Here is a 57,671-nt window from a genome sequence, read left to right as displayed (position 1 = left end):
TTCAACAGATAATTCGTCCCAATTTACAGAAGCTGAAACTAATGATTTATATTTACCTCGCAAATGTCATTCAGCGTAAACCGGACATTTTAGAACTGTTACAAAGCACAAATCAAAGCATAACCAAATATAGCGCGCGATGAAACGACTGTACTTTCTGGCCATTTTATTCGTCATCCTGTCGTCCTGTCAGCAAACAGCCGAATATATTTCGAACGAGGGATTTGTTTACGGAACCATTTATCATGTGACTTACGAAAGTCCCAACGGGAAAGATCTTCAAAAAGGCATGGAAGCGGTGATGAATGAGCTAAACCGGTCGATGTCCACCTTCGATTCCACGTCCACCATTTCGAAGGTGAATAAAAATGAAACGACGAAGTTAGACGAGCATTTTCTCAAGGTTTTCAACCGCGCGCAGGAAATTTCTGAAATTACCGATGGCGCTTTTGATGTCACTGTTGCACCCATGGTTAACATCTGGGGCTTTGGCTTTAAGAATAAGGAAGAGGTGACCGTTGAGCTGATCGACTCGCTGAAAGCCATTGTAGGCTATCAAAAAGTGTGGATCGAAAATGATCAGCTTGTGAAAGCCCATCCCAACACCATGCTCGATGCCAGTGCTATTGCCAAAGGGTTTGCCTGCGATTTGGTGGCCAATTACCTGAGCAAACAAGGATGTAAAAATTACATGGTTGAAATTGGCGGCGAAGTGGTGGCTAAAGGCAAAAATGCGAAAGGAAACTACTGGTCGATTGGAATTAGCAAGCCCGATGACAACGATTTTTTCACCGAACAAAAACTCAAAGCCATTGTGGAGCTGAAAGAACGAGCGCTGGCCACCTCGGGCAATTACCGCAATTTTTATATCGAAAATGGAGTGAAATACGCACACACCATTGATCCGAGAACGGGCTATCCAGTGCAGCATAGCCTGTTGAGCACCACCGTGCTGGCCGACGACTGCATGACCGCCGATGCTTTTGCAACCGCCTTTATGGTCAGCGGACTTGACAAGTCGATTGCCATCGCCGAAGGGGATCACAACATTGATGTTTACTTTATCTATTCTGACGACGAAGGCAATTTCAAAACCTACGTGAGTCCGGGATTCAAAAAGCTACTGAAAAAGGAGTTTGAGTAAGTTCGGTCAAGACTTCCACCTTGTATTCTGCCTGTTTTATATGAAAAGTATTCCTACAACGGATCTGCGAGCAGCGGAGTTTGGAAAAACACGCTATTCCACCAGAAGTTAAGCCGAAAAATGCAGCCCCATCATCCTTTGGCTCTCGAAATGGCTGGTTGTTAGTCGCTTCGAATCAGTCTTATTGTTCTTGTTTCTGAACACTTCAATTTGGATTCTATGCAAACCTTTGCATAAACATTTCCATCTGTTTATTTGGAATCAATATAAATAAAGGTGTAAATTTCATCTGTTTTAAACCTAACTAATTGGTTTTCAAAAGATGATTGTTTCGTCAAAAAAACTATTCGAAGCCTGTTACGGCAAGTATGGCATTGCTGCAATTAATGTTTGGTGCATGGAACAGGTGCATGCTTTGTTCCGCGCCGCGCAAAAAGCCGATGCTCCTTTCATTGTTCAAACCACTCCGGTTGCCCGGAACTATGCCCACCCCGAAATGCTACTGTCCATGATTTCGGCCGCTGCAAAAATTCATCCCGATACCGTTTTCGCCGTTCATTTGGATCATGGCACCAAAGAACACGCTATGGATTGCATTGAATCGGGCGGTTACACATCGGTCATGATCGATGCGTCACACGAACCATTCCATTCGAATGTGGCACTCACCAAAGAAGTAGTTGAACAAGCACATGCTAAAAATATCGCAGTCGAGGCTGAACTGGGGGTTTTGAGTGGGGTGGAGGATGACTTGGTGGTTGACCAGAAATCCAGCAAATACACGCGACCATCGGAAGTGGAAGCTTTTGTAAATCAAACCGGTTGCGACAGTCTGGCCGTGGCCGTGGGAACAAGTCACGGAGCCTACAAATTCTCAGGTAGCCAAGGGCTTCAATTTGATATTCTGAAAGAAATACAGCAACGTTTACCCGGATTTCCGCTGGTGCTGCATGGCGGTTCGGCCGTCAATTTTGAAGAGATCCAACGCATCAATGCGGCGGGCGGACAACTGGGCATTGACGCGAAAGGCGTGTCAACCGATGAATTACTAAAGGCGATTCAATATGGCGTGTGCAAAATCAACATTGCCACCGACGCGCGCCTGATCTGGACACGGGTGCACCGCGAATTTTTCAAACTGTCGCCGGCACAGTTTGAGCCCATCATTCCCGGAAAAAGTTTTATGGATGCCCTGGAAACATTCAACCTTCAAAAGTTTGAATTGCTGGGGGCTGTTGGCAAAGCAAGTGAAATAAAAAAATTAAGCAGATGAAAATCGATAAAAAGTACCGGCTGCTGGCCAAGCCGCAGGCCGAAAAAGGAGTTTATCAAAGTGTGTTAAAAGAAGAAACGGGCTGGCAGTTCCTGAATTTCGAGGCCCGGCTGATGGAAAAAGGCGAGACGTGGACCGGTAACACCGGTCAAAATGAGTATGCCATTATTTTGCTGGGCGGCAACTATTCCGTTAAAACCGACAAGGGAAACTGGGAAACCGTCAATGGGCGCAAAGATGTTTTTAGTGGCATTGCGCATTCCTTATATCTTCCTCGCAATACATCGTTTGAACTGACTGCTAAAAGCGATCTGCTTGACATTGCTTATGGCTGGTGCGAAACCGACGAAGACCATCCGGCTTATTTTAAACGGCCGGAGGAGGCGGCCATCGAAATTCGCGGCGGCGACAATGCTACCCGCCAGATCAATAGCCTGATTCAACCTGGCTTCGATTGCCACCGGCTGGTTTCGGTTGAGGTTTATACGCCATCAGGCAACTGGAGCTCTTTCCCGGCACACAAGCACGACGTGCGCAAAGTGGATGCAGATGGAAATGTGACTGAAGCCCGCCTCGAGGAAACCTATTTCTACAAAATTGACAAACCTCAGGGATTCGCCATTCAGCAAGTTTATAATGACGATCGCAGTCTGGACGAAATTGCTGTCGCCCGCAACAACGATGTGGTCTTGGTTCCGGAGGGCTATCACCCGGTAGCCGCGGGGCATGGCTACAACGTGTACTACCTCAACTTTTTAACCGGAAGCGACCAGGCGCTGGCCAACACCGACGACCCCGATCACCAATGGATTTACAATTCGTGGAAAGGGCGCGACCCGCGGGTTCCAATGGTAACGGCTGACATGAATAAGTAGATATGAGTACCGAGATCCGGGCATGGAAAACCCACCCCGGTCCGGCTTGCCGGACCGACCCTCCCTTCACGAAGGGAGGGCCAGGGAGGGTCAACAATAGCAACCATTGACAATTGACAATTGATTGACCACCAAGGACCAATTATCCAATGACTAATAACCAATAGAAATGACAAATACTGCAAAACGTTACGACGTGATCACTTACGGAAGATCATCGATCGACCTTTATTCCCAACAAGTTGGCAGCCGCTTCGAAGACATTCAGGGCTTTCACGCTTTTGTTGGTGGTTCGCCTTTAAATATTGCTGTCGGCTGTTCCCGCCTGGGGCTGAAAGCTTCCTTGCTGAGCGGGGTTGGAAAAGACAAAGTCGGTGATTTCCTGCTGAATTTTTTGAAAAAGGAAGGGGTTGCCACCGAAAATGTACCTGTTATTGAAGGCACCCGGACATCGGCGGTGCTGCTTGGAATTGAACCACCTGACCGTTTTCCACTGGTCTATTATCGTGATAATTGTGCTGACTCGCAGATTAGCATCGATCAGGTTTTAAAAGCCGGAATCGAACAATCACGCCTGCTCGAACTGTCGGGAACGGCGTTGAATATCGAACCAACACGGAGTGCCGCTTTTCTGGCTGCCGAGATTGCCCGAAAAAATGACGTTCCCGTCATGCTCGACCTTGATTTTCGGGCTGACCAGTGGCACGATATCCGCGCCTTTGGGATTACATCGCGTGCCTTTATGCGGAACGTGAACATCGTGTTGGGAACCGAAGAGGAAATTTTAGCGGCTTTTCTGGCCGACAAAGCACAGTTAGTCATCAGCCACCAGCAAATTTCGGCGCCCGAAATTAAAGGCGATGTGGATGAAGCCATTCAGGGAATTCTGAGTTTGGGCGTGGATGCGCTGATCGTCAAAACCGGCTCCCGCGGGGCGGTGGTCTATCTGCCCGACGGCACCGTCCAGAAAGTGCCGGGCTTTCCCGTTGAGGTGGTCAATATCCTGGGGGCGGGCGATGCCTTTGCTGCCGGATTCATTTATGGCTACCTGAAGGGCTGGGATTTGTACAAATCGTGCCGCATGGGCAATGCCTGCGGGGCGCATGTGGTGACCCAACTGGGCTGCGCCAATTTTACGCCATACGAAGATGAGATTTTGCAATTTATCGAATCAAAAGGAGGTTTCTGATATGAAGCACTTGAACTCCGGAAAGGAAGATTTAAACACGAAGGCACAAAGACACGAATGAAACTATTTAATGTTTTGTGACTTGGTGTCTTTGTATTCAGTCTTATTTAACTAATCAATCCTGAATAAAATGAAAACAAAAAGATTAACCGTTGCACAGGCGACCATCGAATTTCTTAAAAACCAATATTCGGAACGGGATGGGGTGGAGCAAGCCTTTTTTGCCGGTTGCTTTGGGATTTTTGGGCACGGCAACCTGGCTGGTTTTGGCCAGGCCCTGCAGCAAACCACCGATTTTAGATACTATATGGTGCGCAACGAACAGGCTGCGGTACACACGGCGGTTGGTTACGCCAAAATGAAAAACCGGTTGTCCACTTTTGCCTGCACTTCGTCCATCGGACCGGGAGCTACCAACATGATTACCGCTGCGGCAGGTGCCACCATCAACCGGCTTCCGGTACTGCTCATGCCCGGCGATTTGTTTGCCAAACGTTTGGTCGCGCCGGTTTTGCAACAACTGGAATCTGCCGTTTCGCAGGATTTTTCGGTGAATGATTGTTTCAAGCCGGTATCGAAATATTGGGACCGCATCAACCGTCCCGAGCAGTTAATTACTTCGCTTTCTGAAGTGATGCGGGTGCTGACTTCGCCCGCTGACACCGGAGCGGTCACCTTGTGCATTCCCCAGGATGTGCAGGCCGAGGCCTTTGATTTTCCGGTGGAACTGTTTGAAAAACGGGTGTGGCACATTCCGCGTCCGCGCCCGGATGCCAATGCGCTGAGGCGGGCCGTGGAATGGATCCAATCAGCAAAAAAGCCGATGATTATTGCAGGCGGCGGCGTCATATACAGCGAAGCTGAAAAAGCCTTGGCAGCCTTCGTCCACCAAACAGGAATTCCTGTTGGTGAAACCTTTGCCGGTAAGGGGTCGCTGTCTTACGATGACCCGCATAATCTGGGCGCGACTGGGGCAACCGGAACGGAAGGCGCCAACGCCATCAGCACCGAAGCTGATCTGGTCATCGGAATTGGCACCCGCTACAGCGATTTTACAACGGCTTCGAAAACAGCTTTTCAGAATAAAAATGTCAAATTCATCAACATCAACATTGCAGAATTTGATGCCCACAAACACAGTGCGCTGGCCTTAACCGGCGATGCCAAAGTGATTCTGGAAGAGCTGGCCGAGAAAATAGGCAACTTCAAAGTAGATGAAAGCTACCGGCAGAAAGTTGCCAACTTCAATAAAAGCTGGGATGAAAAAGTAGCTGCCACTTATCAGGCGGACGACGCCGCCATTCCGAGCCAGGCGGAGGTGATTGGTGCAGTCAATACCTTTTCTGATGCGAATGATGTCGTGCTTTGTGCGTCGGGCAGTGCGCCAGGCGATTTGCACAAACTGTGGCGCACCCGCAATTCCAAAGGCTTCCACCTCGAATATGGCTACTCCTGCATGGGTTATGAAATTTCGGGTGCACTGGGGGCAAAAATGGCTTGCCCCGATCGTGAAATTTACGTCATCCTGGGTGATGGCGGCTATTTGATGATGCCTTCTGAGATCATTACTTCGCTACAAGAAAGGATTAAACTCACCATCATTTTGATTGATAACAAAGGTTTTGCAAGTATTGGCGGTTTGTCGAAATCGATTGGCAGCGAAGGTTTTGGAACCCAATATTCTTATCGAAATCCGGATGGTCAGCTCGAAGGTGAGCTGTTACCGGTTGATCTGGCGATGAATGCCCAAAGCCTGGGTGCAAAAGTTTACAAAGCAAGCAATATCGCATCATTTAATGAGGCGCTTCAGCAAGCCAAACAGGAAAAACAAACCACGGTCATCTACATCGAAACTGTTCCCGAACGAAAGATGGCAGGCTACGGACATGCCTGGTGGGACGTGCCGATTGCCGAAGTTTCAGAATCGGAAGGCGTGCAGAAAGCCTATGAAAATTATTCGGAACAGAAAAAGAAACAGCGGTATTTCTTCTAGGAATGAGTCATTTGATGGTCATTGATAGTCATTGAGTGGTCACTATTTGTTTGGGAAACGACACATGACAATCAAATGACCAGGAATGACAAAACTGATTGCAATAAGGGAGCAAGCAGAGAAATAACAAACACGATAGTTTTAAGTGAAAAATGAACAACCTGACTAAATGATGTTAACGATCATCACATTTGTTGGATTTACGGCCTTCGTGGCTTTCTACACCTGGTTTAGGCTTCGGAAAGACAAGATGGATTCGTCAGACGGCTACTTTTTGGGCGGTCGAAGCCTGACCGGGACGGTGATTGCCGGTTCGATGTTGCTGACCAATATTTCGACCGAACACCTGATTGGGATGAATGGCTCAACCTATAAAAATGGCTTTATCGTCATTTCGTGGGAAGTAACTTCGGCTTTGGCGCTGGTTATTGCCGCCATCTTTTTTGTTCCGCGGTACCTGAAACTTGGCTTAACAACCATTCCGGAGTACCTTGAAAAACGGTTCGACGGAACCACCCGGAGCTTGGTGGCCTTGTTTTTGGTCATTTCATTTGTTGTCACACTGTTGCCAATCGTTTTATATACTGGTGCGATCAATCTCGAAAGTATTTTCAATGTTTCTGAAGTGCTGGGCACCAGCAGGTCCGAAGGCTTATGGCTAACCGTGATTTGTATCGGCGTCATTGGTTCGGTGTACGCTATTTTTGGCGGGTTGAAAGCCGTGGCTTTTTCTGATACGATCAATGGCATTGGTTTGTTGGCAGGAGGAATTCTCATTCCTGTAATCGCCTTGTTCAGCATTGGCGACGGCAATTTGTTCGACGGCCTTTCCAAGGTGTATGAACATGCCCCTGAGAAGTTTAACGTGATTGGTGCCAAAGATTCGGTGATGCCTTTTGGCGTGCTATTTACGGGGTTGATTATCAACCAGCTTTATTTTTGGGGAATGAACCAAACCATTATCCAGCGGGCTTTGGGTGCCCGCGACCTGAAAGAAGCGCAAAAAGGATTGTTGTTTACTGGTGTTTTGAAGATTTTGGTTCCGCTGGTCATCGTGCTGCCTGGCGTTATCGGGTTCTATTACTTTGGCGATTCAATGTACGACAATCAGGACCTGATTTACCCGGCGCTGATCAAAAAAGTGCTGCCCATGAGCCTGACTGGTTTTTTCGCTGCGGTGGTGATGGGAGCCGTTTTGAGTACGTTTAACAGCGTGTTGAACAGCGCTGCCACTATTTTCAGCATTGATGTGTACAAACGAATGATTGACAAGGAAGCCACAGAGAAACGCTTGGTCTGGATTGGTCGGGCACTTTCATCTGTGTTGGCGATCGTTGCGATTATCGCAGCACCTTTGGTGGCCAAAGCGCCCGAAGGTTTATACCAATTGCTTCAGCAACTAAACGGAATCTTTTTCATTCCCATTGCCTCCATCATGCTGGCCGGATTTTACATGGGACGAATTTCAGCCGTGGGCGCCAAGTCTGCTCTGATCTTTGGCTTGGTCTATTACATAGTCACCACCTTCATCCTCAAGATTGACCTTCATTTTATTCACAATTGGGGGATTGAATTTGTGCTGAATGTCATGATCATGTTTGCGGTATCTTATTATTATCCAAGGAAAAATTTCAGCATTCGCACGGCACCACTGAGGATGGAAATGGTTCCCTGGAAATACACGCCACACCTCTCCATTGTGCTGGTTGTGGTGACGGTGATGATTTATATTTTATTGGGACAAAATGGCGTTTGACAAGAAATGCAAGGAATATTCGAAAATATCGAAGTCATTTAAGTGTCATTAAGTGGTCATTAGATTGTCATTTATAGTCATTGGCGATCAAAGAGTAATCCTGAAAACAACAAATGACAAGAAATGACAATTAAATGACCCTCACAGAAGAAAGTAAATAACAAGATTAAAAAATCACGATATGGAAGTTTTAAAGAATTATATCAATGGAAGTTGGGTTGCCAGCAAGGAGTCAGGCACCGTTGATGTGCTTAATCCTGCCACCCAAGAAGTTTTGGGCAAAGTCCCGTATGGCAAAAACACAGCGGCTGATGTCGAATCAGCTGTTGAATCTGCGGCCAAAGCCTTGGATGAATGGCGGAATGTGCCTGTAATGCGACGGGTTCAGCCCTTGTACAAATTGAAGCAATTGCTGGAAGATCACCTCGACGAGTTGGGACGGTTGATCACCTTGGAGTGTGGAAAAAGTTTGGCCGAATCAAAGGCGGAGATCCAACGCGGTATTGAAAATGTGGAAACCGCCTGTGCCACGCCCATGTTGATGCAGAGTGAGTTTTCGGAGAATGTTGCTTCGGGAATTGACGAGTTTATGATCCGCCAGCCGGTTGGGATTTGCGCCTGTGTGGCACCGTTTAATTTTCCGGGGATGATTCCCTTTTGGTTTTTGCCGTATGCCTTGGCTTGCGGGAATAGTTTTATTCTGAAACCTTCGGAAAAAGTGCCGTTGACCATGATGAAGGTGTTTGAGTTGATTGATCAGCTCGACTTGCCAAAAGGTTTGGTCAACCTCGTGCATGGCGGCAAAGACAGCGTGGATGCCTTGCTGGACCATCCGCAGGTGAAAGCTATCAGTTTTGTTGGCTCCACGCCGGTTGCCCGCTACATTTACCAACGCGGAACAGCCAACGGCAAACGGGTGCAGGCGCAGGGTGGCGCTAAAAACCCGGTGTTGGTCATGCCGGATGCCGACCTGGAAATGACCGCCAAAATTATAGCCGACAGTGTTTACGGCTGTGCCGGGCAGCGCTGCCTGGCCGCTTCAAACATCATCACCATTGGCGATAAAAAAGGAACCATCACCGAAGCCTTGCTCGAAGCCGCGAAAAGCAAAACCACGGGTTTCGGCCTCGACGAGGGAATTGAAATGGGGCCTGTAATCACGCCCGAAAGCAAACGGCGAATTGAAAGCCTGATTGCCAAAGGCATCGGCGAAGGGGCAAACCTGTTGCTCGATGGGCGCAATGCCACCATCAGCGGCTACGAAAAAGGGAATTTCATCAAGCCAACGATTTTGGAAAATGTGGCATTGGAAGGGGAAATCATCAAAACCGAAATCTTTGGGCCGGTGATGAGCCTGATCCACATGGCGGCGATTGACGAAGCCATCGATTTTGTGAACCGTAATAATTTTGGAAACATGGCCTGCTTGTTCACAACCAGCGGGCTGAATGCACGAACCTTTAGGAACCAGGCCAATGCCGGAAACATCGGCATCAACATTGGGGTGGCTGCACCCATGGCGCAATTCCCGTTTAGTGGCTGGAACGACAGCTTTTTTGGCGATCTGCACGGGCAAGGCCGTCACGCCATCGAATTTTTCACCCAAACGAAAGTGGTCATCGAACGCTGGCCACAGGAATGGACACGTAAATTTTAAATATTTAAAACCATGATAAAAGTAGCCAACGCGCCCTGCTCCTGGGGCGCATTAGAATTTGAGCTCGAAGGGAAATCACTCGGTTACCAGCAAGTACTTGCTGAAATGGCTGAAACTGGTTATGCCGGGACCGAACTGGGCGACTGGGGTTTTATGCCCACCGATCCGCAGCAACTTCGGCAAGTGTTGAGTGAAAAAAAACTGGAGCTGTTGGGGGCTTTTGTCCCCGTAGCGCTTGCCAAGCAAGAAACCCACGATGCCGGGGTGAAGCTGGCCCTAAAAACCGCCAAGCTGATGTTCGATGCCGGATACAAAAATGCCTTTATCGTTTTGGCCGACGAAAATGGCTCGGTTGAAGAACGCACCCAAAATGCCGGCCGGATTACCCCGAAAATGGGACTGTCTGACGCACAGTGGAAAACCTTTGCGGCCGGTGGCGAAAAAGTTGCCAGGGCTGTTAACGACCAATTTGGCATGCGCACCGTTTTTCATCACCACTGCGGCGGCTACGTTGAAACGCCGGATGAGGTAGCAAAACTGATGGAGCTCACTGATCCTTCGCTGCTCGGGCTTTGCCTCGACATGGGGCATTATGCTTTCGGTGGCGGGGATCCGGTGAGAGCGCTCGAGAAATACGACAGCCGCATCTGGCATGTTCACTTTAAGGATTATTCGGAACAGGTTGGAGAAGAAGCAAAAGAGAACGGATACGATTATTTCAAATCGGTGGAGAAGGGTGTTTTTTGTGAATTGGGCAAAGGAAGCGTCGATTTTAAATCAATCGTGGAAATATTGAATAACAGAGGATACCAAGACTGGATTGTCGTTGAGCAGGATGTGCTTCCTGGGATGGGAAACCCGAAACAATGCGCAGCCAATAATAGAAAGTTTTTGAAATCACTTGGGCTTTAAAAATAAATAAACATGAAAAAACTAAAAGTAGCTGTTGCCGGCTTGGGCCGGATCGGCAAAATACATTTGAAGAATTTGTGCCGGAATTTTCCTGAAGTGGAAGTTGTGGCCGTCATGGATGTACTGGATGAGTCGAAAGCTATTGCTGACGAATTCAATGTGCCGAATTTTGTTGGCGATTTTGACGAACTGCTGGTTGTGCCTGGAGTCGATGTGGTCGTCATTTGCTCGCCAACGGACACCCATGCTGACTACACCATAAAAGCGGCAAAAGCTGGCAAACAAATTTTCTGCGAGAAACCGCTTGACCTTTCCCTTGATCGTGTTCAGGAAGTGCTTGACGTGGTGAACAAATCGGGCGTAAAACTGATGCTGGGCTTTAACCGGCGGTTCGATCCGGAGTTCAAAAAAATCAGACAACTGGTTGAAAGCGGTGCGATTGGCGAGTCGCAAATCATCAAAATTACCAGTCGCGACCCGGGGCCACCGCCGGTGAGTTACATCAAAGTGTCGGGCGGCATGTTTCTGGATATGACCATCCATGATTTTGACATGGCACGATTTATTTCGGGCAAGCAGGTGAAAGAGGTTTTTGCAAAAGCGGCCGTGATGGTTGATCCTGAAATTGGAAAAGCCGGTGATGTAGACACGGCCGTCATCACGCTGACTTTTGACGACGGCAGCATGGCGGTGATCGACAATTGCCGAAAAGCGGTGTATGGCTATGACCAACGGCTCGAAGTGTTTGGCAGCAAAGGTATGGCCCAGGCCGAAAACAACTTCCCGAACAACCACAAATTGTACACGCAATCGGGCGTGTCGGGCGACTTGCCCTTGCACTTTTTCCTGGAAAGATATGACGCTTCGTATGTTCAGGAGATGAAGGAATTTATTGATGCGCTGGTTTCCAACAGCGAAATGCCGGTGGACGGGAACGATGGATTATTATCCATTGCAATTGGCTTGGCCGCAAAAAAATCGCTTGCTGAAGGCCGCCCGGTGAAAATCGAAGAAATTTTGGATTGAAAAAAATGATCATGAGGAAGCGTGTAGTTTTTGGAGTTTTAATTCTCCTGATGGCTGGATGCGGTTCAGATCAAACAGCATCTTTGCCGCTGCTGAACGGGCATGCCCACAACGATTATGAGCACGACCGGCCTCTGTTCGATGCCTTGGATCATCGGTTTAAAAGTATTGAAGCCGACGTCTATTCTGCTGGCGATTCGCTTTTTGTCGCCCACGATTTTGCCCAGATTAGAGCCGGGCGCACGCTTCGTCAGCTCTATCTTGAACCACTTCGAAAAGAAATCAGCAAAAACAAAGGTTCGGTTTATGGCAACGGCGAAGAGCTTATTCTCTTGATCGACATTAAAGATGACGGCTTAAAAACCTACCAATTGCTGCATCAAATCCTTCAGGATTACAAGTCGAATCTGTCGTTTTTTAAAGATGGCGCGAAAACAAAAGGCGCGGTACTGGTGGTTGTTTCCGGCAACCGGCCTTTTGAATTTATGAAATCGCAGGAAGTTCGTTATGCAGCGTTTGATGGGCGGCTTGAAAATTTGGAATCGAGTATTGCCCCGGAACTGATGCCGGTGGTGAGCGACAACTGGACAAATTATTTTGACTGGGATGGCACCGGACCGATGCCCGCAAACGAACGAAAAATGTTATATGATTTGGCTGAGAAAGCCAGAAATAACGGGTATTTGCTACGGTTTTGGGCAACACCCGCCAAAACGCCGGAACAAAGAAACGCGGTTTGGAATGAACTGAAAGCTGCAGGTGTTGGTTTAATAGGAGCTGACGACCTGGAAGCGTTCTATCTATTTGGTAACAAATGACATGTGCATGACTGAATCCTCCAGACTGGTCGTCCAATTCGTTGCAGGATGATGTCGAACGGACTTTTAATCGGACTTTAACCTAAATGTGCGCCCTTTGTAATTGCAAAGCATTTGTTTTGCTGGCACAAACGTAAAGCGCACTGGGAAGTTTGATGCAGTGTGCGAGCTTCGTTAATGTTTTAATAAAAATTGAATGCGCGAACCTGATCACAACAATTTAGATTTTTTATGGCATGCTTTCCTGAATGGGGACGACAAAGTCTTTTCGGTGATCTATCAGCAACATGTTGACCGCTTGCTGTTGTACGGGCGCAAACTCTGTCCCAACAAAGAATGGATTCACGACAGCATTCAGGAAGTTTACCTCGACCTGTTTCTGAAAAGAAGGAAGCTGGGTGGGAAGAAAATTGAAAATCTGAAAGCTTACCTTTTTGTTGCCTTCCGAAACAAGCTTTTCAAAAAGATGATGAAAGAACGCAAATTTCAAACGCTCCGGCTGAACGGCGAGTTGGAACACGATCTGTTTCAGTCCGACTACAATATCCAGAACCAGATTATTGATTTTGAATTGTCGCGGGAGATAAAAGAAGCGCTGGTGAAAGCGGTGAGCGCGCTTCCTTCGAAACAAAAGGAGATTATTTACCTGAAGTTTGAAGAGGAGCTGGAGTATTCGGAGATCGCCGAAATCCTGAAAATATCTATCGAATCGGCACGGAAATTATTATACCGGGCTTTAATTTCGCTTCGTAAAACACTTGACCAAAAGCAAGTTCAGGTGCTTCTTTATCTTTTCCAGAAAAAATAAATTGGTTTTGGTGTCCATGTTTTAGAGTTTGGAGGAACCTACTATCAAAACAGACCTCTGGCAATGGAGCGATTTCAAAAATACATTGAAGACCGGGAATTTGTGCGCTGGATTTTACAGCCAAGCCAAAACCTAAATGACTATTGGCATAACTATCTGGCTGATCATCCAGAAGAGCAAGAGCCGGTTGCGCTGGCGCGAAAGCTGATTTTATCCGTTCGGACAAAAAATGAGGCGGAGAGCGGAAACGAATCGCTGGATCTGCTGGCCACCATTCTCCGCGAAATTGACCGGAGAAAAAGAAGAAACTATTTTCTGACCCTCGGGTTTTCAGCCTTGAAATATGCCGCTGTCGGGCTGCTCTTCTTTGTGCTCGGCATGACGTTTTACAACAATCAAAAGTCAGAAGAACTGAAAGCTCTTTATTTCATGCTGGCCGAAACCCTGACCAACAGTAACCACATCCAACTTTTGCTGAGTGATGGAAACCATGTCGTTATTTCCGAGCAGGAGTCCGATATTGAATACACAAACGGTGGTCAACTCATTATCAACAAACAGGATACTCTGCAAACAAACGCCCAGCCCAAAAAGAATTTTCAGAACCAGTTGATTGTACCATACGGCAAGCACTCGTCAATAAAATTGCCCGACGGAACCTTGGCTCACCTGAATGCCGGTTCGCGGCTGGTTTATCCCGCAGCTTTCGCCGGCAAAACCCGCGAGGTCTTCTTGGTTGGCGAAGGTTTCTTCGAAGTTGCCCACCACGAAAGCATGCCGTTTTTGGTCAACACCAGCGATGTGGAAGTGCTGGCGCTGGGCACCAAGTTCAACGTTTCCGCTTATCCATCCGATCCCGTTATTGAAACCGTTTTGGTTGAAGGAAAAGTGAATGTGAAAGAAAACGGCTTTCGTTTTTTGAGCAACGACTTTTTGCTGAAACCAAACCAAAAGGCAGCCTATCACAAAGAAGAATCGCAAATAATCATCAACACCGTCAATGTACAAAATTATATCTCGTGGCACGATGGATTTTTGAATTTAACGACATCCGATTTGAATCAGGTCACCCGAAAGCTGGAACGATTTTATGCCATTCAGATTATTTTGGACAGTCCGGAGTTGCCATCAGAAACAATCACCGGGAAACTAAAATTGGTTGAAGAACCGGCAATTGCCTTGGGTATTTTGGCAAAGACCGCCGGAGTTGAACTTACTAAAATAGATGAAACGACCTATGCTCTGAAATAGAAAAAGCCGGATCGTGTTGGCCCACTCTCCGGCTTTAAAACAGTTAATTGTAGTTATTAATTAAACTTGTCAAATGTATGAAAAAATCACGATTGGGGTACCTTTTCGTCAGAAAAGGTATGAATCAAAATTTTAGAAAAATGAAACTGACATGTCTATTTTCATTTTTGATTTTTACAAGCTCCTGGGCTAATTCTTACTCTCAGGCATCCAAGCTTAGTTTGAACCTGGACGAAGTTACCGTACAGGAACTCATTCAGGAGATCGAAGACCAGACGAAATTTTATTTTTTGTATCAGGATGAAATTTTTCAGAAAGATCAAAAAATAACCATCCAAGTCGAAAATGAATCGCTTGAATCGATTCTGAGGCAATTTGGAGAGCAGGCATCGATTGATGTTGAAGTTACCGACTACCAAATCATCCTAAAAAGGAAAGGTGAAGGGCTGAGCAGCTTTTTGCAACAGCGAAAAAGCATTAGCGGGGTGGTGGCCGGCAACGACGGAAAACCAATCCCCGGCGTAACAGTGGTCGAGAAAGGAACAGCCACCGGCACCATCACCGACAATGATGGTGCGTTTCAGCTTGACATTCCCGCCGATGCTGAATTCTTGCAGTTTTCATTCGTCGGCATGGAAACGCTCGAGGTTCCGGTTGCCGGCAAAGTGCAGTTTTTTGTAACCATGAACGAAGAAACCATTGGCATTGGCGAGGTGGTGGCTATTGGCTATGGGACTCTAAAAAAGAGCGACTTAACCGGCGCCGTAAGTTCAGTAAAAAGCGAAAATTTCAACAAAGGCGTGGTGAACTCTCCCGGACAATTGCTTCAGGGTAAAGTGTCGGGGGTGAACATTACTTCATCAAGTGGCGCACCGGGCAGTGGTCAGCGCATTATCATCCGCGGCCAGGGAAGCATTCGGCAGGGAACCGGCCCGTTGTTTGTGGTTGATGGGTTTCCGCTTGGACTGGCCGGAACAGGCTCCGGCGAAAGCCCACTGAACTTCATCAATCCTGAAGACATCGAATCCATTGACGTGCTGAAAGATGCATCGGCTACCGCCATTTATGGTTCGCGTGGTGCCAACGGGGTCATCCTGATCACCACAAAAAGTGGAAAGGCCGGCGTTTCGAGCATGTCCATTACCTCCAACGTCGGAATTTCAAACATGGCTCGCAAAATCCCGGTTTTCAGTGCCGACGAATTCCGGCGGCAAGTAGTGGCTGTTGGTGGCACACTGGAAGACCGTGGAGGCAACACTGACTGGCAGGAAGAGCTGACCCGGACAGCCATCACTAGCGATCAGAACCTGACTTTTCAGGGTGGAACCGACCGGCTGACCTACCGGGCATCGCTCGGGTACCTCGACCAGGAAGGGATCGTGCTTAACACCGGCATCAAAAGATACAGCGGCAGGGTAAATGCCACACAAAAGCTGCTCGACGGAAAGCTGAATATTGATTTCAACTTGAACGCTTCCATCGAGTCGGGAGAGAATGCCATCATGAGTACGCTGGTTTCGGAAATGCTCGATTTTAATCCGACTTATCCGGCCCGTGACGAAAATGGCGATCCGGTGAAGTATCCGGATTTGATGAACCCGCTGATTGGGGCCGAGCTCTACAAAAATTTCAGGGAGAGCAGAAGGATTATTGTAAACATTGCTCCATCGATCGAAATCCTAGACGGATTGGTGTACAAACTGAATTTTGGCTATGAAAATAGATCCAGTGACGCAGATAATCAGGCAATGCCAAGTACGGATCCGTTTGAGCTGGGACGGTTGGACCAGTATTATACCAACGGAAAGAATACCCTGATTGAGAATTATTTGACCTATGATTTTGGCATGGACAGTCATCATGTGACGCTACTGGCCGGGCATTCTTATCAAAAAACCTTCGACCGCTGGCGGCACTGGAGCGCTGAGAACTTCCCGGTTAATGGCATTGAGCCCCGCTATAATCCGGGCTTGGGCCAGGAGCTCGACTTGGTTGACAATCATCCGGAGGGCTGGACGCTTGAGAATGAGTTGCAATCGTTCTTTGGCCGGGCCAACTACAGCTACCAAAGCAAATATATGGTAACCGCCACCGTTCGGGCCGACGGTTCCTCTAAATTTGGTAAAAACAACAAGTACGGTGTCTTTCCTTCGTTTGCCGCAAGCTGGCGAATTTCAGAAGAAGATTTTATGGAATCGTCACGGATCAGCAATTTGAAACTGAGGGCCGGATGGGGACAAACCGGAAACCAGGAAATTCCTTCAAAAATTACCCAGGCGCTATATACGACCCGAATTTCGAACCAGGACAGCTACCCTTTGGATGACTCGGGCAGTTACCCCGCCGGAACAACCTTCGTACGGCTGGCCAATCCTGACATTCAGTGGGAGGTTTCAACCCAAACCAACGTCGGCCTTGATTTTGGCTTGCTTGATGGCGCTTTGTCCGGAACCATAGATTACTTCCACAAAGAGTCCAACAACATTCTGCTTGAGGTCGTGCCGCCCGACCCGATTCAGCCGGCAACAACCTACTGGACCAACGTGAAGGACATGACCATCACCAATAAGGGACTGGAACTGGCTTTGGATTACCAACATCGCACCGAAAGCGGATTTTCGTACGCGGTGGGTGGAAACATCACCTTTTTGGACAATGTGGTGGAAAATTCCCCTTTTACCATTTTGACAACGGGAAATGCTGAAGGATCAGGACTGACCGGCGCCACGATCAACGGGTTGATCAACGGCCATCCCATTGGCTCATTTTATATGAAAGAATTCATGGGTATTGGTCCCGAAGGATTGTCCATTTTCCGGGAGCCGGACGTGCCCGACACGGATGACCGCCGCGTAGTGGGAAGTGCCCTGCCCGACATGATGTATAACTTCTATGTGAATTTGAACTACAAACGGTTCGACCTCAGCGTCAACTTCAATGGCGTATCCGGAAACAAAATCTACGACAACACGGCCACAAACAAGTTTTACAAAGCGAAACTGGCCAACTCGTTGAATACAACCGATGCCGCCATCCAATACCCGGAAGAAAGCATCATCAACTCGTCAACAATTTCAACCCGCTACCTGAAAGATGGCTCTTTCCTTCGCTTAAACAACGCGACTTTAAGCTACAGTTTCAACACGGGCTTAATGGGTATCAACAATATCATTAAGGATATGCGTCTGTCGCTCACCGGGCAAAACCTGTTTGTGATCACCGATTACGATGGTTTTGATCCCGAAGTGAACCAGGATCGTTCGATTGCCGGGATCCAGTCATTTGGAATCGATCTGAATGGGTATCCTAAAGCGAGGACATTTGTTGTTGGTTTAAACGTATCATTTTAATTAATCGAGAATATGAAGACTGAAATGAAAAATACAATAAAACTGGCCCTGTTGGCATTCTCCATGCTGCTGAGCTGGAGCTGCACCGACCTGGAAGAGAAAATATTGGATGAATCCTTATCGGGTGGGGCGCTGGAAAGTGATTTGGTTCAGGGAGCCGTGGCTCCAGCCTATGGCATGCTGCCGGAATTTTACAGGCATACGCGCTACTTTGCCGTTCAGGAAATCTCGGCCGATGAGGCTATTCTGCCTTACCGTGGTGGAAGAGACTGGGGCGACAACGGGATTTATATTGAACTGCATCAGCACACCTACACGCCAGTGCACAGCAATGTCCGGCAATGCTGGGACTACCTGACGGTGATGATCTCCAGAACAGTTTTGGCCATCAACGTGCTGACCCCATTGGCCGAAACGGATGCTGAAGCCCGGGTGTTTTTAGCTGAAGTAAAAGGGCTGCGGGCCTTCTATAATATGATTGTACTCGATCTTTGGGGAATTGCTTTCCAGAAAGATGAAGCTGGTGAGCTCTCCACCATCCTGCGTGGAAACGATGCCGTGGAATACATTCGGACAGAATTCGAATCCGTCATTGACGATTTGCGTACCGATGTTGGCCCTGGGCGGTTGACCAAAGGAGGCGCCTGGGCGCTGCTGGCACGCCTGCACCTGAATGCAGCCGTGTGGCGTGATCCATATTCTACCAACTTCGATTTCACAACCGCTGATATGGATAAGGTAATCGAGTATGCCAACCTGGTCATCAACTCGGGGCAATACGAACTATCGCCGGAATACTTTGCTGTTTTTGACAACGACAACCACACCAACAGTGAGTTGGTTTTTGCAGTTGATCAGCGGCCCGATTTGAACGGCCATAACCGGATGTCGTATTTCTCCATGTCCGACAATTTCTACGGAAATCCGCTATATCCACAAGCCAACGGAACGGATGGCGCTGCCATTACCTCCGACTTTTACCAATCGTGGGTTCAGGCGTATGGCGATGTTGATCCGGCTGAAGCCGATGCCCGGTTCTTCTGGGAAGCCATGGTTGTACCCGAAGATTCCTGCATTGCTGCCGAAGACTTTGAAGTCAACCGTGGGATTTACCGGGGCTTGCAGTTTGGCCTGCAAAACAACGGGCGCAGGTTGCCTTTCATTATGTGCGACGATGGCAGGTACAAAATTGGAAAACTTCGCGACTGGCGGAGGGCGGAAGCCAATGCGTATGTCGATTTTGAAGAAGAAATCAACTTTACTCCTGAAGGGAGCGATTACAATACCGGCTTTCGGGTTGAGAAATACCAGTGGAGTAAATCATCGGATGATGGACGAAACAAGGGCGAAGCGGACTTGGTTATTGTGCGGCTGGCCGACTTGTATATGATGCGGGCCGAAGCCAAATTGCGCAAGGGAGATGCCCCCGGAGCGCTCGCTGACGTGAACCTGGTTCGGGCTTCGCGAACTGCCCGGCCGGACGTAACGCCCCCACCGCTGGCTGAAATGACAGAAGATATCTTGTTTCGCGAGCGTGGCTTCGAGTTTTATTGGGAACACCAACGCCGTACCGATATGATTCGCTTTGGAAAATACGAAGACACCTGGACAGAAAAGACCAATTCGGATGTTCAACGACGTCTTTTCCCCATTCCACAGGCGGCCATCGACGGCGCATCTGATACGCCAGGCTATCTAGTGCAAAATCCAAGTTACTAGATTGCAGCCCGGTTTTGAACAACTTTGCTTAAGAATGAATCAGAATCCGGAGAGCTGCTTTTCTCCGGATTCTCTTTTCATTGATTTCATTGAAAGACTGTTTAAATTCGGTATGTTCAAAGCGCATTCCTGTTCAACCCTTATCAGGGTTGTTGCACCACATCACTCATTTCGCGGGGGTTGACACCCACGGCTATTCAGATTAAACCCATTCTGGGTTTTTAGCAAGCACAAGTCCGAAGGACTTCAATTTGAATAACCTCCGGTAGAACCGGAGGGATTTAAACAAACATGTTTGAGAACCCCGAAGTCGGTTCAATAAAAGTTTGAACAGTTTCGTAAGAATCATTAAGAAATTAAACCAAAAACTGATGAGAATCGTAACCAAATGGAGCCTTTTGCTTTTGTGGATGTCGTTCATCCTTGCGGCTTGCCAGAAGGACAACGTGATCCAGCTGAAAGCTGCCGCCTACAATGTAGAATACAGCAAAAATGCAACCGCCACTGAAATTGGTGAAGCACTTAAGTCCTTTGATTTTGATGTGGTTTGTTTTTCTGAAGCGCCTGGCGGTGACTGGACCAAACAGGTTGGAAAAGCGTTAGGCTTGCCGTATCAGGTGGTTGGAAAATACACGACCGCCGGACATGACGATAAATACAAAACCATTGTCAGCCGCACCCCATTGTACGATCAGGAAGAAGTACTGATGGCCGATACTTTGCATACAGCAACCAAAGCCAAAACCAAAATCAATGGCCTTGAAGTTACGATTTACGCGGTTCATTTTCCTTTTGGGTGGCGCGACCAAGCCCATATTGATGAAACGACCAATAAAATTTCAACCTTCGTTGATTACCTGAAAATGCGACAGGAAAGCGACGTCTCCGTTGTCGCAGGAGATTTTAACTTCGTTCCTTCCAATTCAGAAGAAAAAAACCAGTACTACGAAATGTTTAAAACAATTGGAATGGATGTGAGCTGGACAGCATTGGGAATCGATTGTACAAAAAGCAATACTTATAATGCAATGGAGCCTGAAGATCAGAGCAACGGCGAAGTGATCGACCACATCGTGTACAATCCTTCAAAAATGAAAGTTCTGGACGGTGGAATTATTGAGATGCAGGTACCGCTGTCGGATCACAAACCAGTTTGGGCGCTGCTGGAACTAAAATAATGAAAATCAGTATTCGTTTAGAAACAAAAGCATTAATGGAGATTCAATTATGGCAAAAAAAGTAGTCGCCATCCTTTCCTTCCTTGTTGTGTTGATCCTGTCCGCTTGTCAGGAAAAGCAAGTTCACGATCAAGTCGGCATCCAGGTAGCTTTCCTGGCCGATGTGCATTTGCAGGATATTTACGGCGAACTGGGAGATCACGCCTATCCGGGCGTTTTCAACCCGGAAACCGGAAGACATACTTTGGCTCGCACCATGGAAGCCCAGCTACATTCCACCCGGCTGTTCAACGAAAACTACTTTGCTTTATTGGCCGCGCTGGACGATGTGGTGAAGCGTGGCGTAAAGTATGTGGTCCTGCCCGGCGATTTTAGTGATGACGGACAACCGCTCAATATCCGTGGGGGCAGGCGAATTTTGGACGGATACACCAAAAATCATGGGTTGGTGTTTATCGCCACCACCGGAAATCATGATCCGGTTCGTCCATTTACGGTCGATGCCGGCAAAAGCGATTTTTTAGGAGAAGGTGGCAAGGAACAAGCCATCATGAGCACGGAAGATTTGTACAAACCACAAAATCCGGACGAACTTCCGGTGGTTGTAAGCCGCGACATCCGTTGCCTGGGCTACGAGGAGATTATTGGCATGCTGGGCCATTTCGGATTCTTTCCAAAAAAAGAAGATCTGTACTGGGAAACACCGTTTTCAACCTACAGTTTCGATGACTACCAGTTTGAGAAAGCGTTGAAACAGGCCAACTTTGACAACCGAATGTATGCGATTCCACCGTATCATTCTTTGGTGCCCGATGTGAGCTACTTGGTGGAGCCGACTGACGGACTTTGGTTTTTGGCGTTGGATGCCAATGTTTACATTCCCAAAGATGCAGCCGAAGCAGATCCCGGAAATCCGGTCAATTATAGCGGCGCCAGCATTGGCTACAACCAGGTGATGAGCCATAAAAAGCACCTGATTGAGTGGGTAGAAAAGGTAACCACCGAGGCCGAGAAACGCGAAAAAACTTTGATTGTTTTCAGCCATTACCCGATGGTTGATTTTAATGATGACGCTTCGGAATATATCAAAGACCTGATGGGCGAAGGTAAGATGCAGTTGAGCCGGGTTCCGGACGAGGATGTGGCCCAGGTATTTGCTGATGCTGGTGTTCAAATTCACTTTGGTGGACACATGCACATCAACGATACGGACATCCGGATCACCGAAAAAGGTAACACTTTGGTGAATGTTCAAATTCCTTCGCTGGCAGCATACATTCCCGCCTACAAATTACTCACCATCCAAAGCCCCCAATTGATGGAGGTTGAAACCATTGTGCTGGATTCTGTTCCCCGTTTCGATGAGCTTTTTCCACTTTACGAAATGGAGCATGCCTGGTTGACCAAAACCGGTTCATCGGGTGTTTGGAATCGCGATGTGCTGCTTGCCAAAAGCTATCGCGAATTAACCCTTTGGCACCTGAAAGAGCTGGTTCGCTTGCGGTTTTTGCCAGCCGACTGGCCTGAAAACCTCCAGGAATTTCTGCTGAATGCGACAGGAAAAGATTTGTTGATGCATGCCAAACCCGCGGAGCAGACTGATCTTGATTCCGCAGCATTTGTAAACTGGACGGGTTTTGATCTGATTTACGATTTTTACCGGCTTCGAAGTGCCGACCAGTTGGCGATACAAGACATTGGCACGGAACGGATTGAGCAATACCGGTGCCTGCTCAATGTTTGGAAAACGGCATCTGCTGAAGATACCTTAAGTCAGCAAATAAAATCTCTTTCAGAGATTTTCGACCGTTTTTTAACGGGCATGCCTGCCGATCACTTTTTAATCGATTTGAAAGAAAACACCGTGACGGATCTCAGCCGATGAGCGTTTTCCGGCGGGCTGCCACTTTACTCGAACCGGATGGTTTTTTCGGGCGAGATGCGGCTAACAAAATACGACGGGCCAAGCAGCATAAAGGTCGTGACCACCAAAGCGCCGACATTTAAAAGCACCAGATGCAGGATGGAAATGTTCACCGGAACCGTATCAACATAATACGAAGTGGGATCGAGATGAATGATTTCGAAATAGTGTTGTGCCAGCCCCAGTGCCAGCCCCAGCAAATTGCCCCAAAGCAGGCCCTGTCCGATTAAAAAAACCGATAAATACAGAAAAACCTTGCGGACATTGACATTGGCCGCGCCCAACGATTTAAGCACACCAATCATTTGGGTGCGCTCCAAAATAATAACCAGCAGACCCGACACCATGTTAAACCCGGCCACCAGAACCATCAGCAGCAAGATGATCCAAACATTCATGTCGAGCAGGTTGAGCCAGTCGAAAATATGCGGAAACTTGCGCTTGATGTTGATCACGCGCAGCAGCGACTCATCATCAACCAGATTAGCCAGAATCAGATCGCGCACTTCGTATTCGATCTCGTCCACCGCATTCAAATCGTTGACAAAAACTTCGTAACCGCTTATTTGGTCTTCCTCCCAAGAGTTCAGGCTTTGCAGGTGCCGGATGTCAATCAGCATAAACATCTGGTCGAACTCTTCGAGACCGGTCCGGTAGATACCGCCCACCTCGAACTGTCGGATGCGCGGCGTGCGTTCGTTTTCATTCAGAAAATACATGCGAAACGAATCGCCCAGGGTTAGCTTCAGTAGATTCGACACCTGTTCCGAAATCCACACTTGATTCGTCCGTAGCGAATCCAGCGGAATCTCTTGTCCGGCTACCTTGTTTTTCTCGAAGAAGGTCCAGTCGAAATCCGCAGCAATGCCTTTCAGCACCATACCCTGAATGGCTTCTTCGGTACGAATCATGCCGGGCTTGGTAATAAACTGCTGCACATGTCGCACCTCGGGCATGGCTTTCAGATCGTCCAAAAATGGCTGCCGGCTGTTAATGAATTCCGTTTGATAGGAAAAGTTACTATCGTAATTCACCACTTGCAGGTGGGCCGCAAAGCCATTCACCTTGTCTTCAATTTCTCGCTGAAAACCAGTCACAATAGCCACGGCCAGAATCATCACCATCATGCCCAGGCTAATGCCGGCCACCGCCAGACGGACAATGCGCCGCGACATCTTTTGGTCCTGGTCTTTGGAAGAAAACAACCGCCGTGCTATAAATAACTCTGTGTTCATGATTTGAAATAATGGCAATCCCCAAAATTAAGAAGAAGTGCCAAGCCTGCAACCTCTCGCACCACTATTATTTGTCTTCGGAGGCGCGATGGAGAATGAAGCCACGGATACACGCACGGTTCAATTTAAAAACAGTACCGGAAAGCAAAAAAAGCATTGAAGCGCACTACACAACCCACAACGCTTTCAATCCTCATTCGTGAATTCGTAGCCTATCACTTTTTTTAATAGTTTGTCAGTCCGTTACACTTGATTCACCGCCACGAACCGACAGAAATCTCAAACTTCTGTCCGGTTGATAAAAGGCAGAATCAGCAAGGAAATCAGCCCAAGTAGAATCATCATAGCGGTCATGGATGTGTGGGCCACCAAGGCAAATACCATCCCGTCAGACTTGTCGATACCATACACCAACAAGGCCTGAACCACCATAAAATGCCAGGCCCCAATTCCGCCCTGTACGGGAGCCACCATACCATAGCTTCCCAAGACAAAGGCGGTTAAACCCGCAATCGCCGGCAAGTGCGATGTAAAGTCAAACGCAAGGAAAATCACATACAGCATGAGGTAGTACATCAGCCAAATAAACACCGAATGAAAAATGAATTCCCACTTTTGCTTCATGTGAAGCAGGGACTTCAGTCCGGCTGCAAAGTTTTTGAGTACATTACGGATCTTCCCCAAGGCCGCGGTTCGCATCATTCGTTTCCAGAAAAAAGCCATCAAAACAATCACCAAACCAACCACGGCAACAGACCAGGGCGAATGCGTCAGCTGATTGAGTTGTTTGTTTACCTCCGGATTGTTATCCAAAAATTGGATGACCTGACCAAACTGCCCTACAACAACTAACAACGTAAGCAGAAGCAACATGATCACATCGATAATCCGTTCAACCACCACCGTTCCGATCAACTGGGTAAACGACATTTTTTCGTATCGCGCCAACACCCCGCAACGCGAAATTTCGCCCATCCTCGGAAAAACCAGGTTCATCAAATAACCCACCATCACCGCCAAAAACGTATTCAGCGTGTGCGGCTTTTTCCCCAGTGGTTCAATCATCAGGTTCCAGCGCATGGTACGGCTGATATGGCTGAGCAATCCTAAGAACAAGGACAGCAAAACCCACCAGTAATTCACATCGTTTTTCAATATTGATTTGAGCCGGTCAACATCCTGATCTTTGTACACCAACCAAAACAGAAGAATGCCTAATGCAAGGAAGGCAAGAAATTTAAGGGTCTTTAAGATTTTTGGATTCAAAGCAAACTTGTTAGTTTCTGAAATTACGCTATTTTTAAGATCGAATTTAGCGACACTTCCTATTTTTACTAAGTACTTTATTACATTTGCACGCCTCAAAAAAGGCAAGTTTTGCACACAAAAATAGATATTTGTTTGAATTCGCCTCGGTTTTTAACAACATATCTCACATTCAAAAAAAGAGAGAACACAACCAATGACCAACGTCAGAGCAAAAAAGAACCTGGGACAACATTTCTTAACCGACAAGAATATTGCCCTGAAAATTGTTGACAGCCTGCAAGCTGAAGGAGTCAACCATGTACTGGAAGTTGGTCCGGGAATGGGCGTTCTCACCCGGTTTTTACTTCAGAAAGAAAATTATAAAACGACCGTGGTGGAAATCGACCGCGAATCGGTAGCCTACCTCAAAGTTCACTTTCCACAGTTGGAAGACCGGATTCTTTCGAGAGACTTTTTAAGAATGAACCTGAATGAGTACTTCAGCGGACCGTTTGCTATTATCGGTAACTTTCCCTACAATATTTCATCCCAAATTTTCTTTAAAGTGCTGGAATATCGCGATCAGATTCCGGAAGTTGTCGGCATGCTTCAAAAAGAGGTGGCTGAACGGCTGGCCACCGGACCGGGAAGCAAAACCTACGGAATATTGAGTGTTTTTCTGCAAGCCTTTTACGATATTGAGTATTTATTTACCGTCCACGAAAATGTGTTTAATCCTCCACCCAAAGTAAAATCCGGAGTTATTCGCCTGCGTCGCAACCAAACCAAAACATTGAACTGCAACGAGAAATTATTTTTCCAGTTGGTGAAAGCTGGCTTCAACCAACGCCGTAAGATGCTGCGCAGCTCCGTAAAATCCTTCATTCGCGATGAGGAATTAAAACAAGATCCCATTTTTTCTAAACGTCCTGAGCAGTTAAGTGTTAATGATTTTGAACGTTTAACCCGGCTGATTGAAAGTCAGTCATAAAATCAGAACCATGCAATTCGAATTAAACAGAGAATTTATCGACGAGCTCAAGGTTCTTATCGAAAGTGAATCGGCAGAGGCTGTTTTGGATAAGCTTGAAGGCCTTCATCCAACTGACATTGCGGAGCTCATGGATGAGCTAAGTATGGACGAAGCCAAATACCTTTACCTGCTGCTCGACCCGGAACGGGCTTCGGATGTGCTGGTGGAAATCCCCGAAAACGAACGCCGGCGATTCCTGAGGGTGCTTCCTCCCGAGTTGATTGCCCGACAGTTTATCGAATACATGGATTCGGATGATGCCGCCGACGTGGTTGGCGACCTCGAAGATGACATGAAGGAGGCTGTTCTTCAGGAGATGAAGGACAAAGAGCAAGCCGGCGATATTGCCGATCTGCTCGAATACGACGAAGACTCGGCCGGGGGATTGATGGCCAAGGAGTTAATCAAGGTGAACGAAAACTGGACCGTTCAGACTTCACTCAAGGAAATATCGGCCCAAGCCGAACACATCGATGAAATTTACTATGTGTATGTTGTTGATGATGGCGGCTTTCTGAAAGGAATCCTATCGCTGACCAAGCTGATTCTGAATCCAACCAACTCCAAGATTAAAACCCTGCTCGAAGACGACCTTCATTATGTGAAAACGGATGCCACCCAAGAAGAAGTGGCTCAATTAATGGAACGCTTCGACTTGGTTGCCATTCCGGTTGTTGACCACATCGGACGGCTAAAAGGCCGCATTACGATTGACGACGTGGTGGATGTGATTCGCGAGGAAGCCGAAAAAGATTACCAGATGGTTTCGGGTATTACCGGCGATGTGGAGTCGGGCGACCGCGTGTGGAACTTAACCCGCGCCCGCCTGCCCTGGCTGCTGATCGGGCTGCTTGGCGGTATTTTGGGTGCCCGTGTGCTGGGCGCCAACGAATCGGCACTGGCACAAATTCAAGGTATTGCCTTTTTCATTCCGCTGATTGCCGCTATGGCCGGAAATGTGGGCGTGCAGTCGTCGTCCATCGTGGTACAAACCATTGCCAGCGGTGCCCGCGATTTCGACTCCATTGGAAAAAAGCTGTTAAAGGAACTGGCCGTTGGCTTAATCACCGCCTTGGTTTTCTCCTCACTCATCTTTGTTTACAACTTCACTTTTGGCGATAGCCTGAAATTAACCTGGGCCGTGAGTATTTCATTATTTATTGTCATTGTTTTCGCCTCGCTCTTTGGAACGACCATCCCCCTGGTCTTAAACAAGCTGAAAATTGACCCGGCCCTGGCGACCGGCCCTTTTATTACCACGACAAACGATATTCTGGGACTGATCATGTACATGATGGTTGCCAAAACTTTTTTCGACATCGTATAAAATGACCCTCTCAAGAATCATCATAGGACGCGAAGACCTGGCCGACTTTCCTCAATTGCAGCTGGAAGGCATTGAAGTGAAAACGGATTCAGGCGCTTTCACCTCCAGTTTTCATTGCCACAACATTGAAATCATCCGGCTTGACGGGCAGGAAAAACTCAAATGTTTGTTTCTCGATCCGCAACACGAAAAATATCATGATAAAGAATTTATTTTTGATACCTTTTCGCAGAAAAAAGTGAAAAGCTCAAATGGTCAGCTCGAAGAGCGTTTCAGCATTTCAACAGAAATCAAATTGTTTGGACAGATTTTCCCAATTGAGCTCACCCTGACCGAACGGGGAGCCATGAAGTTTCCGGTTCTGCTTGGCCGGAAATTCCTCTCCAAACGCTTTGTTGTTGACAGTTCGTTGCGAAATTTATCGCACAAAGGAAAAATCAAAATCATAACTTTTTAAAACACTTGAATTGAATGAAACTAGTTGTATTATCACGAAATCCCAACCTATATTCCACCCAGCGCTTAATTGAGGCCGGAAAACAGCGCGGCCATGAAATGCTGATTGTTGACCACTCCAAATGCGACCTGGTGATTGAAAAGAAAAAGCCGGCTGTTTACTACAAAGGTCAAAAGCTGGAAGACGTTGATGCGGTGATTCCGCGAATCGGCGCATCCATCACCTTTTACGGTACAGCTGTCGTTCGCCAGTTTGAAATGATGAAAGTATTTACGGCCATCGAATCGCAGGCGCTGGTTCGCTCGCGCGACAAATTGCGCAGTCTCCAGATTTTGAGCCGTGCCGGACTGGGTTTGCCCAAAACGGTGTTCACCAACTATTCGCGTAACGTTAAAGACATCATCCGCATTGTGGGCGGAACACCAGTGGTTATTAAAGTACTGGAAGGCACGCAAGGCCTGGGCGTGGTGCTGGCCGAAACCGACAATGCCGCCGAATCGGTAATTGAAGCTTTCAACGGACTCAAAGCCAGGGTAATTGTTCAGGAGTACATCAAGGAATCGAAAGGAGCCGATGTGCGTGCCTTTGTGGTGGACGGCGTGGTGGTTGGCGCCATGAAACGGCAGGGCAAGAAAGGTGAATTTCGTTCGAACCTACACAGGGGTGGAACCGCCGAAATTATTGAACTAAGTGAAGATGAGGAAAATGCAGCTTTGAAAGCTGCCCGCGTGATGGGCTTGGGAGTGGCTGGTGTTGATATGCTGCAATCGAATCATGGTCCGTTGATTTTGGAAGTCAATTCATCGCCCGGCCTCGAAGGAATTGAAAGTGCTACGGGTACCGACATTGCCCGGAGCATCATTCGCTATGTTGAACGTAACGTTTAAGAACCTAAACGATGAAAAAGCATCGCCCCATGACGATTCTGGGGACGGAAATCCGTCCTGGAAAGCAAACCCTTATTAACCTGGATATTGCCCGCCTCCACACCCGGGCGAAAGTTGAAGTCCCTGTTATTGTTGAGCGCTCGCGCGAGGATGGCCCCGTACTTTTGCTCAATGCCGGAATCCACGGCAACGAAGTTAATGGGGTGGAAATCGTTCGCGAAATCATTTCAAAAAAAATAAACAAACCCAAACGCGGAACAGTGATCTGCATTCCGGTTTTGAACGTTTTTGGATTTTTGAGCCAAACGCGCGAATTTCCGGATGGCAAGGACCTGAACCGGGTTTTCCCTGGTTCGAAAAATGGCTCTTTGGCCAGTATTTTCGCCTTTCACCTGATGAACAACATCCTTCCGCATGTTGACTATTGCATTGATTTTCATACGGGAGGTGCCAACCGGTTCAATAGTTCCCAAATCCGTATCAGCCGCGGAAATCCGGAACTTCTGGAGCTGGCGAAGGTGTTCAACCCTCGATTTATTGTCTTTGCCCCCAACCGCGAAAGATCGTTTCGCCAAGCCGCAACACATGTAGGCAAATCGGTGCTGCTATTTGAAGGTGGCAAATCGCTCGACTTTCACAAACGGATCACCATGCGAGGGATCCGGGGAGTCATGCAGGTGATGAACCACCTGGGCATGCGCGATTTTTCCGAAGAGCTTGCCCAAATGGAAATGCACGAATCCATTATTATCGAGCAATCGAGCTGGGTTCGTGCCCGCCACGGAGGGCTTTTCCGTTTCCACATAAAAGATGGCGCCCGGGTTGAAAAGGGAGAAACTATCGGCAGCATCTCCGACCCCTACGGAAAATTTGAGCATAAAGTCAGGATGCCGGCGGGAGGCCATATACTCGGGCTCAACCACGCGCCCATTGTTTACCAAGGCGATGCGCTGCTCCACCTGGGAAGTACGAAGCGGGATACTTGATGCTGGCGACCGAAAGGAGTCCCGATTGATCGGGAATGCTGGATGCTGGATACTTGATGCTAGATGCTAGAAACTTGAAATTTGAAACCAGAAACTCGAAACCCGAAACTGGATGCTGGCAACCGAAGGGAGTCCCGATTGCTCGGGAATGCTTGATACTAAATGCTGGATACTGGATACTTGATGCTAGAAATTTGAAACTCGAAACCCGAAACTCGATGCTAGAAATCTGGAACTTAAAATTTGGAATTTGGAATTTCCCCAGTTACACCGAGTTCATTGCTTCCACCGGATCGAGCCGGGCAGCCGAGAGGGCCGGTAAAAACCCAGACAAAACACCAATGACGCCCGAGATCATCAAACCCAACGCGACATTTTCTGCATTCATGGCGATGGTCATATCCGAGACATAGCTAAAAATGCCGGTTCCCAAAAAAATCAAAAACAAGCCAACAGCACCTCCGGCCAGCGAAAGGATGACCGACTCAAAGATAAACTGCAGCAGAATAAAATATTTTTTGGCGCCCAATGCCTTTTGAATTCCAATAATGCGGGTGCGCTCCTTCACCGAAACAAACATGATGTTGGCAATTCCAAAACCGCCCACCACAATGCTGAATCCGCCAATGACCCAACCCGCCAGGTTGAAAACGACAAAAAAAGCATCGAACTGGTTGCTTATAGCACTGACCTCATTGATGGCAAAATCATTTTCCTCCATTGGCCGCAGCCGGCGCAGCGTTCGCATAATGCCTTCCAGCTCTGCGGTAAACTCGGCTTTGCCAACACCCGGTTTCGATTTCACATTAATGGATTGTCCACGATCGCGATTCTTAAAATCAACCATGTTGGCCGCGTAAACGACTGGAACATGAATCCGTTTGTCCATGCTGGTGCCAAACATATCGGTGCCTTTCTTTTTGTAAGTGCCGATCACCAACAAACGATGACCGCCAACTTTAATCTGCTTTCCCACCGGACTCACACCTCCAAAAAGGCGATCAACCAGTTCGCTGCCAACCAGTGCCATGGCAGCTCCCGAATGACTTTCGGATTCGGTAAAATAACGGCCGCGGTCAATGTGCAAATCCCAGGTTTCTATTAAATCATGCGTTGTTGCCAGCACCTCTGTATTTTCAGCGCTGCTACTCTCATATTGAACGGTGGTATTAAAGCCAAAAAAGAAAACTGCATTTGCCGTATATTGCGATCTTCTGACGAGCTCATCCGCCTCATCCATGTCCGGCACTGGCCGGTTCATGTATTTCCACCAGGGGTATTCGGTTTCACCTTCGGGCGGCGTCCAGGGCCACTTCTGAATGTAAACCATGTTGTCGCCCAACGCATTCAGACTGCTGCGAATGTAATTCTCCAAGGAATCAATGACGGTAAACACCGAAATAATGGCAAAAATACCAATGGTAATGCCCAACAGCGACAGGAAGGTGCGCAGCTTGTTGGCCCGCAGCGAATCTCCTGCAAACGAAAAACTTTCCAGTATGAGTCGAAGTAAAAGCATCATTTTTGTTTCGATCAATAAAGATAGAATTATTCCAATCAACCGAGACCTTTCGCTACTCAAAAAAATGACAGCTATTGACTAAAATCACCAACGACATCTCCTTTCAAGATCAAAAACAGTTCGATCTTTTTGCCAATAAAATGCTGAAATCGCTTACTTTTGCCAAAGGAAAATCAGTCGATTTTATTATCTTTGTCCATCAATTTCAAAAGACTATAAATGAAGGATTTAAAAAAGATTAAATCAGCACTTATCTCGGTTTATCATAAAGACAAACTGGATACTATCGTAAAAAAACTGGATCAATTAGGTGTTCAAATTTATTCAACAGGAGGAACTCAATCCTTTATTGAAGGCTTAGGAGCTGCGGTGACACCCGTAGAAAGCCTGACCAGCTATCCCTCGATTTTAGGCGGGCGGGTAAAAACACTTCACCCCAAAGTATTTGGTGGCATACTCAACCGCCGCGACCATGAAGGCGATCAGAAACAATTACTCGACTATGAAATCCCGCAGATAGACTTGGTCATTGTTGATTTATACCCCTTTGAGGAGACCGTTGCTTCCGGCGCATCAGAAGAAGACATCATTGAAAAAATAGATATTGGCGGCATCGCGCTCATTCGTGCGGCTGCAAAGAACTTTAAAGACGTCATCATTATTTCATCGCGCAACCAGTACGAAGAATTCATCCAATTGCTGAACGAGAAAAATGGTGAAAGCTCGATTGATGACCGGAAAGCGTTTGCGCGCAAGGCTTTTGCCACTTCGTCGCATTACGATTCGGCTATTTTCAATTATTTCAACGATGGAATTACCGAAACCAACCGGGTAAGCCTGAACGACGGACAGGTGCTTCGCTATGGCGAAAACTCACACCAGTCGGCTACTTTCTATAAGTTCGACAATACAGAAAGTCAGGCCACCCTAGCCAATGCCGAGGTTTTACAAGGCAAAGCACTTTCGTACAACAACATGCTGGATGCCGACGCGGCTTGGAAATCGGCCAGCGATGCCTACCATTCGGTTACTCATTTGGAAAACAAAGTGGCTGTTTCGGTCATTAAGCACCTCAACCCTTGCGGGCTGGCTGTAACCAACAACATTTTGCATTCGCTCGACTTGGCCTGGGCCGGTGACCCCATCAGTGCCTTTGGCTCCATCATCTGCTTTACCGATACCGTGACTGCCGAAGTGGCCAACTGGTTTGGTAAAAAGTTTGTCGAAATCATCATCGCTCCGGAATTTACACCCGAAGCGCTCGAAATATTCAGCCAAAAGAAAAACCTTCGTTTGCTGGTAACACCGGTCAAAGCTGAGATTACCGGCGAAAAACTGTACCGTTCCATCAGTGGTGGTATGCTGGTTCAGGATGAAGACGAGGGCATGGACAGCGAATTTAAAAACGTCACGAAAATTCAATTTGATGACAATAAATTAAATCTCGCCAAGTTTGGTATAACAGCGTGTAAACATTTAAAGAGCAATGCCATTGCTTTGGTAACCGAAAACGCAGATGGTTCGTTTTGGCTGACTGGTGCCGGCATGGGACAACCCAACCGGCTGGACAGTCTTCGCCAATTGACGATTCCGCGTTTTAACATGAAAGAAGGCATTAAGATTGAAGAGTCTGTGCTGATTTCCGACGCTTTCTTCCCCTTCCGCGACAGTATTGAAGCCGCCAATGAGTATGGGGTGAAATACCTGGTTGAACCTGGCGGAAGTATTCGCGATGAAGAAGTGATTGAGGCATGCGACGAGTTTGGCATGGCCATGTTGTTTACCGGACGACGTCATTTTAAACATTAAACCCAAAAAGCTGCTTCGGCGGAAATTTAGATACAGTAAGGAGAATTAAACTATGGGATTGTTTTCATTTTTGACCCAGGAAATTGCAATTGACCTGGGGACGGCAAATACCATCATCATTCAGAATGATAAAATTGTAGTGGACGAACCGTCCATTGTGACCATCGATCTGAAAACGGAAAAGCTGGTTGCCATTGGCGAAAAAGCCCGCCAGATGCAGGGGAAAACCCACGCCAACCTAAAAACCATCCGTCCATTGCGTGATGGGGTGATTGCCGATTTTAACGCCGCCGAACAAATGATCAGGGGAATGATTAAAATGATCAATCCCAAATCGCGGTTCTTTTCGCCCGCTTTAAAAATGGTAGTTTGTATCCCTTCCGGCTCAACCGAAGTTGAAATACGTGCCGTGCGCGACTCGGCCGAACACGCCGGAGGCCGCGAAGTGTACATGATTTACGAACCCATGGCCGCTGCCATTGGAATTGGCTTGGATGTAGAAGCGCCCGAAGGAAGCATGATTGTGGACATTGGCGGTGGAACAACCGAAATTGCCGTGATCTCGCTGGGCGGAATCGTGACCAACAAATCCATCCGGATTGCCGGCGATGACCTGACGGCGGACATTATGGAATATATGCGGCACCAGCACAACATCAAAATTGGTGAACGTACAGCCGAGGAAATCAAGATTCATGTAGGCTCGGCGCTTTCGCAACTGGAAGAACCGCCCAATGACTTTATCATTCAGGGACCAAACCAGATGACTGCACTTCCGATTGAGGTGCCGGTATCGTATCAGGAAATTTCGCATTGCCTGGAAAAATCAATCTCCAAGATTGAAACCGCCATTTTGAGCGCTTTGGAGCAAACACCACCGGAGTTGTACTCCGACATTGTGACCCGGGGAATTTACCTGGCAGGTGGCGGCGCCCTGTTGCGCGGCCTGGACAAACGCCTGACCGAGAAAATCAATATTCCGTTCCACATTGCCGAAGACCCTTTAAGAGCAGTAGCACGAGGTACCGGCATCGCGCTTAAAAACGTTGATAAATTCTCCTTCCTGATCAGGTAACACTGAGTAGGAAGGAGTAAAATCCATCTGCTTCATGAGAAGTTTGCTCCAGTTTCTTGCTCGTTTTCACGTTTTTTTCTTGTTTTTGGCACTCGAAGTCATTTCGCTTATTTTGATTGTCAACTACAACAATTTTCAGCGAGTCAGATTTCTCAATTCCAGCAACCAGCTCTCGGCTTCGGTGTACGAAATGTCGTCGAACCTGACCAGCTATTTTCAGTTGAAGCGCATCAACGAGGAACTGGCGCGTGAAAACGCCGAATTACAAACGAAGCTCCAAAAATTGCAGGTGCTCGACATTTTTAGTCATGCCGATACGTCCGTCATCAGCGATACCACCTACCAGTTTATTCCGGCACGTATCATCAACAACTCGGTGAACAAGCAACACAACTACGTGACGCTGAACAAAGGACTTTTGGATGGCATTGAGCAGGACATGGGCATTATTGGCCCCGACGGTGTGGTAGGCGTCGTAACCAATGTGTCAAAACACTACAGCTCAGGGCCCAGCATTTTGAACCGACGCTGGCGGGTTTCGGCCAAAATCAAAAAGAACAATTACTTTGGCTCCTTGTATTGGAACGGCAATGACCCCCAATACGCCCGTTTAAACGAAATCCCTTTCCATGTTGAACTGGCAGTTGGCGACACCATTGTGACCAGCGGCTATTCGTCCATTTTCCCGGAAGGCATTTTGATCGGGGTCATCGATGAATTTAATCACGACAGCGGTGCCAACTTTTACCAGATCAACATCCGCCTGTCAACCAATTTTAAAACCATTTCGCATGTCGAACTGGTGAAGAACAATTTTCTGGAAGAACAAATCAATTTAGAAGAACAAAATACGGATGATTAGAGACTTGCTGAAATACCTGATTATGCTCGTGGTTCTGGTGCTGCTGCAGGCCCTGATCCTGAACAACATCCAGTTCAGCGGCTATGTCAACCCCTATTTATATGTTCTGTTTATTTTGTTGCTGCCATTTGAAACGCCTCGCTACCTCTTGCTTTTTATGGGATTTTTCCTCGGCCTGTTCATCGACATCTTCAGCAACACGCCTGGCATTCACGCCTCGGCAACGACCTTTTTGGCATTTCTGCGGCCATTCGCCATCGATCTGATTTCCTCGCGCGACACCATTGAGGTAAACACCCCTCCCCGCTTGTCGTTTATGGGATTTGGCTGGTTTCTGCGTTACACGCTCATGCTGGTGCTGGCGCATCACCTTTTCTTGTTTTTTGTCGAAGTTTTTACCTTTGAGGGATTTATTTACACATTATCCAGAAGCTTATTAAGTGCCGCCTTTACAATCGTATTGGTCATCATTAGTCAGTTTCTGATTTTTAAGGAGTGAGTTCGTGGACAACTTTTCAAAACGGAAATATGTATTGGCCGCCATTTTTATCCTCGTCGCTTTGGCGTTCACGGTGCGCCTGTTTCGCTTGCAGGTGCAGGACAACGATTATAAGCAGTCGGCCACCAGAAACGTTCTGCGGAGGGTGATCACCTATCCGGCACGGGGACTGGTTTACGACCGCCACGGCGAGTTGCTGGTGTACAACAAAGCGTCGTATGACTTGCTGGTTACGCCACGCGAGCTCACGGCTTTCGACACAACCAGTTTCTGCCAGATCCTGGATATTGAAAAAGAAGAGCTGATTGCCAACCTCCAAAAAGCCAAAAAGTATTCGACCTATAAACCCTCGGTGATCATCAAACAGCTCTCGCCCGAAAACTACGCGGTACTGCAGGAAAAGATCTTCCGCTTTCCCGGCTTTTTTGTTCAGGCCCGAACCCTGCGTGAGTATCCTCAAAAAACAGCAGCACACGTGCTGGGCTATGTTGGCGAAGTTGACCGTAGCAAAATTGAAAACGACCCATATTACGCCCAGGGCGACTACATTGGTGTAACGGGCTTGGAAAACTCCTACGAAGAAGCACTGCGCGGACAAAAAGGCGTAAGCTTTCAGCTTGTTGACGTACACAACCGGGTGAAAGGAAGCTACCGCGAAGGCCGAAGCGATACCGTGGCAATTCTTGGCAAAAACCTGACTTCAACACTGGACGCTGAACTTCAGGCGTACACCGAATACCTGATGCAAAACAAAAAGGGAAGTGTGGTAGCTATTGAACCAGCCACCGGCGAAGTGCTGGCGTTTTTAAGTGCGCCAACCTACGACCCCTCGCTGCTGGTTGGCCGCGCACGGGGCGCCAACTATCAGCAATTGGCAGAGGACACGCTCAAGCCTATTTTCAACCGGGCCATCCGGGCGGCCTACCCACCGGGTTCAACCTTTAAACTCATCAATGGATTGATTGCCCTTCAGGAAAATACAATCAACGAGCAAACCCGCTTTAGCTGTAGCGGAACCGTTTCGCGCCCCATCCGGTGTACACACAGCCACTATTCGCCGATTGCCCTGCGCGATGCCATCAGGGAGTCGTGCAACCCGTTTTTCTGGAATACCTACAGCTCCATTATCCGCAAGTATCCGCGTGCTGATCAGGGCTATCAGGTTTGGCGAAACCACCTGCTCAGCTTTGGCCTGGGACAAAGGCTGGGGACCGAGTTAAACAACGAACTGGCAGGCAATATTCCGGAGGATTCATACTACAACTATTACTATGGCGAAAACCGGTGGAATGCCTTAACCATACGCTCCATGGCAATTGGTCAGGGCGAGTTGCTCATTACCCCTTTTCAGTTGGCCAACCTGGCAGCAACCATCGCCAACCGCGGCTTTTATTACACGCCGCACCTGGTGAAATCGATTTGGAGCGACCGAGATGAGCAGGAAGAACTCAAGTTCGAGCGGCATGAAACAACCATTGATCCGAGCCACTTTGACGTTGTTATTGATGGGATGCAAGCCGTAGTCGAAGAAAGCAACGTTCGTTATTCCTCAAAGTTGGATAGCATCATCATCTGCGGAAAAACAGGAACGGTGCAAAACCCACACGGGTCAGACCACTCGGTTTTTATTGCTTTTGCACCAAAAGAAAATCCGCAGATCGCTATCTCGGTTTATGTCGAAAATGGTGTTTGGGGATCTCGTTACGCGGCTCCTATCGCCAGCCTGATCATTGAAAAATACCTGCAAGGGCAGATTGCTCCACGAAGAATTGCGGTGGAAGAGCGTATGCGGGATGCAAACTTGTTAAATCCAAATCAACCAAAATAACAAGCGTGGCACGACGAAACAACATATGGGCTAATTTAGACTGGGTCAGCATTATCCTTTACCTGGTCCTTGTTTTCATGGGCTGGATCAACATTTACGCAGCCGTGTACAACGAAGAGCACAGCAGCATTCTGGATATGACCCAGCGCTATGGCAAACAGCTCATCTGGATTGTTGCCGCCCTGGTTATTGGCTTCACCCTCATCCTGGTCGACAGCAAGTTCTATGTCTTTTCGGCCTACGGTTTTTATGCCATTACCATCCTGCTGCTCATTGCTGTCCTCCTGTTCGGAACACAAGTTAAAGGTTCCACATCGTGGTTTCAGGTTGGCGGTATTGCCATTCAGCCGGCTGAGTTTGTCAAGTTTACCACGGCTCTGGCCCTGGCTAAATATTTAAGCTCGTACAACTTCAAGATGCACCGCTTTAAATCGTTGGTGATCATTGGAGTCATTCTGGCCCTGCCGGTGGTCCTTATCTTCATGCAAAACGACACCGGGTCGGCCTTGGTTATTGGTGTTTTTCTTCTTGTTCTGTTTCGCGAAGGTTTATCGGGCTTTGTGCTTTTTCTGACATTCATCGTGGCCATCATCTTTATACTCACGCTGGTTTTGTCGCCCTTGCACACCATTTTTACCTTAACTGCCGGAGCCCTGATTTTCCACTACATCATGCAACAGCGACTTTCTGAAACAATGAAAGCACTCGTCATTTACGCGAGCTTGTCAGCACTGTTTCTCTTTGGTGGACCTATTTTCGAAATCAATGTATCGGAAGTGAAGCTTGTGCTGGCTTCAACAATCTTATCGTCCGTCATCTTTGCCATCTATTCGCTTCGAAAAGGAGTTCATAACCTGCTGATCGTTTTAGGATTGTATCTTGGCCTGGTGTTTTTAACCTTCTCTGTCGATTATGTATTCAACAATGTATTACAAGCGCACCAACAAAGCCGCATCAACGAACTGTTGGGAATCGAATCTGATCCGCTGGGCGTGGGTTACAATGTCAACCAATCGAAAATTGCCATTGGCTCCGGGGGTTTCTCCGGAAAAGGCTTTTTGAATGGCACCCAGACCAAGTTCGACTTTGTACCCGAACAAAGCACCGACTTCATTTTTTGTACCGTGGGCGAAGAATGGGGATTTATTGGCACCACTACCGTCATTGGCCTGTTCCTGTTCTTATTGCTCCGGCTGCTTTACCTGGCCGAGCGACAGCGATCAACTTTTAGCCGGGTCTACGGCTACAGCGTGGCCTGCATCATTTTCTTCCATCTGTCCATCAACGTCGGCATGACCATTGGCCTGGCCCCGGTCATCGGCATTCCGCTGCCCTTTTTCAGCTACGGCGGATCATCGCTGTGGTCGTTCACCATTTTGCTCTTTATTTTCCTGCGATTAGATGCCAGCCGGGCCGAGAAGCTGAGCCACTAAAACGGCAACTTAGGATAAGATATCGTTCCCAAATTCCCCTTTTTTTACTACCTTCGCTTTGCTACAAAAAAGGGACTTAAAAGTATGTAATATATCATGTTTTAGGGGGCTGCAAAGGCAACTCCAGTTTCGCGTGATATTGGTTATTACTCCTGGTGGTATTAACTTCTTAAAAACTAAAGATCATGAATTATCGCTCTTACACGCTCGGTAACTTTCGGCAAATTCCTCAAATCGCGCTTTTAACCGAAGAGGAACAGTTTGTTATTGAAGTTATCGGAACCGTTTTACCTTTCAAAGTCAGTAATTACATCATTGATGAATTAATCGATTGGAACAACTTTGCAAAGGATCCGTTTTTCATCCTCACTTTCCCGCAAAAAGGAATGCTTTCCGAGGAACATTTTCAAAAGATTGCCAATCTGATTAAAAGTAACGCCGACAAAGCCACCTTGAAAAAGGCCGTAGACAAAATTCGCTTGCAACTGAACCCGAACCCGGCAGGACAAGAGGCCAACGTACCCGAATTAAATGGCGTACGGCTCAACGGCATTCAGCACAAGTACCGCGAAACCATGCTGTTTTTCCCCAGCCAGGGACAAACCTGCCATGCCTATTGCACCTTCTGTTTTCGCTGGCCGCAATTCGCCATGAACAGCTTTAAATTTGCCATGAAGGAAGCCGATTTAATGGTTCAGTACCTGAAGGCGCATCCGGAGATTACCGATGTGCTGATTACCGGAGGCGACCCCGCTGTGATGAAAACCAAGTTTTTTGAGCATTACATCAATGCCATTCTGGAGGCCGGTCTGAAGCATGTCCGCACCATCCGGATTGGAACAAAAGCCTTGACTTACTGGCCCTACCGATTTACCACTGATGACGATGCCGAAGATTTAATGAAGCTTTTCCGGAAAGTGGCCGACCACGGGATTTCCGTCTCCTTGATGGCGCATTTTAATCACCCACGGGCCATGGAAACCCAAGCCGTGAAAGAAGCCATTCGAAACCTGCAAGATGCCGGCGTTCAGATTCGTTCGCAATCGCCCCTGCTAAAAAATATTAACAACGACCCGGCCATTTGGTCCACCATGTGGCGCGAACAAGTCAACCTGGGCATCATTCCGTATTACATGTTTATTGCCCGCGACACCGGTGCACAAGATTACTTTGCAGTGACACTCGATCAGGCCTGGCGAATTTATCAGAAAGCCATTCAAAAGGTGAGTGGCGTGTGCCGCACCGTGCGCGGGCCATCCATGTCGTGCGCTCCCGGAAAAGTTCAGGTACTGGGCATTCAAAAAATTCATGGCGAACAGGTGTTTGTACTCAACTTTTTGCAAGGCCGTAACCCCGACTGGGTGGGACGCCCCTTCTTTGCCAAGTACAATCCGAAAGCCATTTGGCTCGACGAGTTGGAACCCGCCTTTGGTCAGGAAGAGTTTTTCTTCAAGAATGCCAACCCCAAATTGCAAATTGTCTAACTTTGAATTGGTGAGGGTTTCACTTCGGTGAAAGTCCTCACGGACCAGCTCAAGTCCGGAGAACCAAACTTGCTGAGCTTGCCCCGGCGGACAACACCAAAGTCCGGCATATTGGCTTGGCCCAGTTGAAGCGAAAAAAAACATTCATGCTTGAAAAATTAATCTTATAAATTTCCCGACGATGAAAATTGTAAAGGTATCTGAAACAGAAATTAAGCAAACCCCGCATCAAATTGATGCGCGCGAGCTGTATAACCATGACAATGCGCAGGTTGTTCATATTACGCTAAAACCAGGCGAAAGCCTTAAACCACACAAAACACCAGTTGACGTGTTTTTTTATGTATTGGAGGGTAGTCCTGATATTTTCATTGGTGATAAAAAGCAGACGGTACCTCAAGACCATTTGGTTGAAAGCCCCAAGCAAATCACCCATTACTTTGCCAACAACACCGACCATTTGGTGCGGGTGCTGGTGGTAAAAGCGCCAAAACCCGTGGAACAAACAAAACTTTTATAGCTGGCTTTCGTCCATCGTCAATGGATGAGGGCTTTACTTCGGTTGAAACCCCTCACTCGCAAGCGGCAAACCGGATTTCAAAGCCTTGGCTGTTTTACTGATCGGATGACTTGGAGTCATCCGATCAGTAGCTGAGAAACCAAAAAGTATTGATAAGTCCATAGAAAAACACCCGAGCCCCGGATTGTAGTTCAACCGGAGCTCAAAGCTGGGCACTACGTGCCGCTTAAAGCCCTATTTATTAGCGGTTGTTTTTATTTTATTCAATTTTCATTTATGTCTCGTTGTAACTGATATATTTTAAAGGTCAAGATATTTATTTTCCCTTTTTGATTTTTTGATTCGTCTGATATTTCGAATCACCGCAATAGTCGTGAATACTGGAATATAATAGTAATATTTTGCGACTCCTGTTAATATCAAAACCAAGTCTAATACAAGGTTAAATGCCCCTGCCCAAAACCAATCATTTTTTTCTTTAAATCCGTGCTCACTTTTTAAGTCAAGGATTAAAGAGTTTAGATAAATACGATTTAGCTCAACAATGTCCTTTTTCTCAAGAGTGTTGTCTTTTTCTAAAGCGTCAATAAATTTTAAAATTTGTTTTTTGTATTCTCTGTATTTTGATTTCGGCTTTAAGTTGTCAATGTATCGTCCAGCGTCAACAAGCGTGTCAATATTTATAAAATTCAAATACATTTCAGGGGCCGAGTTTTTATATCTGTTAACTTTTTCCTGAAGTTCATTCAAATAATTATTGTCTATATTTTCCTTTTCAGCTTTCAACTTCTATCAAAATCAGTTTGTGTAATAATCTATGAATCTTCTTCGTTTAAAATAACCGCTAACGGTCACTTGTATGTGGTCGGGCGGGATTTCCAACAGAAATCCTGTCAGAACCACAGGAGGTGGCAACATTGGTTTGACTTGTCAAACCGAGATGAAACCCGCCTGCCATATTACAATTTGTTGTGCTGCGTATTTTCATTTTTACCATATCGCAAACCAATAAATTATGTTTCTATTAGTTTGGTCGATAGCAATTCCCTTCGAATATCCATTCTTCCATTTTTCAGGCATGAACTTACCATTTGAAAGATATTTGTTTTCCCAAAATCTCCCTGGTTTTGCATCTATCACATATAATCTGAAATCTGCCGGTAATCGGCTTATTGTTTTAGGAGTCGAATATCTACTGAAAAAAAAGTTTGGTACAGGATATTTGTTTTTATAATCAACACTATCAATTAACCAGATCATTTCAGGGCTTTTCCGAGCGGATCTAATTGAGAGTAGATTTTTTGTATCTGTAAAACGATTTAGAACGAGTAATGAACTGTCGTTGGGATGATAATTTGCAATAGCATTACGAGTCAACTTATCTTTCAGTTTGGAAACAACCGTTGAATCTGCGTCATACAAGCTTAAAAAAATACTTGTTTCTCCAAAAGTTTGAGCAGATCTTTCAATAAACGAAATGTTGTCGTTAGTATTGAGATTTGATGGAAAATGATCGACGAATGAGGGATCATATTTTTTAATTCTTTCCTTAAATTCTCTAATCGTTTTTTCTCTTTCCTTTTTTGTCGTTGTAATCGTACAACTGATTGAAAGAAGAAGTATCGTTAGAGTGAGCAAATTCTTTGTCATAGAATATGTGTCGTTTAATTTCAATATGCAGCGTCTGTGTATATGTACTTGTACATATAGCCCGCTATTATTCCGGGCTGTTAATTCCCTGCTAAACAGGGTTAGTAAAACTAGTATTTTAAAATTACAATAAGTCATCCAGTAAGCTTTTAAATTTGAATTGTCCATTGGTTACATGCGTATACTGTTGGGTTGTTTTAATGCTTTCGCGCCCATCCATCCCGACCTGCCCCTCGGTTTGAGCGAATCGGTAACTGCCTGTTCCGATGAAAATCGGAAAGGGGTGAGCGGTCTTGAGTTTTTAACTCATTTTTATTCAACAGCTTGAACGTTTATGAATTCTCAGCATCCGAAAGGTCTCTTTTTTCCCTCCCCAAGATACTTTTTTTTCTAATGAACGCCTGCCCGATTTTCCAATTCGTGTCTTTTTCCCGATTTCCCGCGTCCCATCGATGATCTGGCGCCCCGCCGACATCGTCTGGCACCTCGCCGAGTTCGTCTGGAGGGTCGGCGAGTTCGTCTGGCTCCTCCGGACTGACTCCGTGTCAGTCGCCGAGTTCGTCTGGCGCTTCGCGACTGCCTTCTTGTCAGTTGACGACATCGTCTGGCTCCCCGCCGAGTGGTTCTGGCTATCCGGCGACATCGTCTGGCGGGTGGCTGGGTTCGTCTGGCCACTTGGCTTCATCGTCTGGCTGTTCGGCGACATCGTCTGGCTTTTTTGTGGCTTGCTAAAAACAACCGGCAGCCAGGTTTCACTGGTCGCCTGATATTGATCTCTGATCACTCCATTGTGTCCTGGTGGCTTCGTGTTTAAATGCTTTTGGTTGGTTTTGGGATCTGAGGCAACCGGGGCGGTGCAAACGGCCGGCAGATCCTGAAACAAGTTCGGAATGACGCGTGATTTGCCGGGGGTTCGCAATCTTCGTGTTGGCCAAACGACAAATCCAGCCGATCAAAGTCTGTTATCTGCGGGCTTTTTGATTTCCACTTCAAAGTTGCTCTCCACAAAATCAACCAAATCCGCAAAGAAAACTTCAAACTCCCTTTTGATCAGGTCATAATCCTGCCGGAGCACGTCCAGTGCAAAGTCTGCTTCTTCGGGCAGGCTGGTGCGTCGGCCCATGATGGCCAGCGACTGCCAGATCCCTTCGAGCCCGGCATAGGATTCGAGCCGCTTGTGCTGAATCAGAAACGGCAGGAACAACTTCACACGCAACGGAAGCAGATTAAAATTGGAGAGCAAAATGGCGTGAACATGCTTGGAGAACTGGCGTAGGGGATAGATGGAATAGTTTCTCCAGCCAACGGCCAGAAAATGATCGAAAATCACATCGGTCACAATGCCCGAGTAGCGGCCATAATTGGTTTTGAAACGACTGGCACAATCTTTCACCAAGGGATGCCGGTCGGTAAACCAGTCGATTTGCCGGTGCAGCAAAACGCCGGTTTGCACCGCCAGTGGAAACTGCTGATATTGATTGCCCTTCACATAGTCGCCAATGAAATTGCCAACCAAGATCGATTCGTCCTCGCCCGAAAGATAGAGATGCGCCAAATAATTCATCCCCGAAATTACCGATTTTTCGACTGTCAAGCTGTTGTACATCAACTTTTATTGTTAATAGTTCTCAATAATTCTTTTTACATTTGAATGACCAATCAAAATAAACCTAATCAGATGAAAAAAATTGTTGCTGCTGTTGGCGAATTGCTCTGGGACTTATTACCTGGCGGTAAGGTACTGGGCGGCGCTCCTGCCAACTTCATCTACCGGATCAATTCCTTTGGCGATTTGGGACAATTAATCACCCGTGTTGGTGATGATGATTTGGGCGACGAAGCGCTTGAACAGATTCTCCAACTGGGACTCTCCGAGCGAAACATTCAGGTCGATCCCGCTTCCCCTACCGGAACCGTACAGGTGAAGCTCAACAAACAAGGCATTCCGGACTACAGCATTCATGAACACGTGGCGTACGACAAACTGGAAGCGACACCGGCTGCACTGGAACTGGTTCACCATGTCGACTGTGTTTGTTTCGGCACCCTCATTCAGCGCACGGAACAGGCACGGGATGCTGTCCGCCAACTATTGCTGGCTGCCAAAGAGGCCACCCTTTTTTATGATATCAACCTGCGAAAAGATTGCTACACAAAGGAAATCATAGAGGAAAGCCTTCGTCTGACTGATATTCTAAAAATAAATGATGAAGAATTGATCAGCCTGAAGGAATTCCTCAAACTTGAATCAGACACCTTAAAAGACTTGGCAGGCGAACTAATTTTAAACTATCATCTGCAACTGGTATTGGGAACGCTTGGCGAAAAAGGGGCCTTTGTGTTGTCCAACACCGGCGAATACCATTACGATCCGGGCTACCGGGTTAAACTGGGCGACACGGTTGGATCGGGCGATGCCTGTTCGGCCGGTTTTATTCACCAGCTCTTACAAGGGAAATCGCTCGAAGAAGCGCTGAAATTTGGGAACGCCACAGGCGCCAAAGTAGCCACAACCATTGGCGGCACCCAACCGGTTTCAGAAGAAGAAATTGAAACCTTCCGGCAGAAAAAACACGAGCGCATTGAAATGTAAGTCAAACGAACCACTAAATTCCATCAGCATGAATAACAGCAGACGAAACTTCATTAAAAAGACCGGTGCAGCCACCCTTGGAGCAGCTTCCATTCCCGCTTTTTCGCACTATCTGCACGGATCCGTCGCTCCTTCCGATCAGGTGAACGTAGCGCTGATTGGCTGCCGCAACATGGGCTTTGGCATTCTGCAACATCACCTGAATATGCCCGGAGTGAACTGCGTTGGCCTGTGCGACATCGACAAAAACATACTGGAAGAAAAGGCAGGCATCGTTTCGCGCGATTACGGACAACAAGCGAAATTGTATGGCGATTTCCGCAGAGTATTGGAGAATAAGGATATTGATGCGGTGATTGTGGGAACTCCCGACCACTGGCACTGCCTGCCAACCATTTATGCCCTACAAGCCGGCAAGGATGTGTATGTGGAAAAACCCATGGCCAACAGCATTGAAGAATGTAACCGGATGGTGAAAGCCGCCCAACGCTACAGCAAGAACTTTGTTCAAGTTGGTCAGCAACAACGCAGCGGGCAACACTGGAATCAGATCAATCAGTTGATTAAAGACGGGCAGATTGGAAAGCTTCGGAAAACCAGTGTCTGGGGCAATTTCAATTATGGCATTGGCCAGTTGAAAAAGCCCGACACCGCCGTTCCGGAAGGAGTTGATTTCGATATGTGGCTGGGGCCCGCCAAAGAACGCTCCTTCAACCCTACCCGCTTTCATGGCAGCTGGCGCATGTTTTGGGACTATGGCGGCGGACTGGTCACCGACTGGGGTGTGCACCTGATCGACATGGCGTTTTGGGCCAAAGACATCAGCACACCGCCCAAAACCATCATGGCCTCGGGCGGCAACCTCTCGTTTCGCGACCACAACCACGAAACCTTCGACACCATGTCGGTAATTTTTCAGTTTGAAGATGATTATACCGTGACCTGGGAACACACCGCCGGCACGCAAACCGGGCCGTGGGATCAAAACTACGGGCTGGCCTTTGTGGGTGATTTGGGAACCATTGTCGCCGATCGCAGCGGGTTCAAACTGATTCCGGAGTGGGACAACGACAAAAAGGCGGGCAAAACTGAGCCGATGGAAAAACAGGTCCAGGGCGAGAACCATGCCGAACATGTACAGGATTTTGTGCAGTGTATTCGCAATCGGGAGCAACCAGTTTGCACGCCGGAAATCGGGAGGGCAGTTGCCGTGGCAGCCCACAGCGCCAACATCGCCATTCGCTCCGGTGCCGGACTCCTGCACTGGGATGACCAGCAAGGCCGGTTTAGCAACAGCGATACGGCCAACGCCTACGTAATTCCGAAATACCGCGCCCCATGGGAACTGCCGGAGGTGTAGTCGGAGATGGATTGAAGGATTGATGGCTTGAAGCAAGGAAGCTTCAAGCTTGCTTTTTTTGTCCTAAACGGGCTTTGCTTACCGAAATAATCAAGACCCCAACAATGGTGATGCCGCCCCCAATGAGCTGGTGGGTTAATGGCAAGGTGTGGAAGTACAGGTAACTCCCGAGCAGAACAAAAACCCCCTTCAGGCTTTGGACAATAGATGACTTGGACACTTCGATGTAACGGAACGAATAATAGATCATCAGGATAGCCAGGAAAGGCCCCAGCGTTGCGCCAATGGCAATATTGACCAGTGCCCGCGCCGGAATCACAAACGACTGTTCGTAAACAAAAAACATGATCAGGGAAAATGTGAATAGCCAGACCACCCGGTTGGTGATCAGCAATTCGGGTGTCATGGTTTTGACATTCATTTTGACCACCAGCGAGGCCGTAGCAGCAAAAATCGCGTTGATCAACACCACTCCGGTTCCGGGAATAAACAGGTCGGCCAAAGTGGTTCCTCCCTGGTAGCTAATGATAAACGCGCCAATCAAGGCAAGGATTGCTCCAAACGATTCGAGCCAGGTAAAACGCTCGTGCAAAAACACAATGCCCATACCCGTCAGGATCACCGGAAACAGGTTGCCAATAAAGGAAGTGACTGCCGGGTCAGGAATAATTTGAATGGACAGGAAAAAGCTGGTCGTGGTCAGGATTTCCAGAATACCCAGTAAGCCCAAAATTAGCCATTGCCGTTTCGATAAATGTGCAATGGCCCGGTGACTACCGGTTTTAAACAGCCAGGCCACACTCAAAACCATCGCAATAAAAAACCAGTAAACGCCAAACTGCGCCAGATGCACTTCATTGAGCGCGGCTTTACTGAAAATATAAATATTGGAAAAGGCAATCGTGGCGATGGCCGCGAAAAGGTATCCTTTAAACCGGTCTGACTTCATGCGGTAAAGATAAGAAAGCGCCGGAATCTGATACAAGTCGTGACAAAAATTCAAGCCCGTGCAAATTTCAATCGTTTGTGCGCAACGACACTTGATCCAGCTCCAGTTTAAATGTCTCGTTTTTCTGATTTCCAATAAGAAATGCAATTTCCGCTATGGAATCACCCTGAAAGTTGGGCTCATTTAGCCGCCGCCCCCGAAAAGCCGGATACAGCTCCTGCAATGGAATTTCAATCACCTGCCATTCGCCCGTTGTTTCAAAATAGGCGACATAAGAGAAATAATCCGTCGCCTGCCGTTTGAGCCGGAACTGGTAGCGTTTACCATCGCCTTTCAGCCGAATGAGCACTTTCTTGAAGTCTTCCACATTCGTGTTCCCCAAGGGGTAGCGAACCAAGGAAAACCCGCCATTGTTTTCAAGCGAAACGGTGCCTTCGAACACGCCATTTCCCTCGGAATTGAGCGAGATCGCCCCACTTGACCGGCCTCCCATCACGTCATCGTTAACCACAGTCCAGTCAGCTAAATCGCTGGCTCCTGAAAAGTCAAAGAGAATCAAAGCATTCATCATAACAATAAAAGAAAGATTGATTAAATGAAACATCACTTCCCAACTTTAAAATTAAGCGCGGCTCGATATCCCAAACCCTACGAACGACCTATGAAGAACAGCCTGAATCAACAAATGGTTTTCATATTCATTTCAGAACCGAATTCCTCAACTCATTAAATTTCTGAGAAAACAACCCTTGAAAACCTGTCTGGCTTAGCCTGGCACGAACATCGCTTGGGTATTCTTCGGCAATCATCAAAAGAAGACCATGATTTTAAACCTTTTGGATAGAATTCATTCTAACACCCATTAGCAAAATAATTTACTAACTCTCCTAAATGTACAAACAATGAAAAAACTTCTCTTCGTAATCGTGATGGCACTAGCCACAATGGCCGCTTCGGCCCAAGCCAATTTCTCCGGCAGCTGGAAATTAAACAGTTCAAAAAGTGAGCTGAACGACCAATGGAGTATGGCTCCCAAGTCAATCGACATCAAACAATCCGGCAACGAGCTGGGGGTGGACAAGCATGTGAGTTTCCAGAACAACGACATGACCATTAGCGACAAATTTACACTTGATGGAAAAGAATGCATCAACCAGGGCTGGGGCGACACAGAGAAAAAATCGACCGTCAACTGGTCAGACGACAAAAAGTCGTTGGTCATCAACACCAGTATCTCCATGCGCGATGGCGGCACCATGACCATCAAGGAAACCTACAGCATGGATGGCGCTGCGCTGGTGCTGGACAGCCATGCTTCCTCGTCGTACGGCGATGTGGAAGAACACATGGTGTATGATAAACAATAGGCCACTGACGCCTGACTCAAATTAAAACGGGGATACGCTCTTCCACGCTTCACAGGGAGAGATCAGCCCCGGGCAGTTTCCCAATTCCCTCGGCCACCGCATGGCTTGTTAATTGATTCACATTCAATACACAAAAAAATTCGCGCGGTGGCCGAGTTTTGTTTGCGGCAAACATCAGACATTCCTTTTCACACAATACAATCACCGGGTAGCAGAGCGACATCTTCAATGCTTTTTTTATCTTTGCAGCCATTCACAATTGTCGACCCATTTTATTTTTTACTAAAATCTACGGAATATGCTACCAAAAATAAATCCTACAACCACCAACGCCTGGAAAGCGCTGGAAGCACACTACGCTTCGTTTCAAGACACCCAGATTAAAGACCTGTTTGCCGGCGATGCTTCGCGCTTTGAAAAATATAGTTTGAAATTTGAAGACATCCTCTTGGATTACTCAAAAAACCGGCTGGATGACAAAGCTTTGTCACTGTTATTGCAACTGGCCGAGGAATGTGGCCTGAAAGAAGCCATCGCCAGCGAATTTTCGGGCCAAAAAATCAATACCACCGAAGATCGTGCCGTGCTTCATGTGGCTTTGCGCAACCGCAGCAATACGCCCATTTTGGTTGACGGAAAAGATGTCATGCCCGAAGTCAATGAGGTGCTGGCCCAAATGAAGGACTTCTCTGAACAGATCATCTCGGGGAACTGGAAAGGTTACACCGGCAAACCCATTACCGATATTGTCAATATTGGCATTGGCGGTTCGGACCTGGGGCCACTGATGGTGGTTGAGGCGTTGAAGCCCTACAAAAAAGAACAGATCAACCTGCATTTTGTATCGAATGTGGATGGAACACATATTGCCGAAACCTTGAAGTTGGTGAACCCGGAGACGACTTTATTTATTGTGGCCTCAAAAACCTTTACCACACAGGAAACCATGACCAATGCCAACAGCGCAAAAAGCTGGTTCCTAAAGGCGGCAAAAGATGAATCATTCGTAAAGAATCATTTTGTGGCCTTATCAACCAATGCTGAAGCGGTTGCTGCTTTCGGTATTGATACGAAAAACATGTTCCGCTTTTGGGACTGGGTTGGTGGCCGTTATTCAGTTTGGTCGGCCATTGGGTTATCGGTAGCTTGTGCGATTGGCTTCAACAACTATGTCGAGTTTCTGGAAGGTGCTCATGCGATGGATAATCATTTTAAAACGACAGAATTTGATCAGAACATGCCGGTTATCCTGGCGCTTATCGGCATTTGGTACAACAATTTCTACGGTGCCGAAACAGAAGCCATCCTGCCCTACGATCAATACATGCACCGCTTTTCGGCTTATTTTCAGCAAGGCAACATGGAAAGCAACGGAAAATATGTCGATCGAAATGGCGAAACCGTGAATTACCAAACCGGCCCAATTATCTGGGGCGAACCCGGCACCAATGGTCAGCATGCCTTTTACCAGTTGATCCACCAGGGAACCAAGTTAATTCCCTGCGACTTCCTGGCACCGGCCATTAGTCAGAACCAAATCGGAGATCATCATCCCAAGTTGCTGGCCAACTTCTTCGCCCAAACCGAAGCCATGATGGTGGGAAAATCCGAAGAACAGGTTGTTGCAGAATTGAAAGCGGCCGGAAAATCAGAGGATGAAATCCAGGCTTTGAAGAACTTTAAAATCTTCCAGGGCAACATCCCAACCAACTCCATTCTGTTTAAAAAACTGACGCCGCATACGCTGGGTGCGCTGGTAGCCATGTACGAACACAAGATCTTTGTGCAGGGAATTATCTGGAACATCTACAGTTTCGACCAGTGGGGCGTAGAATTGGGTAAACAACTGGCCAATAACATTCTTCCTGAGTTGACGAATGAGGAGAAAATTAGCAGCCATGATGCATCCACCAACGGATTGATCAATGCCTATAAAGCCATGCGATAAAGACTTTCTGAGGCCAATAAAAAAGAGGTATTTCTAATGAAGTACCTCTTTTTTTTGTCGTTTATCTTAATTTATTCGTCAACTGTCGAATTTCAACAGCGGGCGGTACATTGCCATACAGAATGTTATACACGGCATCGCAAATTGGCATTTTCACCTTGTAGGTCTCATTGATTTCGTGAATGGACTTGGTGGCGTAATAACCTTCAGCCACCATGTGCATCTCAATTTGTGCCGTCCGGGTTGTGTAGCCTTTGCCAATCATGGCGCCAAAAGTACGGTTTCGCGAAAACTGCGAATAGGACGTCACCAGCAGGTCGCCCAAATAAGCCGAGCTTTTGATGTCGCGGGTGATGGGGTGAACCTTGTCCACAAATCGTTTGATTTCCTGAATGGCATTGGCTATGAGCACCGCCTGAAAATTATCGCCATAACGCAGGCCGTGTACAATACCCGATGCAATGGCAACAATATTCTTTAGCACCGCAGCATATTCAGTTCCGAAAATATCGTCCGACACGTGTGTGCGGATGTACTCGCAGTCGAGCTTGGTACCAAAATCGCGTGCCCGCTTGATGTTTGGGCAGGCAATGGTCAGGTACGACAAGCGTTCCAGTGCGACCTCCTCCGCATGACAAGGACCCGTAATCACACCAATCCGCTCGAAAGGCAATTGATGAGATTCATGTAAATAATGGCCCACAATCTGGTTGTACTCCGGCACAATGCCTTTGATGGCCGACACTACAAATTTCTGGTTGATTGGAACCGTCAGTTTTGAAAAAGCTTCGTGCAGAAAGGCTGACGGAATGGTCAGAATTAAAATATCGGAGGCTTCAACAAGCTCATTCAGGTCGTCGTAAAACTGAATCCGGTTGATGTCAAACTCAACACCCCGCAAATAATTCGGATTATGCCTGAAACGTTTGAACTGCTCGATATTGTCGGCGCTGCGAAAATACCAATTGATGCTGTCCTCGTTATTCAACAGGATTTTAGCCAGGGCCGTTGCCCAGCTTCCACTTCCTATAACCGCTACTTTTGGTTCTGAATTCATAAATTAAACAACTTTAGCTATTCAAGCCATTGTTTAACATCATCCATTGATGGATTTGTCAGGCCAAGTTTGTTCTTTTTATTGAAACCACAAAGCTCATTGAAGAATTTTCCGGCTTTGGCTTCCTTTAAGGCTTCGGTTTTCTGGAATCCCAACTTCCGGATCACTCCGACCCAGTCGGCCGGAATACCCATTTCGATGAACTTTTCATCCGAATCAACTTCCGCTTTTTTCTCGGGTTTCATTTGCGGAAAGAAAAGCACATCCTGAATGGATGCGTTGTTGGTCATAAACATGGTCAGGCGGTCGATGCCAATGCCCATGCCCGAAGTTGGTGGCATGCCATACTCCAGCGAGCGCAGGAAATCCTGGTCAATAAACATAGCCTCGTCGTCGCCTTTTTCCGAAAGCTTCATTTGGTCTTCAAAACGTTCGCGCTGGTCAATCGGGTCATTCAGTTCCGAATAGGCGTTGGCCAGTTCCTTACCGTTCACCATCAGCTCAAAACGCTCGGTCAGCTCCGGATTCTCACGGTGTTTCTTGGTCAGTGGTGACATTTCAACCGGATAATCAATAATGAAAGTCGGCTGAATGTAATGGTGCTCGCATTTTTCGCCAAACAGCTCATCAATCAACTTGCCTTTGCCCATGCTTGGGTCTGTTTCAATATCAAGGGTTTTACAAATCTCGCGCAGTTCCTGTTCATTTTTACCGGCAATGTCGTGTCCGGTGTGCTCCAAAATGGCATCGCGCATAGTTACCCGCGGGTACGGACGTTTAAAATCGATGAGTTTGTCACCAACCGGCACTTCGGTTTTGCCATGTAAAGCCAAAGCCACACGCTCAACCATCTCTTCGGTAAAATTCATCATCCATTTGTAGTCTTTGTAGGCCACATAAATCTCCATCGCCGTAAATTCCGGATTGTGCGTACGGTCCATGCCTTCGTTACGGAAATCTTTGGCAAACTCGTAAACGCCTTCAAATCCGCCAACAATCAGGCGTTTCAGGTAAAGTTCGTTGGCAATACGCAGGTATAAGGGAATATTCAGGCTGTTGTGATGCGTGATAAACGGACGCGCGGCTGCTCCACCGGGAATCGCCTGCAAAATAGGTGTTTCCACCTCCAGGTATCCTCGTTCGTTAAACATCTCGCGCATGGTGTTGATGATTTTTGTCCTTTTGATGAAAGTATCTTTCACCTGTGGATTGACGATCAGATCGACATAACGCTGGCGGTAACGCTGCTCCGGATCGGTAAAGGCATCGTAGGTTTTGCCATCTTTCTCCTTCACCACAGGCAAGGGGCGAAGCGATTTCCCGAGTACGGTAAACTCTTTCACATGAATGGACTTCTCACCAACCTGGGTGACAAACGCGAAACCTTTCACGCCAATGATATCGCCAATATCCAGCAGTTTCTTAAATACTTCGTTGTACAAAGTCTTATCCTCGCCCGGGCAAATTTCATCGCGGTTAAAATACATCTGGATCCGGCCCGAATCATCCTGTAGTTCAGCAAACGAAGCCTTTCCCATAATCCGGCGACTCATGATCCGACCGGCCAAAACCACTTGCTGGTAATTTCCTTTTTCCGGGTCAAAGCCGGCCTTAATTTCAGCCGCCTTGGCATTTACGGGATATTCCTCAGCCGGGTACGGCTCAATTCCTAACTCTCGCAACTTCGCCAATGACGTACGGCGAATAACTTCCTGCTCGCTAAGCTCTGCTACACTCATGGGTATGATTCAATTTGATGTATTTCTTGAAAAATTTTGTGCAAAGATAACAAAGAAATACTGATTCCCTGTCAATGTCCATTTCAAACTAAAAGGAACATAATCAACCGTTTGCCATTTCAAAACGCCTGTTGATAATTTTCTAATAAGTCTAATGGTTTGAATGGTTGAAAATTAGATTCAAATCTCCGCTATTTATTAACAAAATACGACCGGCAGAATTTCTTTCACTTTCCAGATCGGAGTTCATTGCTTATCTTTGACAAACTAAAATCGTGTACACCAAAAAGAGGCAGAAGCAATCAGAATGGATAAAATCTGGAACATTAAAACCCAAGGCGATGCCAATGTTATCAAACATTTATCTGCTGCCCTCAACGTGAACATGGTGATCGCCAATCTTTTGGCACAACGCGGAATCACTTCCTACAACGAAGCCAAATCCTTCTTCCGTCCCCGCTTATCCGACCTGCATGATCCGTTTTTGATGAAAGACATGGACAAGGCCGTTGCCCGGCTGGAGCAGGCCATCGAAAACCAGGAAAAAGTGATGATTTACGGTGATTACGATGTGGACGGAACCACTTCGGTGGCTTTGATGTACCAGTTTTTACGCAGTCGCATCAAGGATCTGGACTATTACATTCCTGATCGCTACTCTGAAGGTTACGGAATTTCGCCCCAAAGTATTGACTACGCTTCGGAACAAAAGATCTCGCTGGTTATTGTACTGGACTGCGGAATCAAAGCCGTTGACAAAATCAAGAATGCCAAAGATCGGGGCATCGATTTCATCATTTGCGATCACCACAATCCCGACGATGTGATTCCCGATGCCGTGGCCGTTCTGGATGCCAAACGCCCCGACTGCAACTACCCCTTCAAAGAACTGTCGGGTTGCGGCGTTGGTTTTAAACTGCTGCAAGCTTACACCATCAAAAACGACGTTCCGATTGTTGAACTGTACGATTTGCTCGACATGGTGGTGGTCAGTATTGCTTCGGATATTGTGCCGGTGGTAGGCGAAAATCGCGTGCTGGCTTATTATGGGCTGCGCAAGCTGAACTCCAACCCCAGCCTGGGACTGAAAACCATCATCCAGATTGCAGGACTGGTGGGACAAGACATTTCGGTGAGTGACATCGTTTTCAAAATTGGTCCCCGGCTAAACGCTTCCGGGCGTATTGAGCACGGCAAAAAATCGGTGGCCATCATGGTGGTTACCGACGAAGAAGAAGCCATGGAATTGGGCAACGAAATTAACTCGTACAACGAAATCCGCAAGACGCTGGATCGTGACATCACCCAGGAAGCGCTGGATATGATTGCACACGACCCGAACCAAGAGAACCGGAAAGCCACGGTTTTGTACAACCGCGACTGGCACAAAGGCGTGGTTGGCATTGTGGCCAGCCGCCTGACCGAACATCACTACCGCCCCACCGTTATTTTAACCGAATCAAACGGACTGGCGACCGGCTCGGCCCGATCGGTGAAGGATTTCGACCTGTATGAAGCCATTGGCTCGTGCAGCGACTTGCTCGAATCGTATGGCGGACACATGTATGCGGCCGGACTGACCATGAAGATTGACAACATTCCGGCTTTCACCCGCCGGTTCGAAGAAATTGTGGCCAGACAAATCACCGAGCAGCAACAAACCGAAATGATTGAGGTGGATGCCAAAATCCAGCTCTCCGATATCACCCCCAAGTTTTACCGCATTCTGAAACAATTTTCGCCCTTTGGCCCGCACAACATGACCCCGGTTTTTGTCACCGAAAATGTGCTGGATGCCGGAACCAGCCGCTGCGTTGGCCGCCAGCTCGAGCATTTAAAACTGGACCTGGTAGAACCCACCCTCACCTCGTCCGTGTTTCAGGCCATTGCGTTCAACCAGGCCGACCATTACGAAGCCATCAGCCAGGGACTGCCATTCGACATCTGTTATTCCATAGCAGAGAATGAGTTCCGCGGCAAAACAAACATTCAACTATACGTTCGCGACATTTCAGCAAAACTATATTAAATATCAAACCAAATTTTCAACTCGATGATGAACCTGATGAAGAATGAGAACCAGAACCAGTTTACGGGACGTAACATGGTTTTGGGCGTACAGTTTTTGTTTGTTGCTTTCGGGGCAACTGTTCTTGTGCCCCTTTTAGTTGGCATCGATCCGGCCGTTGCCTTGTTTACCGCCGGTGTGGGAACCTTGATTTTCCACGTGATTACCAAAGGAATGGTACCCGTTTTCCTTGGCAGTAGCTTTGCCTTTATTGCCCCCATTATTGAAGCCACCAGGCTGTATGGCCTGCCCGGCACCTTCTCCGGAATTATTGCCGTGGGACTGGTTTACGGAGTGGTTTCGGCCCTGGTAAAATGGCGCGGCATCAAATTTATTGAACGGCTGTTTCCGGCAACCGTGGTGGGCCCGGTGATTATTACCATCGGTTTGTCGCTGGCATCGGTAGCGGTTGACATGGCCAAAACGCATTGGATTATTGCGGTCATCAGCTTGGCGACAGCAGTTATTGTGGTGGTGTACACCAAAGGACTGATTAAGCTGATTCCGATTTTTATCGGAATTATCGTCGGTTACCTGGCCGGGTTCCTGTTTGGTGTGATCGACTTCACTCCCGTGAAAGAAGCCGCCTGGTTCGCCCTTCCTGGATTTATTATGCCTGAATTTAGCTGGGGAGCCATTTTGTATATGATTCCGGTAGCTGTGGCGCCCATCATTGAACACGTGGGCGATATGTACGCCATTGGCGGTGTTGCCGAGAAAAACTTTATTGAAAAGCCGGGCTTGCACCGCACCTTGCTGGGTGATGGTATTGCGACCGGACTGGCTGGTATGGTGGGCGGTGTGCCCAACACAACCTACTCGGAAGTAACCGGAGCCATTGCCCTGACCAAAGTGACCAACCCGTTCATTCTGCGGATTGCAGCCGTTACGGCCATTGTGTTCTCGCTGGTGGGTAAAATTAGTGGTATTCTGAAAACCATTCCGCAAGCCGTATTGGGCGGAATCATGCTCCTGCTTTTTGGACTGATTGCCTCGGTGGGCATCAAAACACTGATTGACTCAAAAACCGACATGGGCAAAATCCGCAACCAGGTGGTGGTGTCCATTGTACTGACCATCGGGATTGGTGGCGCCGTCATCTCCTGGGGCAACTTCTCGCTGGCCGGAATCGGACTGGCTGCCGTAGCCGGCATCTTGCTCAACCTGATTCTTCCCGGACACGCCAAACAAGTGGTGGTGAAAGAAACAAAATAGCAAACAAGTCTTGACAATATGACAATACCCGGCGGCCGCCTCCAAACAGACTGGAGACGGCCGCTTGTTTTTGATGGTCTGCAAAAAACACCGGCACCCGACGAAGTTTTTGCACGGACAAGACGACAAAGCCTCCCGCAATGAAGAGACTTTCCTTCCGTACTTCTTGAAATTTTAACACGTATCAATTCTCCTTTTAATACCTGTCAAATTATATTTTGATACCTGTCAAAATTTATTTTAATACCTATTAAAAATATTTTTAACAGGTATTAAAATTGCAACACATCAGGTCCCGCTCTCCATCAACACCTTAGGGAAGGGTCATCAAGTGCTTGAGTGTTATGCTTGATTCCAGCAGCAAAAAGCGAAAAGACGCCATGTTTCTTATTGAGAGCTTCACTTGGAGTGAAACCCTCAAAAACGCAAAGTGCATGCCGAGGCAAGCGGTCAGCTCCCCGGGTGCGGCGAATTCCGATTCGCCGTAAAGCGGTTCGGAAACCGCTTCACCCAATAAAAAAACCACTTTCTTTCTGATAGGGAAGCATCGGGCATTGATGAGGCTGTCCAAAAACTAAATTTTGGGACAGCCTCCTTTTTTTGTTTTTATGCGGCAAGTTTTGTGTTGGAAGATGATTTTGTTGGTT

At 47.4% G+C, this 57,671-nt stretch carries 46 protein-coding genes; 36 read left to right on the top strand and 10 right to left on the bottom strand.

What is annotated here, in order from left to right; translation table 11 throughout:
• Positions 1-139: 139 nt before the first annotated feature.
• The 16 genes from NC99_RS02665 to NC99_RS02590 all read left to right on the top strand — a co-directional run bounded on the left by NC99_RS02665 (position 140) and on the right by NC99_RS02590 (position 22,834).
• The gene (locus NC99_RS02665; RefSeq protein ID WP_053179574.1) at positions 140-1,144 is read left to right on the top strand and encodes an FAD:protein FMN transferase; all 1,005 of its coding nucleotides are present in this window, start codon (positions 140-142) and stop codon (positions 1,142-1,144) included.
• A gap of 322 nt (positions 1,145-1,466) precedes the next feature.
• Positions 1,467-2,417 carry a class II fructose-bisphosphate aldolase gene (locus tag NC99_RS02660; protein WP_053179572.1) on the top strand — a complete coding sequence of 317 codons (951 nt, stop codon included), beginning with the start codon at positions 1,467-1,469 and terminating at the stop codon, positions 2,415-2,417.
• Positions 2,414-3,292, top strand: a complete 879-nt coding sequence (gene iolB, locus NC99_RS02655) for a 5-deoxy-glucuronate isomerase (protein WP_053179570.1) — start codon at positions 2,414-2,416, stop codon at positions 3,290-3,292. The genes NC99_RS02660 and iolB overlap by 4 nt, the downstream gene beginning before the upstream one ends.
• A 169-nt stretch (positions 3,293-3,461) precedes the next feature.
• Positions 3,462-4,481 carry a 5-dehydro-2-deoxygluconokinase gene (iolC, locus tag NC99_RS02650; protein WP_053179568.1) on the top strand — a complete coding sequence of 340 codons (1,020 nt, stop codon included), beginning with the start codon at positions 3,462-3,464 and terminating at the stop codon, positions 4,479-4,481.
• A 130-nt stretch (positions 4,482-4,611) separates the two neighbouring features.
• Positions 4,612-6,474, top strand: coding sequence for a 3D-(3,5/4)-trihydroxycyclohexane-1,2-dione acylhydrolase (decyclizing) (gene iolD / locus NC99_RS02645; RefSeq protein ID WP_053179566.1), 1,863 nt, complete (start codon positions 4,612-4,614; stop codon positions 6,472-6,474).
• Positions 6,475-6,643: 169 nt separating this feature from the next.
• On the top strand, positions 6,644-8,230 hold the full coding sequence (locus NC99_RS02640) for a solute:sodium symporter family transporter (RefSeq protein ID WP_204374877.1): 1,587 nt from the start codon (positions 6,644-6,646) through the stop codon (positions 8,228-8,230).
• A 181-nt stretch (positions 8,231-8,411) separates the two neighbouring features.
• Complete coding sequence (locus tag NC99_RS02635; RefSeq protein ID WP_053179564.1) at positions 8,412-9,887, top strand: CoA-acylating methylmalonate-semialdehyde dehydrogenase; 1,476 nt, start codon at positions 8,412-8,414, stop codon at positions 9,885-9,887.
• A gap of 12 nt (positions 9,888-9,899) precedes the next feature.
• Complete coding sequence (locus NC99_RS02630) at positions 9,900-10,799, top strand: sugar phosphate isomerase/epimerase family protein (protein ID WP_053179562.1); 900 nt, start codon at positions 9,900-9,902, stop codon at positions 10,797-10,799.
• A gap of 12 nt (positions 10,800-10,811) precedes the next feature.
• Positions 10,812-11,825 (top strand): inositol 2-dehydrogenase, encoded by a 1,014-nt coding sequence (gene iolG / locus NC99_RS02625; protein ID WP_053179560.1) that lies wholly within the window; start codon positions 10,812-10,814, stop codon positions 11,823-11,825.
• 11 nt (positions 11,826-11,836) lie between these two features.
• A complete protein-coding gene (locus tag NC99_RS02620) occupies positions 11,837-12,643 on the top strand; it encodes a phosphatidylinositol-specific phospholipase C/glycerophosphodiester phosphodiesterase family protein (protein ID WP_157624388.1) in 807 nt (268 codons plus the stop codon).
• A 196-nt stretch (positions 12,644-12,839) separates the two neighbouring features.
• Positions 12,840-13,451 carry an RNA polymerase sigma factor gene (locus tag NC99_RS02615; protein ID WP_053179558.1) on the top strand — a complete coding sequence of 204 codons (612 nt, stop codon included), beginning with the start codon at positions 12,840-12,842 and terminating at the stop codon, positions 13,449-13,451.
• Between the two features lie 63 nt (positions 13,452-13,514).
• The gene (locus tag NC99_RS02610; protein ID WP_053179556.1) at positions 13,515-14,702 is read left to right on the top strand and encodes a FecR family protein; all 1,188 of its coding nucleotides are present in this window, start codon (positions 13,515-13,517) and stop codon (positions 14,700-14,702) included.
• Positions 14,703-14,842: 140 nt separating this feature from the next.
• Positions 14,843-18,052, top strand: a complete 3,210-nt coding sequence (locus NC99_RS02605; protein WP_162231123.1) for a SusC/RagA family TonB-linked outer membrane protein — start codon at positions 14,843-14,845, stop codon at positions 18,050-18,052.
• 24 nt (positions 18,053-18,076) lie between these two features.
• Positions 18,077-19,771 carry a RagB/SusD family nutrient uptake outer membrane protein gene (locus NC99_RS02600; protein ID WP_204374876.1) on the top strand — a complete coding sequence of 565 codons (1,695 nt, stop codon included), beginning with the start codon at positions 18,077-18,079 and terminating at the stop codon, positions 19,769-19,771.
• 371 nt (positions 19,772-20,142) lie between these two features.
• Positions 20,143-20,949 carry an endonuclease/exonuclease/phosphatase family protein gene (locus NC99_RS02595; protein WP_157624384.1) on the top strand — a complete coding sequence of 269 codons (807 nt, stop codon included), beginning with the start codon at positions 20,143-20,145 and terminating at the stop codon, positions 20,947-20,949.
• A gap of 49 nt (positions 20,950-20,998) precedes the next feature.
• Positions 20,999-22,834: a metallophosphoesterase gene (locus NC99_RS02590; RefSeq protein ID WP_053179550.1), complete on the top strand. Its 1,836-nt coding sequence runs from the start codon at positions 20,999-21,001 to the stop codon at positions 22,832-22,834.
• 23 nt (positions 22,835-22,857) lie between these two features.
• Here the strand turns inward: NC99_RS02590 and NC99_RS02585 are convergent, their stop codons facing one another.
• Entirely contained in the window at positions 22,858-24,108 is a 1,251-nt protein-coding gene (locus NC99_RS02585; protein WP_053179547.1) for an ABC transporter permease, read from the bottom strand.
• Between the two features lie 279 nt (positions 24,109-24,387).
• The gene (locus NC99_RS02580; protein WP_082326265.1) at positions 24,388-25,374 is read right to left on the bottom strand and encodes a lysylphosphatidylglycerol synthase transmembrane domain-containing protein; all 987 of its coding nucleotides are present in this window, start codon (positions 25,372-25,374) and stop codon (positions 24,388-24,390) included.
• 196 nt (positions 25,375-25,570) lie between these two features.
• Between NC99_RS02580 and rsmA the strand changes: the two genes are divergently transcribed.
• Genes rsmA through NC99_RS02550 form a run of 5 tightly spaced genes read left to right on the top strand, consistent with a single transcriptional unit; the run spans position 25,571 to position 30,046 of the window.
• Positions 25,571-26,347, top strand: coding sequence for a 16S rRNA (adenine(1518)-N(6)/adenine(1519)-N(6))-dimethyltransferase RsmA (gene rsmA / locus NC99_RS02570; RefSeq protein ID WP_053179541.1), 777 nt, complete (start codon positions 25,571-25,573; stop codon positions 26,345-26,347).
• A gap of 10 nt (positions 26,348-26,357) precedes the next feature.
• On the top strand, positions 26,358-27,716 hold the full coding sequence (gene mgtE, locus NC99_RS02565; RefSeq protein ID WP_053179607.1) for a magnesium transporter: 1,359 nt from the start codon (positions 26,358-26,360) through the stop codon (positions 27,714-27,716).
• 1 nt (position 27,717) lies between these two features.
• Complete coding sequence (locus NC99_RS02560; protein WP_053179539.1) at positions 27,718-28,173, top strand: ATP-dependent zinc protease family protein; 456 nt, start codon at positions 27,718-27,720, stop codon at positions 28,171-28,173.
• Positions 28,174-28,187: 14 nt separating this feature from the next.
• Positions 28,188-29,060: a 30S ribosomal protein S6--L-glutamate ligase gene (rimK, locus tag NC99_RS02555; RefSeq protein WP_053179537.1), complete on the top strand. Its 873-nt coding sequence runs from the start codon at positions 28,188-28,190 to the stop codon at positions 29,058-29,060.
• An 11-nt stretch (positions 29,061-29,071) separates the two neighbouring features.
• On the top strand, positions 29,072-30,046 hold the full coding sequence (locus NC99_RS02550) for a succinylglutamate desuccinylase/aspartoacylase family protein (protein ID WP_053179535.1): 975 nt from the start codon (positions 29,072-29,074) through the stop codon (positions 30,044-30,046).
• Between the two features lie 265 nt (positions 30,047-30,311).
• Here the strand turns inward: NC99_RS02550 and NC99_RS02545 are convergent, their stop codons facing one another.
• Positions 30,312-31,568 (bottom strand): ABC transporter permease, encoded by a 1,257-nt coding sequence (locus NC99_RS02545; RefSeq protein WP_204374875.1) that lies wholly within the window; start codon positions 31,566-31,568, stop codon positions 30,312-30,314.
• Between the two features lie 219 nt (positions 31,569-31,787).
• On the opposite strand from NC99_RS02545, the gene purH reads away from it, so the two are divergent.
• The 8 genes from purH (at position 31,788) to NC99_RS02505 (ending at position 41,078) form a co-directional block, all read left to right on the top strand.
• The gene (purH, locus tag NC99_RS02540; RefSeq protein ID WP_053179533.1) at positions 31,788-33,377 is read left to right on the top strand and encodes a bifunctional phosphoribosylaminoimidazolecarboxamide formyltransferase/IMP cyclohydrolase; all 1,590 of its coding nucleotides are present in this window, start codon (positions 31,788-31,790) and stop codon (positions 33,375-33,377) included.
• 52 nt (positions 33,378-33,429) lie between these two features.
• The gene (locus NC99_RS02535; RefSeq protein ID WP_053179531.1) at positions 33,430-34,452 is read left to right on the top strand and encodes a rod shape-determining protein; all 1,023 of its coding nucleotides are present in this window, start codon (positions 33,430-33,432) and stop codon (positions 34,450-34,452) included.
• 34 nt (positions 34,453-34,486) lie between these two features.
• A complete protein-coding gene (gene mreC / locus NC99_RS02530) occupies positions 34,487-35,314 on the top strand; it encodes a rod shape-determining protein MreC (protein ID WP_053179529.1) in 828 nt (275 codons plus the stop codon).
• The gene (gene mreD, locus NC99_RS02525; RefSeq protein WP_053179527.1) at positions 35,307-35,813 is read left to right on the top strand and encodes a rod shape-determining protein MreD; all 507 of its coding nucleotides are present in this window, start codon (positions 35,307-35,309) and stop codon (positions 35,811-35,813) included. Before mreC ends, mreD begins: the two co-directional genes overlap by 8 nt.
• A 4-nt stretch (positions 35,814-35,817) precedes the next feature.
• Positions 35,818-37,641, top strand: a complete 1,824-nt coding sequence (gene mrdA / locus NC99_RS02520; protein WP_053179526.1) for a penicillin-binding protein 2 — start codon at positions 35,818-35,820, stop codon at positions 37,639-37,641.
• Positions 37,642-37,646: 5 nt separating this feature from the next.
• Positions 37,647-39,074: a rod shape-determining protein RodA gene (gene rodA / locus NC99_RS02515; RefSeq protein WP_053179524.1), complete on the top strand. Its 1,428-nt coding sequence runs from the start codon at positions 37,647-37,649 to the stop codon at positions 39,072-39,074.
• 185 nt (positions 39,075-39,259) lie between these two features.
• Entirely contained in the window at positions 39,260-40,558 is a 1,299-nt protein-coding gene (locus tag NC99_RS02510; RefSeq protein WP_053179522.1) for a KamA family radical SAM protein, read from the top strand.
• A 181-nt stretch (positions 40,559-40,739) separates the two neighbouring features.
• On the top strand, positions 40,740-41,078 hold the full coding sequence (locus tag NC99_RS02505) for a cupin domain-containing protein (RefSeq protein ID WP_053179520.1): 339 nt from the start codon (positions 40,740-40,742) through the stop codon (positions 41,076-41,078).
• Positions 41,079-41,378: 300 nt separating this feature from the next.
• Here the strand turns inward: NC99_RS02505 and NC99_RS02500 are convergent, their stop codons facing one another.
• Together NC99_RS02500 and NC99_RS02495 are read right to left on the bottom strand one after the other, a co-directional pair.
• On the bottom strand, positions 41,379-41,864 hold the full coding sequence (locus NC99_RS02500) for a hypothetical protein (protein ID WP_053179518.1): 486 nt from the start codon (positions 41,862-41,864) through the stop codon (positions 41,379-41,381).
• Between the two features lie 204 nt (positions 41,865-42,068).
• Complete coding sequence (locus NC99_RS02495) at positions 42,069-42,728, bottom strand: hypothetical protein (protein WP_053179516.1); 660 nt, start codon at positions 42,726-42,728, stop codon at positions 42,069-42,071.
• 452 nt (positions 42,729-43,180) lie between these two features.
• Between NC99_RS02495 and NC99_RS02490 the strand changes: the two genes are divergently transcribed.
• Complete coding sequence (locus tag NC99_RS02490; protein WP_053179513.1) at positions 43,181-43,495, top strand: hypothetical protein; 315 nt, start codon at positions 43,181-43,183, stop codon at positions 43,493-43,495.
• A 185-nt stretch (positions 43,496-43,680) separates the two neighbouring features.
• On the opposite strand, the gene NC99_RS02485 is transcribed toward NC99_RS02490, so the two are convergent.
• Entirely contained in the window at positions 43,681-44,334 is a 654-nt protein-coding gene (locus tag NC99_RS02485; protein ID WP_053179511.1) for an acyl carrier protein phosphodiesterase, read from the bottom strand.
• Between the two features lie 72 nt (positions 44,335-44,406).
• On the opposite strand from NC99_RS02485, the gene NC99_RS02480 reads away from it, so the two are divergent.
• On the top strand, positions 44,407-45,321 hold the full coding sequence (locus NC99_RS02480; RefSeq protein ID WP_162231122.1) for a carbohydrate kinase family protein: 915 nt from the start codon (positions 44,407-44,409) through the stop codon (positions 45,319-45,321).
• A gap of 28 nt (positions 45,322-45,349) precedes the next feature.
• Complete coding sequence (locus tag NC99_RS02475) at positions 45,350-46,681, top strand: Gfo/Idh/MocA family protein (RefSeq protein ID WP_053179507.1); 1,332 nt, start codon at positions 45,350-45,352, stop codon at positions 46,679-46,681.
• 43 nt (positions 46,682-46,724) lie between these two features.
• Here NC99_RS02475 and NC99_RS02470 read toward each other — a convergent pair whose 3' ends face one another.
• Both NC99_RS02470 and NC99_RS02465 read right to left on the bottom strand, forming a co-directional pair.
• Positions 46,725-47,684 carry a DMT family transporter gene (locus tag NC99_RS02470; RefSeq protein ID WP_157624382.1) on the bottom strand — a complete coding sequence of 320 codons (960 nt, stop codon included), beginning with the start codon at positions 47,682-47,684 and terminating at the stop codon, positions 46,725-46,727.
• 13 nt (positions 47,685-47,697) lie between these two features.
• On the bottom strand, positions 47,698-48,201 hold the full coding sequence (locus NC99_RS02465; protein ID WP_204374874.1) for a CIA30 family protein: 504 nt from the start codon (positions 48,199-48,201) through the stop codon (positions 47,698-47,700).
• A 331-nt stretch (positions 48,202-48,532) separates the two neighbouring features.
• Between NC99_RS02465 and NC99_RS02460 the strand changes: the two genes are divergently transcribed.
• Both NC99_RS02460 and pgi read left to right on the top strand, forming a co-directional pair.
• Complete coding sequence (locus tag NC99_RS02460; RefSeq protein WP_053179502.1) at positions 48,533-48,997, top strand: lipocalin/fatty acid-binding family protein; 465 nt, start codon at positions 48,533-48,535, stop codon at positions 48,995-48,997.
• Between the two features lie 298 nt (positions 48,998-49,295).
• Complete coding sequence (gene pgi, locus NC99_RS02450) at positions 49,296-50,945, top strand: glucose-6-phosphate isomerase (RefSeq protein WP_053179497.1); 1,650 nt, start codon at positions 49,296-49,298, stop codon at positions 50,943-50,945.
• Positions 50,946-51,006: 61 nt separating this feature from the next.
• Here pgi and NC99_RS02445 read toward each other — a convergent pair whose 3' ends face one another.
• Both NC99_RS02445 and lysS read right to left on the bottom strand, forming a co-directional pair.
• Complete coding sequence (locus tag NC99_RS02445; protein WP_053179495.1) at positions 51,007-52,002, bottom strand: NAD(P)H-dependent glycerol-3-phosphate dehydrogenase; 996 nt, start codon at positions 52,000-52,002, stop codon at positions 51,007-51,009.
• 17 nt (positions 52,003-52,019) lie between these two features.
• Positions 52,020-53,741: a lysine--tRNA ligase gene (gene lysS / locus NC99_RS02440; protein WP_053179493.1), complete on the bottom strand. Its 1,722-nt coding sequence runs from the start codon at positions 53,739-53,741 to the stop codon at positions 52,020-52,022.
• Between the two features lie 307 nt (positions 53,742-54,048).
• Here lysS and recJ point away from each other — a divergent pair, with 307 nt between their 5' ends.
• Positions 54,049-55,770, top strand: a complete 1,722-nt coding sequence (gene recJ / locus NC99_RS02435; RefSeq protein WP_053179491.1) for a single-stranded-DNA-specific exonuclease RecJ — start codon at positions 54,049-54,051, stop codon at positions 55,768-55,770.
• 24 nt (positions 55,771-55,794) lie between these two features.
• Positions 55,795-57,024 (top strand): uracil-xanthine permease family protein, encoded by a 1,230-nt coding sequence (locus NC99_RS02430; protein WP_239684391.1) that lies wholly within the window; start codon positions 55,795-55,797, stop codon positions 57,022-57,024.
• Positions 57,025-57,671: the final 647 nt, after the last annotated feature.

This window comes from Sunxiuqinia dokdonensis (assembly GCF_001270965.1).
Lineage (GTDB): Bacteria > Bacteroidota > Bacteroidia > Bacteroidales > Prolixibacteraceae > Sunxiuqinia > Sunxiuqinia dokdonensis.
Note: the sequence above shows the minus strand (reverse complement) of the source record. Positions and strands in the feature narration are given on the sequence as shown.

What these genes read in the sequence shown, in the direction of transcription:
- NC99_RS02665 (WP_053179574.1), top strand. Translation starts at nt 140, where the DNA reads ATGAAACGACTGTACTTTCTGGCCATTTTATTCGTCATCCTGTCGTCC.
- NC99_RS02660 (WP_053179572.1), top strand. Translation starts at nt 1,467, where the DNA reads ATGATTGTTTCGTCAAAAAAACTATTCGAAGCCTGTTACGGCAAGTAT.
- iolB (WP_053179570.1), top strand. Translation starts at nt 2,414, where the DNA reads ATGAAAATCGATAAAAAGTACCGGCTGCTGGCCAAGCCGCAGGCCGAA.
- iolC (WP_053179568.1), top strand. Translation starts at nt 3,462, where the DNA reads ATGACAAATACTGCAAAACGTTACGACGTGATCACTTACGGAAGATCA.
- iolD (WP_053179566.1), top strand. Translation starts at nt 4,612, where the DNA reads ATGAAAACAAAAAGATTAACCGTTGCACAGGCGACCATCGAATTTCTT.
- NC99_RS02640 (WP_204374877.1), top strand. Translation starts at nt 6,644, where the DNA reads ATGATGTTAACGATCATCACATTTGTTGGATTTACGGCCTTCGTGGCT.
- NC99_RS02635 (WP_053179564.1), top strand. Translation starts at nt 8,412, where the DNA reads ATGGAAGTTTTAAAGAATTATATCAATGGAAGTTGGGTTGCCAGCAAG.
- NC99_RS02630 (WP_053179562.1), top strand. Translation starts at nt 9,900, where the DNA reads ATGATAAAAGTAGCCAACGCGCCCTGCTCCTGGGGCGCATTAGAATTT.
- iolG (WP_053179560.1), top strand. Translation starts at nt 10,812, where the DNA reads ATGAAAAAACTAAAAGTAGCTGTTGCCGGCTTGGGCCGGATCGGCAAA.
- NC99_RS02620 (WP_157624388.1), top strand. Translation starts at nt 11,837, where the DNA reads ATGAGGAAGCGTGTAGTTTTTGGAGTTTTAATTCTCCTGATGGCTGGA.
- NC99_RS02615 (WP_053179558.1), top strand. Translation starts at nt 12,840, where the DNA reads ATGCGCGAACCTGATCACAACAATTTAGATTTTTTATGGCATGCTTTC.
- NC99_RS02610 (WP_053179556.1), top strand. Translation starts at nt 13,515, where the DNA reads ATGGAGCGATTTCAAAAATACATTGAAGACCGGGAATTTGTGCGCTGG.
- NC99_RS02605 (WP_162231123.1), top strand. Translation starts at nt 14,843, where the DNA reads ATGAAACTGACATGTCTATTTTCATTTTTGATTTTTACAAGCTCCTGG.
- NC99_RS02600 (WP_204374876.1), top strand. Translation starts at nt 18,077, where the DNA reads ATGAAAAATACAATAAAACTGGCCCTGTTGGCATTCTCCATGCTGCTG.
- NC99_RS02595 (WP_157624384.1), top strand. Translation starts at nt 20,143, where the DNA reads ATGAGAATCGTAACCAAATGGAGCCTTTTGCTTTTGTGGATGTCGTTC.
- NC99_RS02590 (WP_053179550.1), top strand. Translation starts at nt 20,999, where the DNA reads ATGGCAAAAAAAGTAGTCGCCATCCTTTCCTTCCTTGTTGTGTTGATC.
- NC99_RS02585 (WP_053179547.1), bottom strand. Translation starts at nt 24,108, where the DNA reads ATGAACACAGAGTTATTTATAGCACGGCGGTTGTTTTCTTCCAAAGAC.
- rsmA (WP_053179541.1), top strand. Translation starts at nt 25,571, where the DNA reads ATGACCAACGTCAGAGCAAAAAAGAACCTGGGACAACATTTCTTAACC.
- mgtE (WP_053179607.1), top strand. Translation starts at nt 26,358, where the DNA reads ATGCAATTCGAATTAAACAGAGAATTTATCGACGAGCTCAAGGTTCTT.
- NC99_RS02560 (WP_053179539.1), top strand. Translation starts at nt 27,718, where the DNA reads ATGACCCTCTCAAGAATCATCATAGGACGCGAAGACCTGGCCGACTTT.
- rimK (WP_053179537.1), top strand. Translation starts at nt 28,188, where the DNA reads ATGAAACTAGTTGTATTATCACGAAATCCCAACCTATATTCCACCCAG.
- NC99_RS02550 (WP_053179535.1), top strand. Translation starts at nt 29,072, where the DNA reads ATGAAAAAGCATCGCCCCATGACGATTCTGGGGACGGAAATCCGTCCT.
- NC99_RS02545 (WP_204374875.1), bottom strand. Translation starts at nt 31,568, where the DNA reads ATGATGCTTTTACTTCGACTCATACTGGAAAGTTTTTCGTTTGCAGGA.
- purH (WP_053179533.1), top strand. Translation starts at nt 31,788, where the DNA reads ATGAAGGATTTAAAAAAGATTAAATCAGCACTTATCTCGGTTTATCAT.
- NC99_RS02535 (WP_053179531.1), top strand. Translation starts at nt 33,430, where the DNA reads ATGGGATTGTTTTCATTTTTGACCCAGGAAATTGCAATTGACCTGGGG.
- mreC (WP_053179529.1), top strand. Translation starts at nt 34,487, where the DNA reads ATGAGAAGTTTGCTCCAGTTTCTTGCTCGTTTTCACGTTTTTTTCTTG.
- mreD (WP_053179527.1), top strand. Translation starts at nt 35,307, where the DNA reads ATGATTAGAGACTTGCTGAAATACCTGATTATGCTCGTGGTTCTGGTG.
- NC99_RS02510 (WP_053179522.1), top strand. Translation starts at nt 39,260, where the DNA reads ATGAATTATCGCTCTTACACGCTCGGTAACTTTCGGCAAATTCCTCAA.
- NC99_RS02505 (WP_053179520.1), top strand. Translation starts at nt 40,740, where the DNA reads ATGAAAATTGTAAAGGTATCTGAAACAGAAATTAAGCAAACCCCGCAT.
- NC99_RS02495 (WP_053179516.1), bottom strand. Translation starts at nt 42,728, where the DNA reads ATGACAAAGAATTTGCTCACTCTAACGATACTTCTTCTTTCAATCAGT.
- NC99_RS02490 (WP_053179513.1), top strand. Translation starts at nt 43,181, where the DNA reads ATGATCTGGCGCCCCGCCGACATCGTCTGGCACCTCGCCGAGTTCGTC.
- NC99_RS02485 (WP_053179511.1), bottom strand. Translation starts at nt 44,334, where the DNA reads ATGTACAACAGCTTGACAGTCGAAAAATCGGTAATTTCGGGGATGAAT.
- NC99_RS02480 (WP_162231122.1), top strand. Translation starts at nt 44,407, where the DNA reads ATGAAAAAAATTGTTGCTGCTGTTGGCGAATTGCTCTGGGACTTATTA.
- NC99_RS02475 (WP_053179507.1), top strand. Translation starts at nt 45,350, where the DNA reads ATGAATAACAGCAGACGAAACTTCATTAAAAAGACCGGTGCAGCCACC.
- NC99_RS02465 (WP_204374874.1), bottom strand. Translation starts at nt 48,201, where the DNA reads ATGATGAATGCTTTGATTCTCTTTGACTTTTCAGGAGCCAGCGATTTA.
- NC99_RS02460 (WP_053179502.1), top strand. Translation starts at nt 48,533, where the DNA reads ATGAAAAAACTTCTCTTCGTAATCGTGATGGCACTAGCCACAATGGCC.
- pgi (WP_053179497.1), top strand. Translation starts at nt 49,296, where the DNA reads ATGCTACCAAAAATAAATCCTACAACCACCAACGCCTGGAAAGCGCTG.
- NC99_RS02445 (WP_053179495.1), bottom strand. Translation starts at nt 52,002, where the DNA reads ATGAATTCAGAACCAAAAGTAGCGGTTATAGGAAGTGGAAGCTGGGCA.
- lysS (WP_053179493.1), bottom strand. Translation starts at nt 53,741, where the DNA reads ATGAGTGTAGCAGAGCTTAGCGAGCAGGAAGTTATTCGCCGTACGTCA.
- recJ (WP_053179491.1), top strand. Translation starts at nt 54,049, where the DNA reads ATGGATAAAATCTGGAACATTAAAACCCAAGGCGATGCCAATGTTATC.
- NC99_RS02430 (WP_239684391.1), top strand. Translation starts at nt 55,795, where the DNA reads ATGATGAACCTGATGAAGAATGAGAACCAGAACCAGTTTACGGGACGT.